Consider the following 57671-nt stretch of genomic DNA (forward strand, 5'->3'; position numbering starts at 1 on the left):
TGGTCGAAACATTTTTAAATAATGGAGTAAATAGCCAATTTGAACTCAAGGAACCTGCTTCAGTTTTCTGAAATTTAATTGAACCAATGGGTGCTAGCCCATCAACATATCTTTTCACTATGCTACTTTTCTTCTGAAGAATATCTTGAATGTGTTCGAGCTGAGCACAACCTATTGCAGCTTGCATATTGGTCAGTCTATAATTAAATCCAATATGTTCATGCCAATATCTCCTATCCGGACTCATTCCATGATCTCTTAGAACTTTGGCATATTCAAACGTCTTTTGATTTTTAAACAAAATAGCCCCTCCTTCACCGGTGGTAATAGTCTTATTACCATAAAAGCTAAAGGTACTTACATCACCAAAAGAGCCTGCAATTTTTTTCTTGTATGTACTCCCAAGTCCTTCTGCGTTATCCTCGATAATTAAAAGCCCATGTTTGTTAGCAATAGTGCAGATTTCATCCATATCACATGGGTTTCCATATAAATGAACGGGCATGATTGCTTTTGTCTTGGAAGAGATGTATTGATCAAGCTTATTGCAATCAATGTTGTATGTTTCAGCATCTACTTCTGCCAAAACAGGTGTAGCACCAGCATGAATTATTGCATTTACAGATGACGCAAAAGTAAGATTGGGAACAATTACTTCATCTCCTTTACCAATGCCAAGGCTCACCAAACCTAGGTGCAAGGCAACCGTCCCATTGGATACGGCAAGTGCATAATCGACTTCATGAAAGGCCGCAAATTCTTTTTCAAACTGGTCAACATATTTTCCCTTAGAAGAAATCCAGCCTGAATCAATTGCATCAATCAGGTAAGTCTTTTCATTGCCTGATAAATCAGGCTCCATGATCGGAATCATTTTTCTTTTTTCACTCATATAGATGAACGCAATAAAGATATTTGATTTTTAATATCACCTATTGACTGGTTTTTAACCTCTAGAACATGGGGGATCGAATTAAATCCTTTCATATACTTCAAAAACCAATAATCGTCGGTTAAAGGCTCATTTGAATCCTTGATACCATCATTATCACTATGATGGATGTAGCCAATCTGATGAGACAGCTCTTTAACCGCCTCATTCATATCAAAATCCAGACTTTTGGCAGATACTTTCAAATGAGCAGTATCAAGCAAAAAACCTAGCGATTCAGTTGAAACATACTGAAAGACCTTTAATATTTCCCATGGCTCTACACATAAGAGTGGGTTCACTCCATCTGTTCTCATATTGGTTTGCATCAGCACATTATTCTCAAAAAGAAATTGAACATCTCTTTTAGATGCCTCCTCTGATAGCATCAGACATGAGTCAATAAAAGTATCCCAATTGGTTTCTCTATTGATATATTCTGGCTGCAAAAGCTTTTCTCCCAAAGATTCTGGAGATGGGTCCAAACAAAAGCCTGCATGTGCTGAAAAGTATTTCAATCGACAATGAGAGGCTAGTTCAATTCCCTGCTTACAATGATTGCGTGACAGCTCTAGAATAGCTTCATTCTGACTAGCCAAATTAAGAACAAATGGGGTTTCCGGCGGAGGAAAATAGTTGTGAGGCAGTCGATCTATTGTTAGTGAGCGAAATTGATTTGCCAATTCTATACTTGGATCAAAATTGGCACTAAATTCAATAGAAAAGTCTTGTTCTATAGCTATTTGATCAATTTCTTGTATCGAAAGATTTTTAAATGCTACACTACTTACAAAAATATTCATAGTGACAATTTCATAAAACGAATATTTTCCTCAACACTGCTTAACCTAAATCCGAATCTTACATAAAGCTGGATTGCCTCATTGTTATCACTATCCACACTTAATTGAATCTCCTCAACCTCCATTCTTTTTGCAGATTTAATAAGCTCATTCATTATAAGTTTCCCAATACCTTTTCCCCTAAACCGCTCTGCAACACAAATACCCAACCAAGTAATTCCATCTTCAGGATCCAAATGACCATATCCAACGGGTTGATTGTTATTCATTACGACTAAAGTTTTAAGGTGATTTAAGATCACCTCATAGGGTCTTTTTTCAAAGTATCTAAATGCAGACAGGGAGCTACCAGCGACTCTTAAAAACGATTTTACCTCTGAGAGAGATGCATCCTCAATACTGAAATCACCATTCAATCGCATCTTGAGTTATTGGTTCGTCAGTTTTGATATCACAAGCTAATTCCTTCCCGATCACTTCGTAATACTTAGTTGGGGAAAGTCCGTTCATTGGTCGCTTAAATCCAATGTCATCTTCTCCTAAGGTATGTCCTTTCCTGAGATCCTTATTTACGATCATACTTCGTCGCATTCCGTACGTATTTTTTTTCTCGGCCTCAGTTGGACTTTTTGTTTCTAAGCCCAAAGATTTTTCTACTTGTCGGACACCTTCAACTAACTCCTTGAATTGTTCAGGGTTCAACGAACTGCTATGATCAGGGCCTGGCATACTGGTATCCAGAGTGAAGTGCTTTTCAATAACCCTTGCACCAAGAGCTACAGCACTGAAGCATGCATAATTATTTGTTACATGGTCTGAATATCCGATTGTCACATTCAAATTACGCCCCATGGAAACCATCGCATTAATGTTTGAATCTTCTATGAGTGAAGGATAATTGGTTGTGCACTGAAGCAAAATTATTTCTGAATCTACTCCTCTGAGAAATTCCATAGTCTGAATGACTTCTTCTTCTGTACACATTCCAGTAGAAAGGATCAAGGGCTTCCCAAATGAGGCTAAATATTTCAAAAAGGGGTATTCAACAAATTGTCCCGACGCAACTTTAAAAGCCTTCACTCCCAGATTGTTTAAGAAATCAGCATCTTCCTCATTGTAAGGAGTTGATAAAAAGAGAATGTTTTGACGTTCACATTCCTGAAGAATTAGATCATAATCTTCCAAGCTCAACTCCAGTTGTTTCAACATGTCAAACTGTGACTCGTCTTTATCTGTAGTCTTCAATTGATAAGAAGCTTTTGGCGATGTTTGGGTCACAATTCGATCAGCTTTGAAAGTCTGGAATTTAACACAATCAGCTCCTGCTTTTTTCGCTTCCTTTATCAAATTCAAAGCGAGTGCAACATCTCCATTATGATTTACTCCTGCCTCCGCAATAATGAAGGCGGGTTGGCCTTTTCCAATCAGCTTATCTCCTATCCGTATGTTATCAATGCTCATTATTTTTTCGAAAGTTCAGCTTGCATCATTAAATCAACTAGTTGTTCAAAACCAACTTTTGGCTTCCACCCTAGTATCTTTTTTGCACGTGAGGCATCCCCAATCAGAAGGTCAACTTCTGTAGGTCTAAAATAGTATGGATCAATCTCTACCAACACTTTACCCGTTTCGGCATCAATCCCTTTCTCATCCTTTCCTTCTCCTTCCCACTTGAGGGAGATGTCTATGTGGGTAAAAGCTCTTTCTACAAACTCTCGTACGGTATGAGTTTCACCAGTCGCTATAACCATATCTTCAGGTTTCTCTTCCTGTAACATGGCCCACATGGCCTCTACATATTCTTTTGCATATCCCCAATCTCGCTTAGCATCAAGGTTTCCCAGATACAACTTGTCTTGATTACCTAACTTAATATTTTTAACTGCTAATGTGATCTTTCGCGTCACAAAGGCTTCTCCTCTTCGTGGGGATTCATGATTGAAGAGTATTCCATTTACTGCATAAATTCCATAAGCTTCCCGGTAATTTTTCACCATCCAGTAAGCATATTGTTTCGCGATAGCGTATGGGCTCCTCGGATTAAATGGTGTTTCCTCCGTTTGGGGTACTTCCAGAGCCTTACCATACAGTTCACTAGTAGAAGCTTGATAAAATCTAACTTTCTTCTCAATACTTAAGTCCCTTATAGCCTCTAAAATCCTCAATGTTCCCATCGCATCAACATTGGCCGTATATTCAGGTACATCAAAGGAAACCTTCACATGGCTTTGAGCTGCCAGGTTATAAATTTCATCTGGTGAGATATCTCTTATGAGTTTTACAAGATTTGATGAATCTGTAACATCGCCATAGTGCAGAAAAAATCGCTCTGCATTTTGTGGAGACTTTATGAGATGACGTATTCTATCTAGGCTGTGGGTCGGTTGACTAGAGCTTCTACGAATTCCATGAACTTCATACCCCTTTTCAAGAAGGAATTCCACAAGATAAGATCCATCTTGTCCCGTGACACCAGTTACTAATGCTTTTTTAGCCATGTATTGATTAATGAGAAAAACTGCTCAAAACTACTTCGATTATCATTCTGACAGAAGAAACTTAAGAATTCTGTCATGAACTTTTCCATCTATTACGTGGGCATACTTATCAATATACTTCTGATATTCCTTTTTATAACTTTTTGAACCTGCAAGTTCTTCTTTAATGGCCTCCATGAGATCTTCAGAATTTGTCACATTAGATGCTATTCCTTCTTTGACATATGATGCAATATCTCTATTCAAATAATCAACTGTTATTAATGGAATTTGGAAATATATAGCCTCCTGGCCAACAGTAGAAAAGGCTGTTATCACTATATCTGTATTTGCCAACTGTACGTACAAATCCTCCTCAGCCTCAATACTTAAGTCCTTGTAGCTCACTTCATCAGCCCACTTTTGATATTTCTCAACGTTCTTTTCAAGAGGATGTGTTCTGACAAACATTTCTAGATTATCATTTTGATCAGCAAATGCCCTAAATACCATTTTTGCTGTATGTTCAGTATAAGACTCATCTTTATGAGGTTGAGAAGCAAACATTACACGCTTGGACTTAGACTTAGTGGCTCCTTTCAAATCAGCAATTATATCCGTTCGTAGATGTCCTACCTCTGATATACTTGCCGGCCAATTGTTATCCTTCAAAAACTCGGAAAAACTAGATCCCCATGTGAGAAATTGATTAGGAAAAAGATTCAGCTTTCTTTCTTCTGGACCATAAACATAGCCGGGATGTAGTTCATGAATACCTCCATGTTGTAATGCGATACAATCAATACCACACGCCGCACTTGCATTTAGAATACTTCTTTGATTGGGGCTGTACTCATCCAATATCAAGATTTTCTTGATTCCAGAAGATTCAAAATACCAGAGGTATGCTTCTTCTTTCCATGCAAAAAACAGGGTCGACTTTTGATACTTTAAAAAATTCCTATGAATAGTATTGAGAGTATCACTATCAAATGAACGGTCCTTGATAATTCCAAATTCTTTGGTGAGCCTTTTTTTAGTCTTAATCCAACTAAACGGATGAAGAATCAAATACTTAAATAAAATAATCTCTTCATACAGCCTTGGACGGGTTGAGATATTTCGAATATGCTTATACCATTGGGAGGGGAACTGATTATCGTCGAAAGGGAGATTGAATCTATCGAGTAAGCCAATTTCACTCCAATCAATATAATCATATAAGTAAGTAAGAAGGATGTTGTCATATACAAAGCCTTTCTTTTTTAAAGTTTTTCCGTAGTATTCGCGAGTATCAACAATAAGCACATTCGGAATTCTTTTAGATGAAAAAATACCCTTTATCAATCTGATCAACGAGGTTATAAAAAAAAGGAGAAGGGTAAATTTTGACCTTTTTTGATTAGCGATCTTATCTGCAGTAAGAGAAAGAAAGAGGCGGGATCGATTGAAGTAGAAAAGACGGGAATCAAAACCTAACTTATTAATCAATAAGGAGTAACGAGAAACTACACTTAAGATCTCTTGAGGAGTATAATCAGCTATTCTTTTCGAAATCATTTAAAAATCACTCTTGATATGACTATTCAAAAGACAGGCTAAATTGTCAAACATGATTTAAATTTTCACACACCCCTTCCACTTCTTCCTCTCGCATCTCAGGAAAAATAGGTAAAGAAAGTATTTCTGCACTTAGCTTCTCAGCGATTGGAAAATCTCCTGAATTGTGGCCTTTATAGGCATAGCTCTTCAACAAAGGTAAGGGGGTTGGATAGTGAATTGCACAGCCAATATTGGTCTCCTTCAGTCTATTCATCATTACATCTCTTTTCTCAGATTGTATGACATACAAGTGAAAAACATGACGCATTCCAGCTGGAACTATTGGCCTTTTAAAGGCATCAAGCTTATCTTCATACCAATCAGCAACCTGAATTCTTGCATTTGTCCAACTCTCAAGATGTGGAAGCTTTACCTTCAAAATGGCTGCTTGCATGGTGTCTAATCGACTATTTTGTCCAATAATCTGATGGTCATGCTTTTTTAATTGTCCATGGTTGGAGAGCATTCTACAGGTATTTGCTAATTCATCATCATTGGTAATAATACATCCCGCATCACCATAGGCACCTAAGTTTTTTCCTGGATAAAATGAAAAAGTGGCTATATCTCCAAAGGTACCCACACGCTTCCCGTTTATCTCTGCACCATGTGCTTGAGCGCAATCTTCAATGATTCGTAGATTGTACTTCTTTGAAAGTTTTATTATTTCAGTCATTCGAGCAGGTAGGCCATACAAATGAACAGGGATTATCGCTTTAGTTCTTTCTGTAATTTTTGCTTCAATCAATTCGGGATTGATCGTTCTTTCATCTGCTAAGACATCTACAAAAACGGGTTCCGCTCCTACACTGTTTACAGCGCCAGCAGTACTTATCCAGGTCAATGCCGGAACAATTACTTCATCCCCTTCTCCGATACCGAGGGCCTTAAGTGCTATTTCAATTGCATCAGTACCGTTGGCCATACCTACGCAATGTTTAGCCCCAATGTATTTGGCAAAATCAACTTCGAATTCTTTAATGATTTCACCACCAATAAAGGAGGTTTGATTAATTACAAAGGCAATCGCCGCATCAATATCTTCTTTTATTGACTCATACTGAGCCTTTAAATCCACAAAAGGAATACTCATAGTTATTTTAATTTCTTAGCAGGATTGCCAACGTAAGTGCCAGACTCTGCAATATCCTTAGTCACGACAGCTCCAGCTCCAATGACAACATTGTCACAAATTGAAACAGGCATAACTGTAGCATTTGATCCAATTGAGACTTTGTTTCCAACGTTTGTTTGTTTCCATTTGGATTGATCTCCTCCAGCAGGACCTCCTTCACTAAATGTATCATTTATGAACATCACTCCGTGTCCAATAAAACAATCTTCTCCTATAGAAACAAGTTCGCAGATAAATGAATGAGATTGAATTTTGGTTCTAGCACCAATTTTTACATCGCTTTGAATTTCTACAAATGGCCCAACAAACACATTCTCAGCCAGTATGCAACCATAAAGATTACTTGGCATAATCACCTTTACGCTTTCATGCGCATCGACATTCTTTATTCCCGACTCAATTATTTTCATTTGATCAACTCTCCTACAATCTGTAATTTCTCAAAAACTTTTGTATCGTGAGGCGCATCTTTCAATTCTTCAGTCAGATCCTGACCGGCCCAGTGCTCATAATGCTTTCCATTTTTCCATAATCTTGACTTTGTAACATCATAGATCACTCCCTGGTAAGCAATCCATGTTTCCTCACGATCATTCCCATTCCGAAGCGCCAACTGCTGAATTGTAAACCTCATTATTGTAATTTGATAATAGAGATACCAGCCCCTCCTCTATCAGCGTGCTCATCTTCTACGCTAGCAATACTTGAGTGTCCCTTAGCAATGTTTCTCACAATATCTCTAAGTACCCCGTGTCCTTTTCCATGAACAATTCGCACTTCATCTACTCCTATGAGCAATGCCTCGTCAATGAAAGACTCAATCTCATTCATCGCCTCATCAGCTCGCATACCACGAATACTAATTTCATGATTAAAGTTCGACATTTTACTAGTCAAGTCGATACCTAATTTCTTCACTTTCTTTTGATAGCTTACTTGCGGAGCATTCTTTGCTTTTTCCAATTTGTCTGTTGAGATGATTGATTTTAGTGATCCAAAAAGAACTTCGGCTTGTTTACCCTTGATTTTCTGAATCGCTCCTGTGCTTTCTTGACCTACTACTTTGACAATATCTCCTACATTAAAGGCTTTTGTAGTAGACTTAGGCCCTTCTTGAAGTCTTAGCTTCTTTTTATCCAATTCGGATCGGATCTCCTTTGTTCGCTCTTTTGAAGCTTTGTTTTCTTTTATCTCTCTTATGACACGTTCTACATCCTTATTGGCATTTTCAATTATATGATTTGCTTCTTTTTTAGCCTCCTTAATAACTCTCTTTTTATCTTCATCAAGCATACCTCTCAAGTCCTCATAGTCCTTACGGACTTTCAAAATATCATCCTGATCTCTTTCTAATTTCTTGGTTAGCTTTTCAAATTTTGCCTTCTCTTTTTCCAATTGATTCAAAAGCTGATCGTATGCTACATGCGAACTCCCAATCTTCTTTCGTGCAGAAAGAATGATTTCATGAGGTAATCCAATTTTTCCAGCAATTTCAAATGCAAATGAACTACCAGGCTTTCCTACTTCCAATTCAAACAATGGTTCCAAAGCATCCAGATTATATTTCATGGCTCCATTCACTAAACCAGAAGTTTCATCACCCATTTTTTTTAGATTTTGGTAATGAGTTGTGACAATACCGTACGCCTTTTTCTTATTTAGTTCATGTAAAACAGATTCGGCTATAGCGCCTCCAAACTGAGGCTCTGTTCCCTTTCCAAATTCATCAATCAAAAAAAGAGATCTCTTATCTGTTTCCTGAAGAAAAAACTTCATAGAGGTAAGGTGAGAACTATATGTACTCAAATCATCCTCAATTGACTGGGTATCTCCAATATCAATAAAGATTGATGAAAAAATGCCCATTTTACTTTCTTCATTGACTGAAACCGGTAGTCCTGCTTGGAGCATATACTGTAGCAATCCGACTGTTTTTAGGCTTACTGATTTGCCTCCTGCATTCGGACCCGAGATGATCAGTATCCGCTTTTCAGAGTCCAATGTTAGGCCCAGTGGAATGACGGGCTTCTTGTTCTCTTTATGAGACAAGTAAAGCAAAGGATGTATTGCTTTAATCAAGGAAAATTTCGTTGACTTTTCTACTGTCGGAATGACTCCATTGATATACTCTGCTAGAAGAGCTTTAGCATGAATGAAGTCAAGTTTTTCAAGCAAATATGAACCGTTTTGCAGCTCTTCTAAATTTGCTCTCACATGATTTGATAGCTCAATTAGTATCCGAATCACTTCTCTTTTCTCGGCATACTTCAGCTCCCTCACTTGATTATTTAAATCTAATACTTCACCTGGTTCGAGGTACACAGTCTGCCCTGTAGATGATTCATCATGAACAAAACCTTGAATTCTTTTTTTGTATTCTGCCTTTACAGGAATGACCAATCGGCCATCACGTACAGTCAATGAACTATCCTCATCTGTAAACTGATCATCCTTAGCCTTTTTCAATACTTTTTGGATGGCTGACCTTACAGATTGTTCCGATTTGGAGATTTTCCTTCGAATTTCAGACAGTTCTCTAGAAGCAGAATCTTTTACCTCTCCTCTATCATCAATCGTATTATCTATATGAATCGAAAGGTTTTGGTCGATTTCAATTTTGTTCGACAAACTAAACAGTTCCGAATATTCGTTTCCTTTTTTTTGAAAAAACTGAACCCAGGAAGCAAGTGTATTTACTCCCCTTTTTAATTCATGAAAATCTTGCGGATCTAGAAATGATCCTGGAACTTTAATCTGAGTGAGATAGTCTTCGATATCAGGAAATTCAAAAGAAACTCTATCATCAGCTTCTCCTTTTAAGCGCATCATTTCTTTAGCCTGTTTCAGCCATCTAATCAGCACATCATATTTTTCAGTAGGCTTAGCCTTTCTAGCCAACTGAGCACCACGATCACTTTGGCAAAAACGGATGAGGTGATTTCTTATCTGATCAAATCCAAGTTTTTGTTCTATATCCTCAGGATAAATCTTCACTTTTTCAGCTTTTGCTCTCTTGCCATCAAAGAATCTACCACGGTATTGTAGATTTTTTCAAAATCACTGGAATTGTTAACATAGTGATTAAAGCTACGTTCATATTGATCTTGAGTAATACTTAAGTCCTGAAACAATAGTTTTTCATAATGTTCATAAACCGCCTGAATACTATCATGCGGATCTATGAGGATATTATTAATCTTGGCTTCTAATAAATGGATTTCTACCATAATTTCCACCATTTTTTCTTGATTAATCAAGTCTTCAGGTATATCAGAACTAGTGCAAGCACAAACTATTACAAGAACGGTTAAAAAAATGTTTCTCAAATCGGTCAAAGAATTCGTGAAAATATAATTTTGAAGGTCAAACCATGTTTGATCAATAGCAAAGATCATACATGCGATGCAATTATCAATGGTGCCATATTGATGCCAAACTTGGTAAAGCAAAAAAATCGAAATGAAGGATATCCTAAAAAGGCTTAGAAGGTATGAAATTCGCATTCGCAAAGCGATTAATTCGCAAATGCAGGGCGACTTCCATTCGATCTTCAAAGGATCAGGCTTAGAGTTTGATGATGTGCGTCCTTACCAATGGGGAGATGATGTACGTAACATAGATTGGCGTGTGACTGCAAAGGGGCACGGGACCTTTATGAAGACTTTTATCGAAGAGAAAGAACAGACTGTTTTTTTCTTACTTGATGTTTCCGCTTCTCAGGAAATTGGAAAGGACAAACGTCAAAAAATAGACTTAGCCAAAGAAATGACAGGGTTACTTGCACTTTCTGCTATTCGCGAAGGAAGTAAAGTTGGAGTCCTATGCTATTCAGATCAAGTTGAAGATTATGTAAAACCTGGTAAAACAGTCAAGCATGCTTACGAAATAATTAATCGCATATTCTCTCTAAAGTCTAAATCAAAAAGGACAAATCTCGATCAAGGCATAAAGTATACACTTAACCTTTTAAATAAAAAGGCTATCATTTTCATTATATCAGATTTTATTGATGAAAACTTTACTCACTCTATGAGAGGTCTGGCAAGAAAACATGATCTTGTCGTTGTTCATATTTCAGATAAGAGAGAATCAGCTATTCCTCATTTAGGTATTGTACCTCTGTATGAAAAAGAATCTGGAAAAACCGTCTGGTTAAATACCTCATCTGATGAATTTAAAAATGCCGTGGACAAGACTCATGGTAAAAACAAAGAATCGCTGGAGGATTTTTGTAAAAGGAATGATGTAAACTATGTACCTATTGGTACAGAAGATGATTACGTACCAAAACTCATCAAACTATTCCGTCATAGAAATAGAAGCAATGCAAGAAGGACTAGGTAAATATTTATTGATTATTGGCTTCTTACTGTGCTCATTACATTCTAGAGCGCAAGAAATTTCCGTCAAGGGAGGTTTTGTTGAAGATAGTTTACTTATCGGCCAAGATATTAGTTTCTGGATTTCTTCTTCATACCCAACAGAGTTGGAAATGATATTCCCAGATAGTCTATCTTCTTTTGCTCCATTTGAATTTAGCAGCAAAGCTTATTTCCCTACGGAGGTACAAGGAAAATTAGCGTTTGACAGCACTGTTTATACGATTCAATCATTTGAAATAGATAAGGTACAGTACCTAAAACTGGCTGCCGTAATATTGAATGGAACTGACTCCACAATCATTGAAACTCAACTTGATTCCATCTTTCTCACTGAACTTGCCCCAATAGTATCTGACTCTACGAAGCTCAAAACAAACCTTGATTATCAGGTTGTAAATACACAATTCAACTACCCATTATTCTATTACATTATTGGTGGGTTCATAGTTCTGATTATTGTTCTGCTTCTGATCTTTGGTAAAAGAATTATTAAATGGATTAAACTTAGAAGGCTGAGGTCTCGATATGACCAATTTTCTGAACTTTTTAATAGTTATGTAAATAAGTTGAAAGTAGATCCAGATCCGGATCTTGCGGAAAAAGTTCTGGTTTTTTGGAAAAACTACCAGCAACAATTAGATAAGATTCCATTCTCTGTACTAACTACAAAAGAGATTCTCTTACAAGACTTTGCACAAGAGTTAGAAAAACCATTGATGGCAATAGATCGAGTTGTTTACGGGAAGAGAGTTCAGGAAAATGTGTTTCAAGACTTTGAGCAATTGGATGACTTTACACAACATAGGTATTCAAAAAAAGTAGAAGAAATCAAAGATGGAAAGTAAGACGATAAATTGGTTTTCTTTTGAGTGGTTTACCCCTGCTAAACTTCAAAGCTTTGATTGGGCTAACCTAATTTGGTTGTATGCCATAATTGCAATCCCATTATTATTTTTACTTCGATGGTTACTTGCAAAGTCATTTGGTCAAAAGCTACCTGTGGCGCTTACTAAGAAAGATTTAAAAAGTGATCCGATCACGTACCTAAGGTTTATACCCCCTGTATTTTTCATAATAAGTCTGACGTTAATAATAGCAAGCCTTGCTCGTCCTCAAACAACAAACGAACAAGTGGAACAATGGAGTGAAGGAATTGATATTGTTTTGAATATTGATATATCAGAATCCATGCAGATCATGGATTTTCTTCCAAATAGATTAGAAGCTGCAAAAGAAGTTGCAAGAAGCTTTGTAGCCGGTCGTTTTCAAGATAGAATTGGATTGGTGATTTTTTCAGGAGATGCACTTCCCTCATGTCCACTAACGACTGATTACGGGTTACTTTATGAACTGATAGAAGATATAGATTTTGATAAAATAGAAAGCCGCGGAACAGCCATCGGCAATGCAGTCACCTCAGGCATAAATTTCCTTCGAGAATCAGAATCAGAATCCAAAGTAATGATTTTGCTCAGTGACGGAGATAATACGGCTGGTAATGTGGACCCTATTACAGCTGCTAACTTGGCCAATGCTTACAATATCAAAATGTATGTAATCGCTATCGGTCGCGACGGAAAGGTCCCTTTTGGAACTGATTTTTTTGGTAGACCTAGGTTGGTTGAGAATACCTTTGATGAAACTACTCTGAGAGAAATTGCGAAGATTGGGAATGGAAAATTCTATAGAGTGTCAGACAAAGAAGCACTTGTTCAAGTGTTTGATGAGATTGACAGTCTTGAAAAAGCAGAAATAAAAGAAACACGCTACAAAGACACAAATGACTTCTACTATGTCTATCTAAAATGGGCCGCTGTATTTCTTCTACTTTGGTTACTAACCAAGTCTACTTTTGTGACGAATGTTTTGACAGATTGATAGTGTTTGAATAAATACTTAAAACGTATTACATTTGTATTACACATGAAAGATAAAAAAGAAAATATGCTAAATGTAAGACTGGATGAAGCAACTGATAGAAAATTGGCGGAGTACAGTAAGCAAATGAATTCTTCCAAATCTTCAATCGTAAAAGAAGCATTATCCATGTATTTCAATAAAGAACAATCTAAACAACTTCCTTATGTCTTAGGCCATGATCTTTTTGGGACAGATAAAAGCAGTAATTCAGACAATTCTTTGACTTACAAATCCAAGCTAAAAAGTAAGCTTCATGAGAAACACGCTCATTGATGCCGGCCCTCTCATAGCATTATTCGATCGATCCGATCAATATCATTTAAAAGCTGTTCGATTTCTAGAAGATTATGAAGGCTACCTATGGACCACATGGCCTGTAGTGACAGAAACTTGTCATATGTTAGACTTTAGTGTAAAAGCTCAATTAGCTTTTCTAGAATGGATTGATCGAGGCGGATTAAAAATTTATGAACTTGTTGAAAATCATATTTCACGCATTAAGCAATTGACACATAAATTCAGTGATGTACCTATGGACTTAGCCGATGCTAGTTTGGTGGTTGTTTCAGAACAATCAGGATATCATGAAATTATCTCGATTGATTCCGATTTTTACATTTACAGAGATATCCGAAATAAGTATTTAACTAATATATTCCGCTAGTCGAAAATAATTCTTTCTCCTTTCTGTAACTTTTCAATCAGCATGTACATCATCTAGCTGAATGTCAAATAATCTATACCATAAGCACATCTTACCCGCCTCTGACGGCATGTATCGATACGCGTTATCGATTGTACATGAACCTGAAACGGCAAGAGATGCAGTACAGGATTGTCTAACAAAAATCTGGAGTATCCGCAAAGACCTGGATAAAGTAGAAAAAGTCAATGCATGGGCTTTTCGCATTGTCCGAAATAGATGCATCGAAATTTTGCGAAGAAATAGATACGCAGACCTGGACGAAAAAGTAGTGAATATGAGATATTCCGGTACAGTAGAAGAACAAGCCATTACCAATGACTTTATGTCACAAATGAGAATGGTTTTGAAGACGCTACCGGCCAAGCAGCAGGAGGTTTTCCATCTTCGTGAAGTGGAGGACTTGAGCTATCAGGATATAGCTGAAACATGTGAACTCAGTGAAAGTGATGTAAAAGTCAACATTCATCGAGCGCGCAAAAAAGTAAAAGAAGCCATGCAAAAAATAGACGCATATGGGATCGCAAATTGATAAGCTAATAGAAAAATACTGGAATGGTGAGACCAGTTTGGAAGAAGAAAGAGTGATTAAATCACATTTCAAATCCAATCCTGCTCTCAACAGCGAAAGCCATTATTTCCGATACCTCACTAGCCAAAAGTCAGTGAAGTATAAAAATTCTAAGGTTGTCAATAAAAAGCGAGCTTGGGTTTCCGCAGCAGCTACTATCACGATTGGGATAATCACAGCAGTATTGGTATTCAATGATGCTGGAAAAGATCCATTTGCAATTGATGATCCTGAAAAAGCGCTAAAAGCTACTAGAGAGGCGCTGATGATGATATCCTCAGAACTGAAGGAAGGTCAGAATCACACCCTAGAATTGACCAAGATAAATAAAGCAAAAGAAGAGCTTCAAGAGGAATCTTAAGTGCTTCGTAAGGACCAAAACCTTGATTTTAAAGACACTAAAAAAATAAAACCATGAAAAAAATTATATTATCAATAATGATCTTATCCATCACAAGTCTGGCTTTTAGTCAGCAAGTAGTAACCAAGTACATGGATAGGTATGAGGATGATGAGACATTTACTAAAGTCTCTGTAAGCAGTAAAATGTTTTCTCTATTCACTGAAATGGAAGGAAATTCGGAAGATGAAAAAGAGTTTTTGGACGTCATCAGCAAGTTGAAAGGCATGAAAGTCGTGGCTAGTGAGAAGGTATCCAATCCAAAAGCACTCTACTCCGAAGCAAATAATGATGTTTCTAAAGCCGGTTATGAAGAATTGATGACTGTAAAAGATGCTGAAGAAAATGTAAAAATTTCCATTAAGGAAAAAGACGGCATCATCGAAGAACTCATACTTGTAGCTGGAGGTAAGGAAAAGTTCGCAATGGTTAGTCTTTATGGAATTATCGATCTAAAGCAAGTATCTAAGCTAGCAAGTATGATGCGTATGAGCGAACTTAAGTATCTGAAAAATTTAGAAGGCAATGATTAAAAAAGATCGTTAGGTAATGGGCAGGTTGGCACCCCAACCTGCCCTTATTATTTTACGTGCTTAACAAAAAATTCTACTATACATAAAGACTGCATGAAGAAACACCTACTCATTACTTTTCTTACAATCATTACACTTCCTTCAATAGGACAAGAAAAGATCCTAAAAGACTTTGCTGAGCCAAGAAGACCAAATGGATGGATGAATCCGATCTGCCTGTATCCTAGTACACTTAGGATGGTCAATATCACACAAGATCCACAGTTTTACGAATTGGTTAACGACATTGAAAAAATATTACTATACAGGCTAGATTCCGCTACTACGGCTTCCAAGTCTCATGCTGACTGGCTTAAAGACTATGAAGAGATAGGCTATGAAGAATATATTATCATCCGAGGGAAACAGGAGGTAAGAATAATAGGGAAAGAAGATGAATATGTTGGTGTAATGACTGCAGAAGGCAGAGCAATGGCTTTTTACTTAAGGGGAGAAATTCCATTTGGAAAAATCCCTACGCTAATGCAAACTTTTCAAGGCAGTGACATGCTTCCATTGATAACCGATCAGTTCAAATGAATGTACTTAAGATCAATAAACTCACTAAAAAGTTTGGAAAACTTACCGCTGTAAGTCAACTCGATTTAACAATAAAACAAGGTCAGGTATACGGTATTTTAGGGCCAAACGGAAGTGGTAAAACAACGACACTGGGGATGATTTTGGAGGTAGTTGCTCCTTCTAGTGGTAGTTTTGAATGGTTTGGGGGAATAAACAATGTAGATGCCCGACAGAAAATCGGATCCATTCTAGAGACACCCTGCTTTTATAGCTATTTGACTGCTACTCAGAATCTGAGAATTGTAGCTCACATCAAAAAGTGCGGCACCAATAGGATTGATGACATACTCAAACAAGTCAACCTATACGAACGAAGAAATGATAAATTCAAGACCTTTAGTTTAGGTATGAAGCAACGACTTTCTTTAGCAGCAGCATTACTGTCTGATCCACCAGTATTGATGCTTGATGAACCTACAAATGGACTAGACCCTGAGGGGATCGCAGAAGTTCGCGAGTTGATTAGAAATATTGCAGCACAAGGAAAAACCATCATTATGGCAAGTCACTTGCTTGATGAAGTGCAAAAGGTTTGCACGGATTTCTGCATTCTTAGAAAAGGTGTTAAGCTTCATGAAGGATCAGTGCATGATATTCTTGGAGAGACTAATGTGGTAGAAATATCAGCAGACGATCTTGATGTACTTTCCTCTACTATTGAAAAATTTGATGGATTGGAAAAATTGGAAAAAGAGAACGGTTCGTTAAAAGCCTATCTCAAGGATGGGCAGTCTTCAGATTCATTAAACAAATTCTGCTTTGATCAAGGAATCTCCTTGAAAAGACTTGTACCTCAGTCTAAATCACTTGAACAAGAATTCTTGAAAATATTAAAAGAAAATGATTAGAGCATTTACACTAGAATGGTTGAAATTGAAGCATTACAAGGTGTTTTGGATCCTGTTTGGATTATACCTTTTAGCTCAATTGATCATTACAAATGGAGGCGTCTTTTTTCTTGAATGGCTGAAAAGCAAAGGCGCTGATTTTCAAGGAATAGATCCTACAATCCTTCCCATCTACGATTTCCCTGATATTTGGCAGAATTCTACTTGGTTAGCTTCATTTGTTAAAGTATTAATCTCTTTTATTGTCATTGTTTCTGTAAACAATGAACTCTCGTATAATACACTCAGGCAGAATATCATCGATGGGGTAAGCAAGCGCGAATTTTTGCTATCCAAATTTTCTCTGATTCTATTTTTAGCAGGTGTTTGTACACTAGTCCTGTTTCTATCTGGACTGGTTGCCGGCATGATTTACTCGCATGTGACCGACCTTAAATATGTATTCGATCAGCTAGATTATCTATTGGCATATTTTCTTCAACTTGTCGTTTTTTCGCTTTTCGCTTTCAGCATTGCTATGGTCATAAAAAAGGCTGGCTTTGCGATCGTTTTGATTTTCTTGTATAATCTAGTGTTCGAGCCTATCGTCACAGCTATCCTCGAGTTTGCCCCATTCACAAGAGATTACACTGCAGGAATCGTAAAATTTTTCCCAATGTATTCGATTGAAAAGCTTTGTGGTAAAGCATATGAAAGTCCTTTTGCCAGGTATCTCTTCCAAGAAATAAAAGATAGTATCTATTGGTACGAGTGGTTAATTGCCATTGGCTGGGGACTACTATTTATTTTGTTTATCAACTGGGTTTTGAACAAACGCGACTTAAAGGCTTAAACGAAAATAATCGGAGTTTCACCTAACATTTTTTAGCTCTTAACTAATAGCTGCATACCAAGTCAGGGTTTTGGACGTTTTTTGTATAAGTAAAGTATAAATAGCCAGTTATGATAAAGTTTGTTTCAGTTCTTGCATCAGTAGTATCGATAAACTTTCTTGTCGCATTTACTACTACTACCTCACCAGAAGTAGAATTAGAGTTTAGCAATCAGGCAATCGCTATAGAAAGCGGACAGCCTGTTTTTTCAAAAGATACGAAAGTATGGGTATCCAATCCTCGCAAAGAGGAGTTGAAGTTGTATATCAACGAGGTAGAGAAAGAAATCAGTGAAGGAAAAGTAGATCTTGCAGATATTACAAATTTAAATGAAGGTACTTATACATTAATTGTAAATTCTAAAACTGAAGAAAAAGTATTCGGATTTACAATACAATAATAAAGTTAGGTTAGGTTATTAAGGTCAAGGCATCTCTCATTGAGATGCTTTTTTTTATGCGTAATTGCTCAATAGAAAGTATAGAATCTGACAAGCAAATAACACAAGAATAACGGCTATTGTACGATTCATTCCCCTCACAAATTTTACTGTAATCAAATGCTTTAGGCGATGAGCAATAAAGGCTTTGCCAACATCCATACTAAAAATAGTAATGAGCATACCTCCAAAAAATTGCAACTGTTGATTGAAGTCATATTCAAAATTTATTGTACTAGCACTTATCAATGTAGCCCAAGACACTATGATTAATGGATTTAATCCATTGAGGAACAATCCTTTTGCAAACTGTTTTGCATAATTAGAATCATTCATTACTGCATTATCACTTTCAATTTTAGGTGTTTTAAACCAAGAGTATATGCTATAAGCCCCAAGCATTATCACACCAAAAATCCCCATCCAGAATTTAAAATCATCCGTTTCCAGGGCTTTTGTCAGCCCCAACAATACAATTGCCACATAGAAAATATCACTTACAGATATACCTATGGCCAGGAATATCGCTTTTTTTAAGCCTTGCTGAATACTCGTCTGAATAAGGGCGAAAAAAGCTGGTCCAAGCGCAAAGAGAAAAATAAGACCAAAGATTAGTCCATTAAGTATTGGGGGCATTTAATTCGCTTGGATATTTTGTTCTACTAGAAAATTTCTCCAAAGTTGGGCCTTTTCTTTCTTTAATACACGAGGAAATTTATTTTGACTACCCACTTTTCCTTGCTCTTCCATCCATTTATAAAAAATATTTGTAGGTAACACGCTCAATTTAAGCTCTTTAAGAGCAGATTCTCTTTCAACTTTATAATCGTCATTAAGATCCATTAAATGATAATCAATTCGATCAATCAACTTCTCTCTATCAATTTTATCATCTGTACCAATATACCAGTGATGAGCGAATAAGCTCCCAGATCTATCTCCAAGAAGTGTAAATTCTCGAATATCAATTTTCATTTCCTCTTCAACCAACTCTACAGCTTTATTCATATTATCTAAGCTAAGATGCTCACCACATAAACTCATAAACAGTTTTGTTCTACCGGTGATTACAATTTCGTTCTCCTCCACGGAGGTGAATTTTATTACATCTCCAATCATGTATCTCCATGCTCCGGAATTTGTGGTAATTAATAAAGCATACTCTTTATTTTCCTCTACTTCATCAATTTTAAATGTTGTTGCATTTGCCCTAAGCTTACCCTCTTCATCAAAGTTTGATTCTGTAAAGGGTACAAATTCGTAGAAAATTCCATTATTCAAAACTAGTCTCATCGACTTTTGATTAGGATACGCTTGAAAAGCAATAAATCCTTCTGAAGCTAGATAGGTTTCCATGTAGTGAAGTGGCCTTGCAAGTAATTTTTCAAATCCACGCTTATAAGGCTCAAAAGACACTCCACCATGTACGAAAATTTGCAGGTTAGGCCAAATGTCATGAATGTTATTAAGATTATACTTTTCAATCACCTTCTCCATTAAAATCTGAAGCCAAGCTGGAACTCCAACAATGATTCCTATGTCCCAGTCAGGAGCACTTCTAATAATCTCTTCAAGCTTGTCATTCCAATCTTTCGTCTTAGCTATTTTTTTCCCCGGCTTATAAAAGTGTTGAAACCAAAAAGGGATTTGTGCAGCTGTAATTCCACTCAGATCTCCTTCAAAATAATGACCACTTCTTTTCAAATCGGTACTTCCTCCAAGCATTAATATCCCCTTTGAAAAAAGAGAAGCGGGCAAGTCATACTTGCTCATGGTTAAAATCTGTCGCACAGACGTCTTACGGATTGATTTTACCATTTCTCGCGTAAGCGGGATGTATTTGGAAGGTGCTCCAGAAGTACCGGAGCTCAGAGCAAAGTATCTGATCTTACCTGGCCAGCAAACATCTTTTTGACCCTCCTGGGCTAAATGCCACCACTCTTCATAAATTTTATCGTAATCAAAAATCGGGATCTGGTCTTTAAAAACCTGATAAAAATTGTCATTTCGTTTCTTAAAGGATCTTAAAATTTTATCAAAGGAATGTTCCTTGCCAAACTTCGTCCCCTGACAATGAATGAGTAGGTTCCTTAACTCTTGTTTTTGCAAGTCAAGAGAAGAAGTATATAGCTGCTCTAAACTTTCGCGCAGCATGATTCCTTTCTTGAGTAATGTCCCTAAAATTGCCATTCAGTCCTCTTTGAAACTTATTCGTGAACTTTCATCTTTAAAAGATGTAAAAGAGACAATAATGAGCGAAATATCAAACCAACTAAACGAATTAAAGAAAACTCTTTCAGAATCCTGCACACTTGTAGCCGTGAGCAAAACAAAGCCTAGTTCTGACATTGTAGAAGCATATGAATCTGGACATCTTGATTTTGGAGAAAACAAAGTACAAGAACTCACAAAAAAGGCTGAAGAGCTCCCAAAAGATATCCGCTGGCATATGATAGGACACTTGCAGAGCAACAAAGTAAAGTACATCGCACCTTTTGTTCATTTAATCCATGGTGTAGATTCTTTAAAGCTTTTGAAAGAAATCAATAAACAAGGGAAAAAAGTCGACCGTATAATTGATTGTCTTCTGCAAATTCATATCGCTAAAGAAGAAACAAAATTCGGATTAGATCAAATGGAGCTTGATCAACTATTGAACGAAGAAGAATTCGAAGAGATGCATCACGTTCGGATTGTAGGGCTCATGGGAATGGCTACAAATACAGATAACTCAGAACTTGTAAAAAAGGAATTTAAATCTTTGAAAGATCTCTACGATGAAATAAAAAATTCTGACCATACTAATGCTCAAATGAACGTACTCTCTATGGGCATGAGTAGCGATTATGAAATCGCACTAGCAGAGGGAAGTAATATGGTCAGAATTGGAAGCGCCATTTTTGGTGCTAGAAACTATTAATTATTTGGGTCTGGAGCTGTCACGTTTGTGACAATCTTCACTCGAGCAGGGTTATTGACTGCATTTGACATCACGGTAATCACCTTGTTCTGCATTCCCATTTTACCCGCGCTATTAAATACAACTTTAATTTTGGCAGTGGCACCAGGAGCTACTGCATCTCTTGGCCATTCAGGAGCCGTACAACCACATGTTGTCCGAACATCAGAAATAATTAAGGGCTCGTTTCCAATGTTTTCAAATTGAAAGATATGCTCAACTTTCTCACCTTGACTGATTTCACCAAAATCAAACGATTTCTCAGCAAATGAAATTTTTGGCCCTGTCATCGGCTCTTCTTCCTGTGCTGTTGCAAAGAATGCAAATCCGATCAACAGCAATGATGCTAAATATTTCATATTTAAATTTATTTTTTTGTTCTTAATAAGAATCAAAGTTAACGAACATCTTTTGCAAATGTTAGACCAAAATCAATTCAAAAACCCATTTGAGGGAAAAGTGAGAGTTCGTGTCTGTGGTATTCTTGAAGAAGATGGCAAATTCTTATTGCTAAAGCATCTTTCCATAGGCCCTGCAGGGTATCTATGGTCTCCTCCTGGTGGAGGTGTAGAGTTTGGAGAAAGTGTCCATGAAACACTCAAAAAGGAATTTATGGAGGAGACTAATCTAAAAATAGATGTCAAAGAATACCTTTTTACCAATGAATACATCGATAATAAGCATCATGCCATTGAATTATTCTTCAATGTATCAAGAATTTCAGGTACTTTGAAGCTTGGAGAAGACCCTGAATTGAACAAGAAAAGTCAAATTCTAGCGGAGGCAAGGTTCTTTTCAAAAGAAGATTTAAAAAAACTTTCGCAAGAAACCATTCATAATGCTTTTAACACCGCTGGTGAAAGAGATAAAATTGCCGAACTTAGGGGTTTGGTTACTTTTAAGCATTAATAATATTTTGGTGCTTCAAGAATCACCATTAAATATTTATAATTGCAAAAACCTAGCGAAAAAGAAATTTAGCAATGAGTAAAACAAAAATTGTTTCTGTGGTCATGCTCGTGGTATGGGTATCATTGGCCGTATTTTTAGTGTACAGTATCAAATCATCCATTGATGAAGCTGAGCGTATCGAAAAAGCCGAAGGGCGAATTATTGAGCAGTTGAAGATGATCCGAGAAGCAGAGATTGCTTTTATGGCTGTAAATGGCCAATATACAAGCGACTGGGATAAATTGATGGCCTTCATTGATACAGGTAGTTTTTACCTAACAGAAAAGAGCGAGACTATTATTCCTCAACCTTACGGTAAGGATAGCATAGTTGTCAATATTGACACTCTTGGAACTGTTCCAGTAATGGATTCTTTGTTCAGAATGGGAAAATGGCCAAGGTTTGACTTAGCTACTCTTCCATACGTACCTGGAACTCAACCTCCCGTAAAGTTTGATGTTTGGGCAGATAAAATTCTTAAAGCGGGACTATTGGTAAATGCCATTGAGGTGAAGAATCCTCGACCAATTGATCCTAGTAGAGATGAAGATAGCGAATACAACACCAGGAAACCACTGAGATTTGGATCACGAACAAGTGTGACCACAGCAGGAAACTGGGAATAAAATATTTTGATTGCACAAGACACATCGACCTATAAGCTTGTTAAGCGAGTAAAAGACACAAAGTTCACGATTGATGAACTAGATCACTACTCGCTTATCATGCAGGTTGGGATTTACGATCTGCAGTTTGCAGTGGTTGATTCCCAAGATAATGTAGTCATGGGTCTTGAAGATTATCGTTTTCAAGGAATCAAAACTGTAAATGGTCGGTTAAGACTCATAAAAGAGATACTTGATAATCATGAATATTTAACGGCGGGTTTTTGGAAAGATGTGAAACTATGTCTCAAGACACATAAATTTTCACTCGTACCAGCCAATATGTTTGTCCAAGAAGCCTCGGCAGACTATCTCGCCTTAAATAGTGAAATTAAAACTGCTTTTGAGGAAGTTCAATACTATAAGCAAATAGCAGTTGATTCAATAAATGTATTTGCCGCCGAGAGCAAACTTTGTAGGTGGATTGAGTCTATTTATAAAAAGAAAAAGGTTCATATAGTCCATCAAGGAAGCGCTTTGATCGAAGGCTTCATGAAGCATGCAGATCATATTGAAGAAAAAAGCATGTATGCGTATGTGGATAGAGGGATTCTACATTTAGTAGTGACTGAAGGTCAAAAACTTCTATATTATAATCAGTTCGCTGCTCGCAAGAAAGAAGACTATCTAAAGTATGTCATGCTTGTTTTCAATGAATTAAAAATGAGCGGTAAAGAAAGTCACGTCTTTCTTTGGGGTTTTGTAAAGCCTAGTTCTGATGAAATGTCATTACTTAAGAGATATATCAGAAATATTTCATTCGGGTCTAAGCCATCGTTTCTTAAGTTTAGCTACCTCTACGACGAAGTAGAAGACCATCAGTACTTTGATGTGCTGAGTGGGTATCTTTGTGTGTAAGCACAAATCAAACACAGTCATGAAGACAGCAATCTTTCCTGGTTCCTTTGATCCATTTACAAGTGGTCATTTTGATATTGTAGAAAGAAGTCTGGACTTGTTTGATCGTGTCATTATAGCGATAGGACACAACACAACCAAGAATAAGCGATATTTTGAACTTGAGTGGATGGTTGAGAAGATCAAAGAGGCCTTCAAAGATGAACCGCGTGTTGAGATTGAAGTCTACGATGAACTGACCGCTTCACTTGCAAAAAAGTATAGTGCTAAATTCATGGTCCGAGGCTTACGAAACACCACTGACTTTGAGTATGAGAATAGTATATCGCAAATCAATAGATATCTCAATGAAGATCTTGAAACCATTTTTTTGATAACCTCTCCGGAATTAGCCCCAATTAGTTCAAGTATTATCAGGGAAGTACATAGATATGGAGGTGACGTTAATCCATTTCTTCCTTATGAGGTATAGGTCAAACCTCCTTCATCATTTTAGTATACTCCTGCATCACATATCTGATCGATCGATAGGAATCATGCAGTGCTTTTCGAACCTGCTCTAGATCCATCCATTCTACTTTTTTGATACCTTCATCTTTTTGAGGAGCCATTTTACTGTCATTAATACATTGCATAGCGTACCAATGAGTCTTCTTCAGAACATATTTTTTCTTTGTGACATAGGTATGCCATACTGCATCAATTTTATGGTCAATTTTTACTTTAACCCCTGTCTCCTCTTCAACTTCCCTTATGGCGCATTCTTCAATATTTTCTCCTTTGTCCAATTTCCCTTTAGGGATATCCCACACTTTTCTTCTATAGATCATAAGAAGCTTTCCCTCCTTTGCTACAATGCCACCACCTGCTTCAATAACTTTGAATTTTCCTTTGAGGTAATTGATTAGCGATCTTTTTTCGCGTGACGAAATGAAAATAGAGTGAACTTTCTTGAGCTTTTTATCGGTCATTAACTTAAGCAAGCTATCTACCTGATCAAATGAAGCGTTCATGATCAAAACATCGTCTACCAATACCTCAGGAACAATCGTCTCAAACTCTCTAACGATCAGTCCATATGCCCTATTCATATTTATTTTCTTCTCAGAAAGTATGTAAACAGGGATATCATTAATAAAAATTTTCATGCGAATTGTCTATTTCTTAAGGCCATATCGGTCAGTAGAATTAGAAGTTCCCATGAGCAATAGTCGTTTGGGGTTTTTCCTTTTAAAGTCGTGCTCATTTCATCAATCAGAATTACATGGCAATTAAATAATAAATTAAAAACGAAACAAGCTCATAAGATTATTGATCGATAATACAGGAGTTATTTATTTTGCAGTCACATGAGCATCAAAATTTACAACACAAAGTTGGCAGCTGAAGTAGCTGCAGATTTATTAAAGATCGGAGCTATTAAATTAAGCCCACAGGAACCTTTTACCTGGGCATCCGGATGGAAGTCTCCAATCTATTGCGACAATCGCTTAAGCCTCTCCTACCCAGATGTTCGTTCCAAGATAAAAACGGCACTAGGCCTGGCTATTTCAAATTCATTCAATGGAATAGACGTGATTGCAGGTGTTGCGACTGCTGGAATACCTCAAGGAGCACTTGTTGCAGAAGAGCTTGGTCTTCCTTTTATCTATGTTCGGTCTAAGTCTAAAGGACATGGACTACAAAACATGATTGAAGGAAAGATTGAGAAAGGACAGAAAGTCCTTTTAGTTGAAGATCTGATATCAACCGGAGGAAGCTCGCTCGCTGCTGCAGATGCATTAAAAGAAGCAGGTGCAGAGGTCGTTGGTATGGTGGCCATCTTCACCTATGGTTTTCAGGTATCAGAAGATAATTTCACAAACAAAGGCGTAGATCTTGTTGTACTAAGCGACTATCACCACTTGCTGGAACATGCCCAAGACGAACGTATGTTTGAAAATGAGGTATTGAAAACACTGAAGGAATGGCGCGAAGATCCGGGAAATTGGGGGTAGTAAAACACTCAATACTATGGTTCTTCTTTTATTCACTTTTCCTTAATAAATCTCTGTAACCACAAATTAAATTAGGTTACTAGAAATCTGAATCAAGAAATCTTCTACTCTATGTAAACCAAGAAAAAGGGTATCGGCTTCAAATCCTTGCTAATGACGGGTAAATGTCAGGTAAGTGCTTTGATTTTTTATCCTAATCTGTAATCGCATCCTCTAAATTTGGTTGAAACAGATTGGATCAATCACATGTACTACATCATACCTGCACTTTTGATAATTGCTTTACTCATCTTAAATCAAAAGCACTACTGGAAGGTTAATTCACTTCTGAAAATAGATCTTAAAAAGGATATTGCTATTTCTATATTATGTGTTGCCACATCCTTTATCTCTATTGAACTTCAAGATAGAAAAGCGGAAAAATTTCAAAAATTCCAAATTGGAAGTTTGGATCAAACTAAAATTGATCAAATTAATTGGTTAGATAGAATTGTAGCAGGAAGGTGGGACCTTTTGGCAAAGGATAATGGTAAAGCTCTGATGAGTATAGCTATTTATATCATACCATTATCCCTATTTCTTTTTCGAGGTGGTATAAAAGAAAGGCTTGGTCTTTTTTTCATTTTCACTCAAGGATACATACTTACTGAAAGCGTCACTGGAATTGTCAAAGGGTTGACTGAAAGATATCGTCCTTTTGCATACAGAAGCCTTGTTGAAATACGGCAATTAGGAATGGAGGCCAAGGAAGAATTCGTAGAGGATATTTCAAAATATGACATTGAAAACTCTTTTTTCTCAGGCGATGCAGCCCTAACAGCCTTTAGCCTTATTTTCTTTGCTTACGCTTTTCAGGTCATCTATTCAGAAAGCAAGCTTAGAAAAATAGTTTGGGGCTTTATGCTATTAGGCATAGTAATCAAATGCTATTTCCGGACTATGTCAGGAAAGCATTTCCCAAGCGATGTAATGGTAGGAGCAGTATTCGGTTCAGTACTCGCTTTTTTTATCATTAAGCTGCATCTAACCAAGACTAGCTCTTTATCAAAATCCTAAAATTTCTCCTCTACTCCCAGCCCAAACAATGCAAAATCATATTTAACTGGATCATTGGCATCTAGTTTTTTAAGATTTTCTGTCAGTTCAATTGCTGTTTGCCAATCAGTTTGCTTGCGGTGAATAAGGCCAAGCTTACGAGCTACTCGATCTACATGTAGATCACATGGACAGATGAGCTGACTTGGTCTCATGGTATCCCATAAACCAAAATCCACTCCTTTATCATCTTTTCGCACCATCCACCTCAGGAACATATTGATTCGTTTGCAGGCCGACTTTCTTGCTGGATTAGGCACATGCTTATAGGTACGTATTGGGTGATCTGGCAATGAAAAAAATAATTCAAAAAAATGAGTTAGTCGAACTTCCATTTTTGCTTCTCTACTCAACTCTTCTGTAAAAGCTTTTTCCAAAGAATCGTGCTGCCTATAAAACCACTGAAAAAAGTGAATAAAGTAAAGTGCATCTGTGCTATTAAACGTTCGATGTTTAAAATTTAGAAAAGGTTTAAGATCTGCTTCCGAATGATTGAGAACAAAGCCATGCGGATCATTGTCCATGTAACCTAAGAATTCATGGCTCTTGTTGATGATCGTTTTCCGTTGACCCCAAGCAAACACGGCTGCCATCAATCCAGCTATCTCTATATCTTGTTTTTTAGCATACTCATGGGGAATACATATCGGATCATTCGGAATGAAATCAGGCTGATTATACTCTTCAAACTTCGAATCAAGAAAGGACTTTAGCTCTTTTTGACTCACTCCTTGCTGTAGGATACTTCAACCCTTGATTTTGAATCTAAGATACCTAGTTGATCGTAAGCTGGCTGTGAAAGTCGTAGCAGTAGTTTTTTGTTTAGCCCAGTGTTTGGGAGTTTGCCTACAACTTTCACGTATGCCACTTGATTGTTCATGAGGTTTCTAACTTTCAAATTGGTACCAATCGGCAAGGTTCTGTGCAATGCTAGAAACCTTGAGGTATTCATGGATTGAATAACAGATGCCACGCCTTCTTCGAAGATTTTTTCAAATCCATCTTCATCAATTTGCGTTCGTATTTTTTTCTTAGGTTCACTCAGGCTCGTATCCCTTGATTCCACTTCATCTTTAAAGACCAATTGTTGCCCAATCTTTAAAAAATCAGAATCTAAATCATTCCAAAATTTTAAGCTATCCATACTCACACCTATTTTCCTGGCTATGGTAGCAAGTGTCTCTCCAGTTTGCACCAAGTATTTTTCAAAATCAGCAAGTGGGTCATTTGGTTCATCTGCCGTACTATCGCTCTTTACTTGCATGGCTTCCAATGAATCAACATCCGCTAAACCATCAATTGGAATAACTGATAATGCGTTTTTACTCAATTTCAATTGCATTCCTGGTGAAATGTCATTGCTCGAAAGATCATTCCACTTTCTTAAATCCTTGAGTTTTACATCATGCAGTTTGGATATGCTATACAAGGTCTCTCCATGTTGTACGCTGTGGATATTCTTATTTGTTGGTGATTTTTTTATGATAACTGCCTGAACAGGCTCCTCATTCTTAATCAAAACAAAAAGTGTCTGACCTATCTCTATTCTATTGTCAATGATTTGATTGTGTTTGATGATTCCTATTACCGAACCACCATAGCGCTTTGCAATAGAATAGAGGGTCTCCTCCTCTTCCACTTCGTGGACAATAAAAGTTCCTTCTTCTCTCTGCTCTGCACGCACACTATCCGCGGGGTTAGCATAAACATTTATTAGAAAAAGCGTACTAATCAGCGTAAACACAAACTTCATTTCGGTCTTTAATAAAAATCAACTGGTCTCCTACAACAAAAAATGCACCAGATGAAAAGCCTTTCATCGATTCATCCTGTTTGATCTTCCATTCCTTCATCCCGTCTCTCAACAGCAACAGGTATCGATCAAATCCATTATCAGAACGAAGATAGTAGCTGATTATGATTTTATCATTCCATTCTAAATATTCACATGAAAGTGGTAGTTCTAAGCCTAAAAATTCAGCTACTGTCTTAAAGTATTCGGAACCATGCTCATAAATCTGTGCATACACTGCAGGCTCTGTAAAATGAGGTAGTTGCGTTACTGGCTCTAGAAGTTGTTTCCCCGGATCAAACATTAGAAAATCATTACTTGAGGGATCATTAGTGTCCAGGTATCTAATGAAGTAGAGCTGATGATTTTTAATACCAATCAATTTCATCCACTTATTTATTGGTTCAATTGGTATTGATTCACCAACTAATGAATCAATGTCTAGGGTAATAATATCAATATCCGTCCCCTCCTCGTTGCGTATATCTAAAACTAGTTGATTAGCATTCGTTAAAACCGAACTCCATATATTCTTATCGAATTTGATTGAACGAACTGAAGTAGGTAATAAATACATAAGATTTGATATGAAAGAAATTGCCATGTCGATCTATTTTGGAATAACTTTAACCACAGATCAACAGTCCCAAAAATGAGACATTTGTTCTGAAATAAAGATTTTATGAAGAAAGTATTTAGTCTACTGTCGATTCTGGTAAGTATCCTTCTTTTCTCACAAGAAAAGGAGAAGCCTTTGGTTTTGCATCTGAAGATCGGCGATGTTATTGATCCAAGGACGAATAGGTATTCTGAGTTAGGACTTGAAAAGGCTCTTGAGTTGGATGCTGACTATGTAATCTTAGAATTAGACACTTATGGAGGAGCGCTGAATGATGCAGACGATATCCGAACACGTATCTTGAATTTTGATCGTCCCATTTACACTTTTATCAATAAAGATGCTGCCTCTGCTGGAGCATTGATATCCATCGCTTGTGACAGTATCTATATGGCGAAAGGTTCGAGCATTGGAGCTGCGACGGTGGTGACCCAGGATGGTGATGCTGCTCCAGATAAGTATCAGTCATATATGCGGTCTATCATGCGCTCGACTGCAGAAGCAAAAGGCAGAGACCCTCGTATGGCAGAGGCAATGGTAGATGAAGATATTGATTTGGATAGCATAGCCACCGAGGGTAAGATTTTAACTCTATCCACCTCTGAAGCCATAAAGTATGGCTTTTGTGAAGCTGAGGTAAGCAGTATAGATGACATAATGAAACGTTCCGGTGTGGAAGACTATACTGTTGAAGAATTTAATCTCGGAGTATCTGAAAAAATTATTTCTTTATTTCTTAATCCATTTGTGAGCGGTATCCTTATTTTGATAATTGTTGGAGGAATCTATTTTGAGCTGCAAACTCCTGGGGTTGGATTCCCTATCCTTGCGTCCATTGTAGCTGTCATTCTCTACTTTGTTCCAAACTACCTCAATGGTCTTGCAGAAAATTGGGAAATTATTCTATTTGTCGTAGGCATCATCTTAATAGCATTGGAGGTTTTTGTCATTCCAGGATTTGGCGTTGCTGGAGTTTTAGGACTAATATGCACCATAGGTTCTCTGGTTCTGGTGATGCTTAACAATGATATGTTTGATTTTTCCTTTGTAGGTGGGGATCAATTGTTTATTTCTTTTGCTACCGTAATAGCCGGATTGCTAGGTGCTATGATAGTCATGTTTTTAGGAGGAGCCAGATTACTCAATAGCAACGTATTTCAGAGAGTAGCATTGCATGATGTGCAAAGTAAAGAAGAAGGTTTTACATCTACTTTTTACAAGAAAAAATCCTTAATCGGTCAAAAAGGGAAAACTTACACAAGGTTAAGACCAAGTGGAAAAATTGAAATTGACGGGGAAATTTACGATGCGTTCACCCGAGGGAATTTCGTTGATGAAGGCATAAATGTAGAAGTGATTTCGGACGAAGGTACAAGCTTGAAAGTAAAAGAGGTATGAAATTATTTCCAACATTAATTTGGACATTTACTATTCTGGCTTTCTTGTTTCTTTTCTTCTCGCTTAGAAGTCAGATAAATCAAGTGCTTTATAGTTTTATCGCTCTGGGATTGTGGGGTGTGGCATTTTTACTCAACAAGTTTAAACCAGGTGAAAAAGAGAAGGAAACATAGCAGATGTCTAAACTGCGAAGAACCATTAGGCAGAAAAGCTAACTATTGTCCCAACTGTGGACAGGAAAATACCGACAATCATGTAAGTATTGGTATGCTCTTCCGAGAATTCACATCTAATTTTTTCTCGCTAGACTCCCGTTTTGTAAGGACATTTAAACCGTTCTTGTTTTCTCCTGGAAAAATCACTAACGCATTTATAAATGGAAAGAGGGTTCAGTTTGCAAATCCAATTCGCTGGTATTTAGTCATCAGCATCTTTCATTTTTTCTTTATGGCTAAAGTGTTTTCACCAACCTTACAGGATAAAAAAGACAGAGTGCTAAGTAGTAATGATTCCAAGGTTCTTACTTCAGTTCAATTTGATAGTTTAATGAATCTCCCCGATTCTATTTACGCTGAAGAATGGCCGCTCTCCAAACCTCATAGAAGACTTGTGGATCATTTGATAGATCAAACCACATTGTCCTCTGAGCAAATCTTGGATACCATCCAAATGGATACAATTAACACCACCAATTATTTCATTGTTAATCAATTCGTAAAGATTGGTCAAGAGTCCAAGGCTTCCTTTCTCTCCTATATACTCAGACAGATACCTATCATTGTTTTCTTCATTCTTCCGGTTTATGCATTTTTACTGAAACTCTTTTTTTGGCGAAAAGGACTGTACATCAAGCATTTGATACATTCCCTTCACCTACACTCGTTGTATTTTTTTCTCCTAGGATGGGTCTGGCTTTTCTCTCTATTCTTCGAGGCATTTCAAGAAACAGGACTTAACATAGCCACACTGATTACATTCATCTATGCCATTATAAGCTTTCGCAAAGTTTATAAGATAAAAATGATTTGGTGTGTGTTTAGAGCTATATGTATTGGACTGATTTATACTTTTGCTCTTGGAGTAGTTTTGGGCACAGGGATTTTAATTTCCTTAGCCCTTATCTAGACAGTTATTGAATAAGTTCTTCTTTATACTTGAGATTGGATAAAAGAATCAAAAGAATTCACAATTTGATCCACTTCGGTATCACTGATGCTATTGGATATAAATAATGATTCAAATTGAGATGGTGCCAGATATACTCCTTTGCTGAGCATGTGTCTAAAGTATCTTCCGAATAATTCGGTATCACATGACTTTGCAAGCTCAAAATCCGTTACCTTTTTGTCCGTAAAGAATAAGCTAATCATGCTACCAATGTTATTCATCGTATAGCCAAGCTTGTGTTTTTTAAGTATTCTTTCATAACCCTTTTTGATTTTCAGGGTTGTTTTTTCAATATTCTCGTAAACTTCAGGGTGTTCATTTAAATAGCTCAATTGTGCATAGCCTGCGGCCATTGCTACGGGATTTCCAGAAAGAGTCCCAGCTTGATAAACAGGGCCTTGAGGAGATACAAAATCCATAATATCTTTTCGCCCTCCGTAAGCTCCTACTGGCATACCTGCTCCAATGATTTTTCCTAAAGTGGTTAGGTCAGGTATGACACCATAAATCTCCTGAGCACCTCCTTTAGCTAGGCGAAAACCAGTCATAACCTCATCAAAAATGAGTAAGATTCCATCTTCATCGCAAATTGATCTTAGTCCATCAAGAAAACCAGGCTCAGGAAGTACGCACCCCATATTTCCAGCAACGGGCTCAACGATTATAGCTGCGATTTCACCTGCATTAGAAGATACAACTTCTCTTACTTTTTCAATATCATTGAATGGTGCAAGCAGGGTGTCTTTCGCTGTTCCTTTCGTTACGCCAGGGCTATCTGGTGTACCCATAGTCACTACACCACTACCAGCAGCAATAAGAAATGAATCGCCATGACCGTGATAGCATCCTTCAAATTTCAGAATCTTATCACGCTTGGTGAAACCACGTGCCAGGCGGATAGCGGACATGGTAGCTTCAGTTCCTGAATTAACCATCCTTACCTTTTCAATAGATGGTACCATTTCCGTAATTAATTCCGCGAGTTCCACTTCCATTCGGCTTGGTGCTCCAAATGAAGGAGATCCAATAACCGCTTTGAAAATAGCCTCCTCAATTTTCTTATTTGCATGCCCCAGAATCATTGGCCCCCAACTATTGATTAAATCAATATACGAGTTGCCATCTTCGTCATACATATATGCACCTTCCGCTTTTGCGAAAAAAATAGGATCTCCTCCTACGGCCTTAAATGCTCTTACTGGTGAGTTGACTCCTCCAGGTATATAGTCCTTCGCTCTTTCAAAAAGTTCCTTACTGGTCTCAATCTTCATTTGCTCCTTCAACTTCTTGTTTAGTATTTTGGTTTTGTAATTGTAAGCCCTTTAAAGTAGTAATGGGTACGACCTGATTATCATTGTAGATTCCATATTTTAATCCTTCCATGATAAATCCAGATTGATAAGTACCATCTATCAACCCTCGTTGGAAATACTTTCCATGCTTCTCCATCATTACACCAATGTGTTTAAGTAGTTCGTATCCATAAATGTGATATTCGCTTGGTTCTCTTCCAATTTCAGATATAAAGTCAGTAACTAAATCTTCATATTTATAAGATTCATTATCAAAGTATGATGGATTTACAAAATCTACTTGGAGTCGTTCAAGTTGGCTATATGAAATCAACGAAAAGTCGAGCCAATCTTCGTATCCTATGATACCAATACTATCACTCCTAACCTCTGCAAGACTAATGAGATTATTTGCAAGCAAGTTGCTTGATGTCGCGGCAAAAACATGTCCTATACTATCTGCTGGAATAGTAAACTTCACCTCGTAATATTCAGGTATCTCTTCCCCCTCTTCGTCGCGCATTATTTTACCTGTTTCTTCATTTCTTAAACTCCGAGTACGCACCAGTCTTCCAGGAATCAGAGCAATAGAGTCAATCTCATCTTGTGAATACATGGTATCTAATCTTACTTCATATTGCTCGGTAAAGTCCTTTTGAATTTGAAGAGCATCCTCATCGGTTAGTCTTTCGAATCGGATAACAAAAAAGCTATCTTTTTCGATTGTTTCTAGATAAGACTGAGCCATGATACTATCACGATTGGTTTCATAAAAAATAAAAAGTTTCTTATTATCTGCAAATTTTTCAGCGGCATACTTAGCCGCCTTTCTTCCTTGTGTAGCATATGATGGTTTAAAAAGATACGAATAAGGGTTATCAGCAATTATTCCATCATTTGATGATAGTGGATTCACCATAGTTACTTTCTTATCCTTCGAAAACTGATTGATGTATTTACTGGGTCCCGAGTATAACGGACCTATAATGACATCTGAATTATCAAGTTTATTCTCTTTTATTAAGTCATATGTAGTTGCACCTTTCTTTTGAGTGTCAAAAGGAAAAAGCTCTACATGAATACCTGAATCAAACAACTCTTGCTGCGCAAAAAGCATTCCTTGATACAAGTCAAAAATGATTGAATTTCTGATGACAGACTGGGGTGTCTCCAAGGTCTCGAACATAAAAGGCAAAACAACCGCCACAGCATATTTTTCTTTCTTAATAAAAGGTAGATCGGCAGAGGGAATAAGAGAGATGTCGAATTTCTCAGATAACTCAATCAACCTTAACTGATTTCGCTCCTCATAAGGTTGATTATTAATGGCTTTAAAGAGATACTTTGCCAGGTAAACATTTTCTGGATTTAATGTGTAAGCAGAATCCAATCCTGTAAAAGGCATGTTACTTAGGTAAGAATCGATAAGATAGTCCTTCCAATCCTCAGGAAGTTTTTCAGCTCTACGAAATGCACTCCAAAAATTTTGCTGCACAAATGCTGTGTAAGTCAACCAGAAATCAACCTCAGATTGCTTGTCCCAATTTGGATATTTTGTCTGAATCTGCTTGAACATATCCTCAGCAACCTTTGGTTGATTGAGTTTCAAAGCAGATAAGGCGTAATAGAAAGAGGCGTACTCACCGAAGTTTTTATCCCCACTTAGACTTTGAAATGACTGCATCGCAGCTTTATAGTTCTGAAGACTATATTGTCTTTTAGCCTCTAGGTATTCTGCTTGACTGGATTGGCCAGCTAACATGAATGAGGAAAGAAGAACTATACTAAAAATGAGGGCTCTAACCATGCTATTTTTCTTTAAAGCTACGTATTATTCCCACTCAATGGTGGCTGGAGGTTTAGAACTGATATCATAAACCACTCTATTTACTCCTTTCACTTGATTTATGATTTTATTAGAGATTTGACCTAAAAACTCGTAGGGTAAATGAACCCAATCTGCTGTCATTCCATCCAAACTAGCAACTGCTCTTAGTGCAACTACATTTTCATAGGTCCTCTCATCTCCCATTACTCCAACGGACTGTACAGGAAGGAGCATAGCACCAGCTTGCCATACTTCATTGTAAAGTCCATCTTCTTTAAGTCCATTGATAAAGATTGCATCTACATCTTGAAGAATTCGCACTTTCTCTGCTGTAATATCACTGAGTATTCTGATTCCAAGACCTGGGCCTGGAAATGGATGCCTACCCAGAATAAAATCAGGAATTTCGAGGGTCTTACCCACATTTCTCACTTCATCTTTAAAAAGTGTATTGAGTGGCTCTACCACTTTCAAGTTCATCTTAGCTGGAAGTCCCCCTACATTATGATGTGATTTTATAGTCACCGATGGTCCGTTAACAGAGACTGACTCAATTACATCTGGATAAATTGTTCCCTGTCCCAACCATTTTACATTCTGGATACTTTTGGCCTCTTCATCAAATACTTCGATAAAAACTCTACCAATGATCTTTCTTTTGCCTTCTGGGTCACTTTCTCCTTCTAATTCATCATAGAATCTAGATTTAGCATCTACACCCTTCACATTAAGTCCTAGGCCTTCATAAGATTTCAAAACATCTTCGAATTCATCTTTCCTTAACAATCCATTATCCACAAAAATGCAATAAAGGTTTTTTCCAATCGCCTGATGAATTAGCATTGCTGCCACCGAAGAATCCACTCCTCCAGAAAGACCTAAAACCACTTTATCATCTCCAAGTTGCTCTTTCAATTGAGCCACTGTTTCCTCTACAAAAATATCGGGTGTCCAATCCTGAGAAGCCTTACAGATGTGCACTACAAAATTTCTTAGAACATCTTTCCCATGAGTACTATGTGTTACTTCAGGATGAAATTGAATACCGTAAACCTGTTTGTCTTTGATTTTGTAAGCCGCTACTGGAATTGATTCTGTTGCAGAGATAAGCTGAAAATTGTCAGGTAAATCTGTGATAGTATCCGCATGAGACATCCAAACTTGACTTCCAATTTCTATTTCCTTTAATAAATCGAAATGCGAATCGACCGATTTTAGATTAGCACGACCATACTCTCTATGATTAGATTTTGCGACTGTCCCGCCATTTTTCTTAACAAGTAACTGAGCACCATAGCAGATTCCTAAAACAGGCAACTCGCCTAAATCATCCATATTCATATCAGGAGATCCTTCATCCAGTACAGAGCATGGGCCCCCTGATAGAATTACTCCTTTAATATCAGGAGTAATCTCAAATTTGCTGAATGGATGAATCTCACAATAGACATTAAGCTCTCGTACTCTTCTCGCAATCAGCTGAGTATATTGAGAACCAAAATCGAGGATAAGAATTTTATCTTGCATGCCTGCAAAATTACATGGATCGAACGACACGATGAGGGTATATCTTCATTGAAAATTCACACAAACCAAAACAATTTTAACTCTGAAATAATTTTGGTTTAATACCTTCACAACTTTATTCATCGAAATTATGAAAAAAGCTTTTTTTACTCTTTTAATCACACTTTCACTTACATCCTATACACAGGATAAGCCGAAAATTATTATCGGAATTGTAGTGGATCAAATGCGGCAAGACTACCTACTGCGATTTCAAGAGAAATTTTCAGATGGCGGCTTCAAAAGATTAATACATGATGGATTCCAATTTAAGAACGCGCACTATAATTACGTTCCTACCTACACGGCCCCTGGACATGCTTCTATTTACTCAGGAACAACTCCATCAAATCACGGTATAATTGGAAACAGCTGGTTTTCTCGAGAAAAAGGCAGTGCAGTCTATTGTGTCTCTGATTCCGACGCTTCAGGAGTTGGAGGAGCAGATAAGAACGGTAAAATGTCTCCAAAAAATTTATTAGCTTCTACCATCACAGACGAGCTACGTCTAAGTAGCAATTTTAAAGCTAAAGTAGTAGGAGTCTCGATTAAAGATAGAGGATCCATATTGCCTGCTGGACATAATCCGTCTGGTGCTTATTGGTTCGATGGCTCGACAGGAAATTTCATGACCAGTACATACTATACCAATGAGTTGCCTGACTGGGTAAGTTCTTTCAATAGCAAAAAACTAGTGTCGACCTATCTCAAAGAAACGTGGAATACGCTATTGCCTATTGCACAATATACTGAGAGTACAGACGATGATGTTCCTTATGAACGAGTCTTGAAAGGCAAGAAAAGCTCCGTTTTTCCTTATAACCTTAAGGATTTAGCTAAATCTAACGGACTGGGCCTTATCCGGTCGACACCTTGGGGAAACACACTCGTACTAGATATGGCATTAGCTGCTATTGAGGGTGAAGGTTTAGGAAACGATAGTACGACTGATTTTTTAGCTGTTTCTTTTTCTTCAACGGATTATGTAGGTCATGCTTTTGGTCCCAACTCCATTGAACTACAAGACACCTACCTAAGACTAGATGGAGAAATAGGGCGTCTTTTAGAAATTTTAGATAAAAAATTTGGTGAGGATTACGTGGTTTTTCTTACATCGGATCACGGCGTATCAAATATTCCCATGTACCTGCAGGATGTGAAAATGCCCGGGGGATATTCGGATGGAAAAAAGGCGACTGAGGAAATCAAAAAATTCATGACTGAACGATACGGTGATGAGGACTGGGTATTGGATGTTTCAAATGATCAGGTTTTTCTGAACAGACCCTTGATTGAAGAGAAGAAGATGAACCTAAAGAAAGTACAGGAGGATTTACAACAATTTCTACTTTCCTTCGAGCGAGTAGTTGATGTCTTCACATCCAATGATCTAGCTAAAAGAAACGCTACCGCCGATCCAAAGATGCTTATTGAGAACGGTTTCAATACGAAAATGAGTGGCGATTTGGCTGTAAGGCATAAATCAGGATATGTAGATGGAGGATATGGTAAGCAAGGTACCACTCACGGATCTGGATACACGTATGATACACATATACCCATTATTTTCTTTGGATCAGGTATCAATCAAGGGAAAAGTGTCAGAAATGTAGCAATCATCGACATTGCCCCTACGCTATCCATGTTATTGGGCATCTCTTTGCCAAGCGCGGCTACAGGCAAGCCATTAAAGGAGTTGTTTGAATAAAACTATTTAATTAAAGATGAGTATAATTGGGTCTATGCGAAAACTTTGGATTCTATTTTGTTTCGTCTCATCTACCTGTATAACAGCTCAACCTGTAAAAATAGCTAAGCTCAAATATGATGGCGGTGGAGATTGGTATGCCAATAAAACTGCTCTTCCGAATCTTATAGATTTTTGCAATGATCAAATCAATACCAATCTGGCACTATCTGAAGATGTGGTGGAAGTAGGAAGTCCTGATCTTTTCTTATATCCTTATGTGTATATGACTGGCCATGGAAATGTATTGTTTAATGGTATTCAGGCTGAAAACTTAAGAAGCTACCTAACCTCAGGAGGCTTTCTTCATATCGATGATAACTATGGCCTTGATCAGTTTGTGCGAACTGAAATGAAAAAGGTTTTTCCTGAACTAGATTTTATTGAAATACCCTTCGATCATCCTCTGTACCACCAAAAGTTTGATTTTGACAATGGTCTTCCTAAAATTCATCAACATGATGGTAAAGCTCCAAAGGGTTATGGCATCATTCATGAAGGACGCCTCGTTTGTTTTTATTCCTATGAATCAGATTTAGGAAATGGATGGGAAGATCAATCAGTTTACAATGATCCTCAGGAAATAAGATTGGAGGCACTCAAAATGGGTGCTAACATCATCTCATATACGTTCACAGCGGAATTATAAAAAGGAAGCCCCACTCTTCCTAAGAATCATGGGGCGATTACCTACCTGAAAACTTACTTACCAAATTATCTTCTACCTCTAGGTGTAATTGTTTTTGTGAAAGGCTCACCCCCGTTGATGGTTATTGTAACTTCATTATCACAAGTTCCATCTCCATAATCTACGATAGCTATATTATCTCCTGATGTAAATTGTTTGATTCCAGATACAGGAATGAAAACCCCGCTTGACCAACAGGCTCTTTTGTACACTAGTCTTGTAATAATCTCCATTTCATAGGATACACCATCTCGTTTAGTACCATTCGCTTCGCCTTCAACCTCAGTCGTATCATTTAATGGGTTACTTGCCCGAATCCAAGTTCTTGTTCTTTCCGCATCTCTGGTAGCTATGGTCTCGTCTGTGAAAGTAAGTTTGCCTCCTGTCAGCGTTACACTGAATGTAGGATTGTCCTCTAAGCTTTCAGAAACATTATCCACTCTTCTGGTTCCCTCTACTTGTACATCATCAATACTAAAGTTTACAAAGGTTGTCTGTCTGAACGCTCCTGGAATTAAACGATGTTCGTTATAAGTAATTTCGATAATCCCTGCTCTGATACGACCGCCGGGTCCTTCACATCCTTCACCGTAATCGATGATGAGCTTCTTGTTTTCCTCGTCATGTGTAACTGTCGCACAGTCTAAAATAACATCTCTGGTTACTCTTCCTCCAGCTGAAGACAAGGTCTCCATTCCTGCTCCTACTATAAGGTCAACATCCTCAAAATTGGATTCGAGTGTGGCCTCAGACTCAATGTCTAATTCTTGAACCAGGTCTTCAGAAGAAGAAGTTTCACTATCATCATTACACGAAGTAAGAAATGAAGCGAAAGCAATTGTCGAAATAAATAATAGCTTTTTCATAGTTGTCATATTTCAGTTTTTTATTTTCAATTGATTTTGATGCTTAGACATCCTATGAGTTCGATGGTTTAACCTTCATTGAATAAATTTTTAAGAAAGAGTTCATTAAGCGATTATTAAGGTGGACAATAGGTAGACACTTTCATATTTGAACTATCGAAAGACCGAACTAAAGGAGGGTAAGTGGTTTATGATTGTTTATTATTGTAATGGATTACAATACTCTTCTTATGCGATATTTTATCATTTGTATCAGCTTTTTCCTATTGATCAATCAATCAGCTGCTCAAGGTTGCAGCGATGCAGGTTTCTGTACAATGGGTGCAATGAAGCCAGATCAGAACTACAGCAAGAGGGTAGCTATTAAGTTAAGGTCTGTTGAGTTTAACTACTATCGAGGTACAAGCCTACTCACTCCTGTAATACATGCAGCAACGGTGGATTTTACGTTAGGCATTAATGATTTCAGTTCTATTCAAATTAAACTACCATATCAGTGGGTCACAGGGACTTTGGGAGAAACCGCAGGAATAGGTGATTTATCTTTAAGTTATACCAGGCTTTTAAAAACTTCTTCCAAGTGGAATGTAAATGGAACTTTAGGAGCTAAGATTCCATCGAATGATGGAAATAAGACTGTCAACAATGAGAAAACTGGTGGTATAGACGCTCCAATTCATATGTATTATCAACAGAGTCTAGGATCTTATGATGCAATAGCAGGAGTTTCCGTCATCAGTAGCGATTGGCTTTTTGCCACGGGCATCCAAATACCCCTTACCAGAAATGGGAATAAATTCACATGGCCACAATTCCCAAATCATCCAGATAGAGAATATATAAGAAAATACAACATTGGCAATGATTTGCTAAGAGGAATTGATGTAATGATTCGTGTAGAGAAAAACTGGCGTTTCACCAATTTCAATTTCTCTTTGGGAGCACTGCCAATCTACAGAATCACCAAAGATGAGGCTGCAGATCCTATGACAGGGGAACGCTCAAAATTAGCCAAGACCACTGGATTAGCTTTATCTGTAATTGGTAGCTTTGGTTATCATTTTGATGTAAATAATAGTATTAAAATTATTCAAGGTATTAAACTTGTGGATAGAGATTTTAACCCTGATGGACTTACACGAAATGAAGTCTTCAGTGTGAGCTACGTTTACAAATTTTAATTTTAATGAAGTATATCGGAATCGCGATAACATTATTATGTACCCTTGGCATCAATGCTCAAGAAACACCCTTGAACCAAGCCAACGCTTTTTTTGAAAAAGCTGATTATGAAAAAGCTTACGAGCAGTACAAATCAGCGGGTGATATCTTTTATGCAAATGATGATTTTGCAAAGTATGTTGACACTCATCTAAAAATGATTGAATCTCAGCTGAATATGGGAGATCCATTTCACGCTAAGAGTCTAGCCACTAATACACTAGAATTTATCGAAGCTGAGTTTCCTAATGAACGTGTGCTAAAAGCCAGATGCTTGACACTTCTCGGTGAGAGTCATCTAAACCTTGGACACAATGAAGATGCTTTAGAGAGTTTATTGATCGCTGAAGACAATTTCCCTTCTGAAGGCAGTCGAGAAAAAGCCACCTGTTTAAATGCCATTGGAGTGGCCTATGATGACAGCTATAATACTCAACTTGCAATCCAATACCATGAACAGGCTTTTGCGATGCGTCGAAAGTTATTTGGGAATCAATCCATCGACGTAGCTAACTCTTATAACAACCTGGGCAGGGTATACTTAAAAAGCGATCCATTACAAGCGCTAATCTATTTCAATCGAGCCAAGGGTATCTACGTGAAAGAACTTGGTAACAATAACCAAAGAGCTCTTAGAGCAAGCATAAATATAGCCTTCGCAAATATGGATCAAGGCAATTTCGATGAAGCACTAGATCAGCTAAATGATGTAAAGCTAATTTATGATGCTACCTACCAAGAGGAGCACCCTAATAAAGCATATATTCAATCGCTAATTGGACGAGTGCTGCTTTCCAATAAGGAAAACGAAAAGGCACTTCTAAATCAGAAAGATGCACTTCAGATGTATATCAGTCTATTTGGCGAAAAGCATCCTGACGTTGCAAATACCTATTTTTTGATTGGAGAAATTCACAAAAATAGAAATGAATTTAAACTAGCTGTTGAATTTTATCAACGTGCTATTTATGCAAACCTACCTGATCAGACCTCAACAGATTTTTACAGTCTACCCAAACTGGAAAACTATTTCAACGCTGACATTTTACTTAGGACACTCCAAGCTAAAGCTATTGCTTTAGCAGCATTACATTTTGAGAAAACCTTGAATGTAAAAGATCTTACAGGAGCTATAGCTACCTATCAAAAATGTGATGATTTAATCAGCATTGTTAGAAGAAAAAGGCTCAATGAACAGGATAAATTACGTCTGGGACAAATAGCTAAGGAGGTATATGAGAGTGGGATAGAACTTTCTGTTACACTAAGCAATCAAAGTTTCAATCGAAAAAAACATCTTCAAACTGCCTTTGACTTTTGTGAAAGAAGTAAATCTTCAGTTTTACTAGAAGCCATCACCGAATCAAAAGCAAAAAAATTCGCAGGTATTCCGGACGAGCAAATCCAACTTGAAGATAGTTTGAAAGATGAGATATCCTTCCTTGAACAACAATTGGCACAACAGGAAAATGCAGGCAATCAGGACATGAAAGACTTGCTGTTTTCCTATCAAAATACTTATCGAGACTTCATATCCAGTCTTGAAACAAACTATCCAGAATATTATAAATTAAAGTATGATCATTCAATTGCTACGGTAGCTTCAGTTCAAGAACATTTAACAGAAAAATCAGCCATGCTATCTTACTTTCTTGGAGAAGAAGAAATCTATATTTTCATCCTCACCAAGAAAAACGTTCAAGCTGTTCGAAAGTTGAAAGGAGAAAACTTCGAAAAACTAACCAAAGGCATTAGAAATGGCATCAAGTACAATAGCAAAAAAACATTTCTGACAACCTCAAAAGCACTCTATTCATTGCTAATTCCTGATTTACCGTCAGACATAGATGAATTGATCATCTTGCCAGATGGCATCTTGGGTACATTGCCTTTCGAAGCTTTTATAAACGATGAAGATGAAACAGAAGATTTCGCGAAAGCGGATTTTCTTATTAGAAATTTTCATGTATCATACGATTATTCGGCAACTCTTTTCAACGAAAGACACGCAGATGATGAGCAAATCAGTCCTGAAATATTGCTAATAGCACCAGTGAGTTTTGAAGAGAATGAGGTGCATATGTCTTCTCTTCCAGGATCAGAAAAAGAAATTGATGAGATACGATATCTATTCATGGGAAGTGATTCCGAAACAAAGATTCAATTGCGAAGTGATGCGAGTGAATTTAACTTCAAAAATGAGAACCTAGGAAAATATCGTTACCTCCATTTTGCTACTCACGGATTGGTTAATGAATCAGAGCCTGCGCTATCAAGAATATTTCTTAAGCCTGGTAATGATGAAGATGGTAGCCTTTATACTGGCGAAATATATAATCTAAATATCAACGCAGATCTGGTTACACTATCAGCTTGTGAAACGGGGCTAGGTAAAGTAGCTAAAGGAGAAGGAATTGTCGGGTTAAGTAGAGCATTGCAATATGCAGGTGCCAATAACATTATTGTTTCGCTATGGCAAGTAGCTGATGCTTCTACAGCGCAAATGATGATCGAATTCTACAAGTACAACTTGAATAATGACCATCATGGATATAATACAGCGCTTCGAGAAGCTAAATTATCACTACTCAATTCCGAAGAATATGCTCGACCATATTACTGGGCACCCTTTATTTTGGTAGGCATGTGAAAGATGAAAAAGAATACCTTATTTCTGCTTATTGTCTTTCTATTAGGCTTAATTCTTTTTGATGCAGCACAGCAGAAATACTACATTGACAATTTTTCTCCTGCAACGAACGATCCCATCTCGTTTTTAGAATTACTGAATAATCAATTCATCAGATGGGCTATCTGGACCACACTTAATGTTCCCTTTTGTTTACTTATATGGAAATACTATTTTAAAGAAAAGAATCAACCTCATATCAATTGGATTGTCATTGGATTAACGATAGGACTATCTACCATAATATCTCTGGTCCTCATCAGTACACATTCCATCCTTTCACAAAATGTTAGTTTAAACGAGTTCGGCGAATTTTTTCAATTCTTTATTTATCAAAAAGGATTAACCTTTCTTTTAGCAACCATCATGTTGACGCTAGTTCTATTTAACTACTCCAAAGTAAGGACAATAAGTAAGCAAAGTGTAGAGATCACGAACCTCAAAAAGACCACTCATAATCTACAGGAAGCATTGGCACATGAAGAAACTCCGCATCTAAACGTAAAAACTGGATATAAATTAAAGCCTATACCTCTGGATGAGATCATCTGGATTCAATCGGATGATTACTGTGTAAAAGTGCATACACATGAAAGTTGTTTTACGCTTCGCCAAAGTCTAAAAGCATTGGAAGAAAAACTATCTCCGTTTCGCTTTATCAGAATTCATCGTACTGCCCTTCTTAATTTAGATTACTTAGATCAAATCAATTCTGATACCTCAAAAATTATGCTTACCAATAAAACCGAAATACCCTATTCTAAAACAGGAATAAGATCCTTGAAAGAAAAAATGAAGGATCAATCGGTTTAGTTCACTGCAAAATAGGTTTGATTAGCTGCAATTTTTAGGGTTTCAAGAATCTCCTGAGTTTAGTTTACAAAAACAGAATAAACTCATAATGAAAAAGCTATCCTCAATACTTTTTACACTTTTGCTTTCCTTCACCATATTTGCGCAGTACGACTATGAGCCGTCCAAGAAAAACCCTTTTGGTCTCTTGAATCCTGAAGCTCCAAAGCAAACAGCCGACTATGCTCCTATCATTGGAGAGTGCACTTGCAAATCGGTTTCAAGAATCGATCAGAATACCTGGGCGGATACTGTCATGATGAAATGGACCTACAAGTACATACTGAATGGTATGGCAGTTCAGGATGAAACTCTAAAAGAAGATGGAACCCATTCGGGTAGTATTAGACAATACAATGCTGATAGTTCGCTTTGGTATGTTCACTATTATTCTTCAAATGTAGCTACACCTACACTCTCTGCATGGGAAGGAAATATGACTGAATCTGACAAAATGGTTCTTTATAAAGATCAAACTGCACCAAATGGAACACCCGGTTTTTTCCGGATTACTTTCTCAGATATCACCGAAACTGGATTTAACTGGACAGGAGAATGGGTAAATAAAGCAGAGACTTTTGTATATCCAACCTGGAAAATATTCTGCCTCAGAAAAGAGTAAGGATTCATAAATCTTAACAAGTAGTCTTCTTGGTGTCATAATCATTTCAAAATTATTGTGCACCTTACTCTTCCTATTAAACCGGAAATCGATTGATATGAAGAGGATAAAAATCGGTGACATGGTGGAGAGTGACTATGGTAAAGGAAGAGTGCTAGCTGAAACAAATGAGTGGATCATTCATGACAATTCAGCTAACAATAGCAGCTCTGAGTTTGCAATTTTGAAGTCCGATGATCACTTAAAGATTATAAGTGAGATGGAACTTCAGTCTTCTTGACTTGTCAAAAAAATAACTTATTCAGCAACTAATTCATTGATGATGTCATTGAATTGCTGATCGAAAGCCTGATAATACTTACCTGTTGCCGGGCCATTGAAATAGCTATGTACATACCGTACATAGCCTTGCTTATCCAAGATGACAAGCGTAGGAAATGCTTCAATTCTTTTCATAAAAGGAAATGGCATAGCTGCTCCTGTCTTACTTAATCGACCTCCTAACACCAAGTCATACGGAATATTGTTGACCTCTTGGTATTTATCAAGTCTCTCCAATCCATACTCTTTGGAATAATTAGCTTCAAAAGATGACGCAAGAATTGCCACATTCTTTTCTTCATTCCTCTTATACCAATCCACCAGGTATTTGGTCTGGTCGTGACTATTTGGACACCACGTACCAAACAGCTGAATGATCAAAATTTTACCCTCATATTTCAAAGGATCTATCGCATTCTTTCCCTCCCCTGCTCCGAGCAAATCAAAATAAGGTTTATGCTTACCCTTTTCTAGCTCGACCATTTTAAACGGATCTTCCAATTCAGCCTCTACATCGTATATTGCAGTCCATGGTTCTGAGTACCCATTATCATAGATCATCTCACCACTCCACTCATTCCCGATCTTCACTCCTCTAAATAAAAAAGCATGTGCCCCATCAAAACTTGAGAGTTTTAAAGAGTCTCCATCTAATATCCCTTCAAAATAGCGATAATCACTAACCTGTGTCATGATCGTTCCAGATATCGCATTTCCTTTTTGCTGAAAAAGTCCCACACCTTTGGACATGTCTGAAGAATTGGGTGAAAAAGTGATTCCCCATCGTTCTTGAATAGGTGCAGAAGGTCTCACACTATTCTTCATCATACGCTGCTTTCCATAGGAGGCAGAGAATCTCAATTGCAAGTCTCGATAAAACTTCTGATAGACGCCTTCCAAATTCATGGCTGATAGCTTTGCCCTGATTTCAACATCGAAAGGATCAATGGGAATCACGATGCTGTCACCTTCAATTCTGGCATTTGATACAATCCTTCTTTCTGCCCCATTGACGAATGTAATCTCAGGAACCTCGCCCTGTGGGTAGCCAACTTCCAAAATGAATGGAACTACGGCATCATCATAATGAATAAACCCTCTCCATTGACCCTGTTTCATTATCTGAGATGATACAGAGAAAGACATGATCAGTAAAACTGCAGTAATAGATGATTTCATGACTTGAAGATAAAGATCTTAAACGAAGTAAATCGAAATAGCTATCTTTAATACATAACTAACCTAATTAACCTATGACAAATGAATCAATAAAACCACCTACCTGGTTTTGGGTAGTCGCAATTATTGCCCTTGTATGGAATTTACTAGGTGTTGGTGCCTATTTAGGCCAGGCATATGTGTCAGACGATATCTTCTCTCAAATGGAAGAGGCAGTGCAAGATTTGATTAATCAAACCCCTGCATGGGCTACCGCAGCTTTTGCTATTGCCGTTTGGTGTGGAGCGCTCGGGAGTCTTCTGCTGGTATTACGAAGAAAGCTTGCTTACATGGTATTGATCTTATCGCTCATGGGCATTTTAGTTCAAATGTTTTACAACTTCTTTATGAGCAACTCTATGGAAGTTTATGGACCTGGGGGAGCAATAATGCCAATTTTTACAATCATCGTAGGAATAGGCTTGGTTTTGCTTGCCAAAAAGGGGAAATCCGTCGGCTGGCTGAGGTAAGAACTATTTGCAAAGTTAAGAAGAATGTCTCCAGAAGTATCATTCTGAAACTATCTGTGGCGACTAGTTGGAGTGAAGAATCTCTATGAGTTTTAAATAACCAAACATTGATAATATCAGATTCTTCATTCCTCAGAATGACAATATTTTGATGTCTTCATAGACAATCCCTTTTATTTGGATTGATTGTAGCATCTTTGCTACACATGACATTCAATGATTTCAACCTTGACGATCAACTCACCGAAGCGATCGATCATATGGGCTTTACAGAAGCCACTCCTATTCAAGAAGAAGCTATACCAGCCATTTTAGAAGGAAAAGATTTAATAGCCTGTGCACAGACAGGTACTGGTAAAACAGCCGCTTTCGTCATTCCGATACTTAACCATTTGGCGCAGAATCCCAGTGAGGATGTGAAAGTACTCATTGTAGTTCCGACAAGAGAACTAGCTATTCAGATTGACCAGCAAATCCAAGGGTTCTCCTATTTCCTACCTGTACACTCCATAGCTATCTACGGTGGTGGAGATGGATCAGACTTTGAACAACAAAAAAGAGCACTTACACAAGGAAGCAATATCGTTGTGGCAACACCTGGTAAACTCATTTCGCATTTGAATCTGGGCTATGTGAAGTTTGATCAGGTTTCCAATCTTATTCTGGATGAAGCAGACCGGATGTTGGACATGAACTTCTACGATGACATCAAGAAGATCATCATGCACCTCCCTAATCTGAAGCAGACATCCATGTTTAGTGCCACCATGGCACCCAAAATTGAAAAGCTGGCAAAGAGCATATTGACGAATCCTAAGAAGATTACGCTCGAATTGGCCAAGCCTTCAGAGAAAATCAGTCAGGAAGTTTATCGTGTGGAAGAAGGGTATAAAACAGAACTCATTGGTAAACTGATAAGCAGGTATGAGGCTTTTGAAAGCATCCTTATTTTCACCTCTACCAAAAAGAAAGTAAGTGATATTGTCAAGGGTTTAAAAGGAGTAAAACTAGAAGCTAAAGGCATTTCATCTATGCTGGAGCAAGACGAACGTGAGCGAATCTTACTAAAGTTTCGTGCTAAAAAAGTGAGAATCCTAGTCGCCACGGATGTGCTCTCAAGAGGCATTGACATCAAGGACATCAACCTGGTGATTAACTATGATGTACCCAATGATGCAGCGGACTATGTGCATAGGATCGGCAGAACTGCTAGAGCAAAAACCAGCGGCGTTGCTATTACACTGGTGAGCAAAGACGACAACTACAAAATGAAGCGCATCGAAAAACTCATCGATCGTGAATTGGAGAAAGTAGACTATCCGATGCGGAGGAGATAAACCGTTCCTTCAGTAGATCCTACACTTCATGCTCTAAAATCGACTGTTTATTCATTGGATAGCATTTTCAATAATGTCTTCATACTGGATCGTTATCTTTGATTGTTCACTATCACTTTATTAAGAATACACCATCCAGAATTATAACTTTCGATTATATAGTAGAGTTGATCGAAAAAAATCTGCACAGCGAAGATGATGGGGTGACTAATGAACAATCCGTAGATTACTCTTACAACATTCGTGGGTGGCTCACCAGTTTGAATGATTCACAGTTGGCTGATCCAGACGATCTCTTTGGGATGGAATTGCACTATAACAGCAACCCGATTGATGGGGCAAACAAACATTTCAATGAGAGTATCTCTGCCATGCAATGGAGCGATGCTTCCGGATCTGGATCTAGCAATTACCGATCATACAATTATTCATACGATCATCTAAATAGATTGACTGATGCAGATCACCGCATCAATGGGAACAACAACAATAGCTACGATGTAGAAAACTTGCAATATGACCTTAATGGAAACATTCAAACACTTGACCGCAGGGCGGAAGCGACAAGTAGTTATATTGATGAACTCTCCTATTCATACGTAGGCAACCAGCTGCAAAAAGTAGATGACTCAGGAGACGATTCTGCTGGCTTTATCGAAAGTGGTTCAGGTGCAGACTATACTTATGACGAAAATGGAAATATGATCTCAGATGCCAATAAAGGCATTACAGACATAGATTATAATCATCTGAACCTGCCGACCAAAGTGGTTTTTGATGCGCAGAACTACATAGAATACCTCTATGATGCTGCTGGCATTAAACTCCAGCAAAAAGTCTACGAAGATGGATCATTGATTAAGACCACCGACTATGTGGGTGAATTCATTTATGAAAATGGAGTGATTGCTCTTGTACAACATGAAGAAGGAAGAATAGTATCTAAAGATGGGGACTGGGATTACCAATATCACCTCAAAGACCACCTCGGCAATGTACGAATGACCTTCAGTACCACCCCTGAGGATTATACAGAAATCGCGACCTATGAGGATGCTAATACTACACAAGAAGTTGAGTTTTTTGGCAATCTTAACCCAAGAATTTCGCACCCTCTAGGTGGCAAAGGAGCCCGACTAAACAATGCCACCCCCAACTGGCGCAAGCGTCCGCTTGTGCTAATCAATATGAATAGCTAACATTGGTATGTGAGCAGGAAATATAAATTTCAAGATCAGACCAAATTATATTTTGTGAGTTTTTCAACTGTACATTGGATTGATCTTTTTGTAAGAGAAGAGTACAAACATGTATTAATTGATAGTTTGAAATACTGTCAAAAAGAGAAAGGTTTAGAGATATATGCATGGTGTTTTATGTCAAGCCACTTGCATTTGATTATAGGAACAAGGGGTGAAGCAATGCAGAACATCTTAAGGGATTTTAAAAGTTTTACTTCCAGAAAATTGAAAGATGAAATTAAAGGACATCCACAGGAGAGTAGAAGGGAATGGATACTTTGGATGATGGAAAGAGCTGGAAGTAAAAATTCGAATAATAGCGAATGGCAATTGTGGCAACAGCATAATCAACCGATTGAACTGGACACAAATAAAATGCTAAGGCAGAGGTTAGATTATTTACATATGAATCCAGTTGAAGCAGGTTTTGTAAGTGAACCAGAACATTGGAATTACAGTAGCGCTATTGATTATGCTGGAGGTAAAGGATTGATAGATATTTGCTTTATTGAATAAGCACAAGTGGACACTTGCGCTAGAGCGGGTGTTAGCAGAACAATCGTAGATCGTTGGTCACAAGACCAACGATGGCAGTGAATTCAAACCGTTATTGAGATCGCTTCGCCAATTCACGATGACGATCTAAATCGATTAATTTCAAATCGAAATCACCCTTCCCTCCGCAGCACCTCCATTGGAGATTGGCGCACTACACTTCTGCTGTTGAGCAAACCAATAAATACACTTAATCCTGTAACCAGGATAAATACGATTCCTATCTGAGATAGATTGGGAATGAACGTAAACTCAAACACAAACTGTCCGAGGAGTGTAGAGAAAAGTCCTGCTAAGAATATTCCGCTAATAGCTCCTAAGCCTCCCAAGAAAAAGTACTCTGCTATAGTAATCGTCCAAAGCTGCTTTTTAGAAGCTCCTAACGTACGCAAAAGCACGTTTTCTTGCACACGCTGAAACTTGCTGAGGATGATCGAACTGATCATCACAATGATACCTGTACCAATGCTGAAGAACGCCATGAATTGAATCACAAAAGCCACTTTCCCAAGCACGTCTTCCAGTGTTTTCAAGATCAGCTCCAAATCAATGATGGACACATTGGGAAACTGTTTCACCACGGCTTGCTGGTACTTTGCAGATGCCAGCATATCATCTATGCGAGTTACCAGCACATGAAACTGCGGCGCTCGTTCCAATACGCCATTCGGGAAGAGCACAATGAAGTTCGTCTGTACCCTTCGCCAGTCAATGTCTCTGAAGCTACCGACATACGTTTTGAGAATAGCTCCTTGTACATTGAAAATGAGCTCATCTCCTATCTCAATGTCCAGGTTATCCTTAAACCCATTCGAAATACTAATGAAGATACTATCGTTGCGTACCTCCCCTATCCAATCACCCGCTACTACTGTTTCAGAATCAATCAACGAGTCTCTATAGGTCACTCGATACTCTCGACTATACGCCCAGTCTGAAATAGCTACCGTAGTGTCATTGAATGCTTCATCTTTTGTGTAACCATTGACTTCTAGCAAGCGCATGGTTACCACCGGCACATCCTGAATGATTGGTAATTCGTATTCACTTGTTAGTTCTTTCAGTCCGGCATGCTGCTCAGATTGTATATCGAAGAGGATCGTATTGGGACGATCATCAGCTGCAGTGAGTGACACACGCTGCACAAGCAAGTCCTGCATAAAATAAAGTGTCGCTAAAAAGGAAGTACCCAAACCTAAAGCGGTAATGAGTATGATCGTCTGATTGTTGGGACGGTAGAGATTGGAAAAGCCCTGCCTCCATACATAGGATAGGTTAGCTGGAATAAGTTTCTTGGTTAGCCAGCTTATCCCCTTCCCTATGGCACCAAGTGCCACAATGGCTCCAATCAAGATGCCTGAAAAGGCCAGTGCTTGCCCAAGCGATTGTATCTGCCAGTATACGGACAAGAAAATGAAAAGAATGATTGCTCCGCCTATGGGGATCAAGAGCCGATCAAATTGAAATTTACTATCTCCAAACCCTAGCCTGATTGCTGAGAGAGGGCTTATTTTTCTAAGCCCAACCAGCGAGAGCAAACCAAACAGCAAAGAAATTATAATACCTATGAGAACGCCAACAAGAAGCGCTGGCCAGTACGGTACAGGGTCTAATTCAATAGGTATAAAGTCTTTAACAACTGTCGGGAGATACATGTGGATGGCAAGCCCAAGCACACTCCCTATAAGAGCTCCAATAAAGCCAAAAAGTGTGACCTGTATGAGATACACACTCACAGCTTGTTTTGCCTTCATCCCCAAACATCTCAATACAGCCACGGCTTGTACCTTACCCTTGGAATACACGTAAATAGAGCTGGCAACACCTAAGCAGCCTAGCAAAAGAGCCGTAAAGGCCACCAGTTCAAGGAAGTTTGAAAGGTTCTTAAAATCTTCACCTGTCTCACTCTTTTCCTCAGCTACCGTTTCCACATCATACCCCTTACTCTCTACATAGTTTGAGAGCTTGTTCCAGACCTGAGATGTATCAGGTTTTTCTGGAAACTGTATGTATTCCACATAGTTAATCCTACTTCCTTTTTTAATAAGCCCAGTAGCTTCCAGGTATTGGTACGGAATGTATACCACTGGAGAAATGGACGAAGAGACATCAGTCTGACCAGGAATCTGAGTGATTAGCCCGGTAATCATAAAGGTAACTTTGCCAACCTGTAGACTATCGCCAACCTGCGCATCGTATTGTAGCATGAGTTTCTCGTCCACCAGTGCATATCTGCTCAACTGAAACTCCTTAGAAGCCTGCTTGGGTTTAGTAGCAATCTCCCCGTAATAAGGATATTTCCCCTTCAAAGCACGTACTTGCACAAGTCTGGTTCCCCCAGTCTTAGGAAACAAAACCATCGAAGCAAAGTAGCTTTCCTGAGAAAAATCAGCAGCCATTGACCTAAAAGACTGCAACAAACTGTCAGGAAGGATTCGACTCCCTTTGATTCGTACATCAGCTCCAACCAGTCCTTTTGCTTGCTTGTCGATTTCATCCAATAGGTTTTCTCGAAAAGAGGTAATGCCTACCATCGCCGCTATTCCCAATGAAATAGAAGCAATGAAAAGAAGAAGCTTACCTCTGCTTTTGCGACTATCTCGCCATGCCATTTTCCAAGGCCAGGATTTACTGTATTTGGAAGGTTCTATTTTAATCTTTTTATCCACAGTTAAGAGGCAGTTGATCTTAATTGAGACATATTATTTCCTGGACGCTGATCAATGATCTTCCCTCCTTTTAACTGGACAATCTTACTGGTCTTTTCAGCAAGTTCCAGGTCATGTGTAACCAAAATAAGCGTTGTTCCTTTTTCTCGGTTGATCTCAAACAATAAATCTTCTACGGACTGACCTGTTTCTTCATCCAGATTCCCGGTGGGCTCATCTGCAAAAAGAATTTTGGGTTCATTAGAAAAAGCCCGAGCTATAGCTACTCGTTGTTGTTCTCCACCAGAAAGTTGTGATGGATAGTGATTAACTCGATCTTCTAACCCAACTCGAGCAAGCAAGGAAGACGCTTGATGCCTGGCTCCTTTCATACCCCTCAATTCCAGAGGAATCATGACATTCTCTAGCGCCGTTAGCGTTTGAATCAATTGAAAATTTTGAAAGACAAACCCGACAAATTGATTTCTGATTTGAGCCATTTCGTCTTCACTTAGCCTGTCTAACAGCACATGATTAAGTGTGATAGACCCTTCGGTTGGCCTATCCAATCCAGCGCAAAGACCTAAGAGTGTCGTCTTGCCACTTCCTGATGGCCCTACGACCGCTACTGAAGCACCTTCTTCTACGCTGAAGTTGATGTCTTCCAATACATTGATTTCTTTTGATCCGTTCTTAAATGTTTTTGAGATAGATGAAACGGCTAAAATTGATGCTTCGTTTGGCATGTATAAAAATTTAGAATAGTAAACGGAAAGGCGCACTACATGTTTGTAACTTCGCCTAGTCAGTTGCAAACTGTTTATCACCGTAAACTAACAACCAATTAATTCCCATGTTTCAACGAATCAACAAACTTTTTTTCCTCGTCGTTCTTATCAGCTGCAATACCTCTCAGGAATCGTCAAATAATGAAGTCGCAGAAACAGAAAATGAAAATGAAGTTGTCGCTGAAGAAGATGTTAATAAAAAAATCATTCTATTCTACGGCAACAGCATAACTGCTGGGTATCAATTGGATCTGGACCAAGCGTTTCCTGCGCTAATTCAACAAAAGATTGATTCATTGGGATTTAACTATAAAGCCATCAATGCAGGTCTCAGCGGAGAAACATCCGCAGGCGGTAAAAGCAGAATTGATTGGGTCTTGCAAACTGTTCCTGACATCTTCATTTTGGAACTTGGTGCTAATGACGGCTTGCGTGGATTAAAACTGGAAGAAACAGCAAAGAATCTTCAAGCCATCATTGATTCTGTCAAAAAAGAGAATCCCGAGGTTCAGATTATCATCGCAGGCATGATGGTGCCTCCAAATCTAGGCATTGATTACTCCAATGAATTCCAACAAGTATTTTCAGTCCTTGCGGATGAAAATAATGCGATCATTATTCCTTTTCTCCTGGAAGGCGTTGCAGGAGATCCCGATCTCAACCTGGAAGATGGCATTCATCCTACCCCTGAAGGTCATACAATAGTTGCCGAGCTCGTTTGGAAATACCTGGAGCCGATCCTCTGATTCTTTTCTACTAAATTTGCGCTCCAATCATGAAAAAGGTCGCATTTTATACGCTGGGCTGTAAGCTCAACTACTCTGAGACATCATCTATATCCAGGATGTTTGAAGACAAAGGCTATTCTAAGGTTGACTTCACCAATGAGCCCGATATCTTCATTATCAATACTTGTTCCGTCACAGAAAATGCAGACAAAAAGTGTAAGAAAATTGTCAAAGAGGCAAAGAAAATCTCTCCTGAGAGCTTTGTGACTATTATCGGATGTTACGCTCAGCTAAAGCCTAAAGAAATATCTGAAATACCAGGTGTAGACGCTGTATTGGGTGCCGCTGAGAAATTCCGATTATTTGACTATCTGGATGACTTCACAAAAGGCGGTGTTTTTGCATCAGAAATCAAAGAAGCCAAATCATATAACGCTTCCTACTCAATCGCTGATCGTACGCGTACATTTCTAAAAGTGCAAGATGGGTGTAATTATGGATGCTCCTTCTGTACTATCCCACTGGCAAGAGGTAAAAGTCGTAGCGATACTATCTCCAATATTATTAGTCAGGCAAAAGAAATTGCTCAGACGGGGGTCAAAGAAGTGGTTCTGACGGGGGTCAATATTGGGGACTTTGGTATACAAGAAGGTCGCAGAAAAGAAAAATTCATCGATCTGGTAAAAGCATTGGACGAGGTTGAAGGAATCGATCGATTTCGGATTTCATCCATTGAACCCAACTTACTTTCTAATGAAGTGATTGAGTTTGTTGCTCAGTCCAAACGGTTTGTGCCTCACTTTCACATCCCTCTTCAATCAGGTAGTGACACCATTCTTAAACGAATGAATCGTCGTTATTTAAGCGATCTCTATAGAAGTCGTGTTGAAACCATAAAGTCATTGATGCCCGATTGCTGTATTGGAGTAGATGTGATCACTGGGTTCCCTGGAGAAACCGAGGAAGAATTTCTAACTACTTATAACTTTCTGAATGAGTTAGATATATCCTATCTCCATGTTTTCACCTATTCAGAGCGCCCGAATACTAAGGCAATTGATATGGAGAATGTAGTTGATCAATCTGAGCGTAATAGACGATCAAAAATGCTGAGAGGACTTTCTGAGAAGAAAAGAAGGTATTTCTATGAACAGCACTTAGATAAAACTTATCAGGTCCTTTTTGAAGAGGAAGTTACAGACGGCATAATGAATGGCTTTACAGATAATTACATTCGTGTTGCAGCAAAGTACGATCCTATTTTAGTGAACGAATTGAAAACTGTTACATTGAAAGAGATCAACATCAATGGTCAAGTGGATGTGGAAGAGCCAGAAGAAGTTCTCCAACACAGTTAATACTTCACTCCCCCCCCATCCTTCCCATTTATTAAAAGATTCTGATACAAGTTCAGAATGACGGGCAATCGTGATTATTTTTGATTCATTAGAAAGTTAAGCGTATGAAAATAATTTGTATTGGTAGAAACTACGCAGCGCACATTGAAGAGCTTGGGAACGAACGCCCAGAGCATCCTATCATCTTCATGAAGCCAGACACTGCCCTTATCAAGAACAATGATCCATTTTATTACCCAGACTTCTCAAAGGATATCCATCATGAAGTGGAAATTTTGGTGAAGATCAAAAAAGAAGGAAAATCAATTCAGCAAGAGTTTGCGCACCAGTACTATGATGAAATTGGTTTAGGGATAGATTTCACTGCCAGAGATTGGCAGAATATCGTAAAAGAGAAAGGTCATCCATGGGAAATCGCAAAAGCATTTAATGGTTCTGCACCCGTATCTAAATTCTTTCCAAAAGGAGATAGAGATATGACCAATGTAAACTTCCGTCTGGAGAAGAATGATTTGGAAGTTCAAAATGGAAACACGAGTCTAATGCTCTGGCCTATAGATGAAATCATTTCGTATGTTTCTAAGTTTATTCTTTTGAAAATGGGTGATATTATCTTTACCGGAACACCAAAAGGAGTAGGTCCTGTAAAAATTGGTGATCGTTTGGTAGGATTTTTGGAAGAAGAGAAGATGTTTGATTTTGAGGTTAAATAGTTAGTGCGATTATTATCGATTCTCTTATTTGTTTTAGGCATATCCCTGAATGCTCAGGATGTAAATAGTATTGACTATCAATTCCCTATAAACCCTGGCCAGCAGAATTATCTAGCAGGAACTGTCGGGGAAATTCGTAGTTCTCACTTTCATACTGGCATTGACGTGAAAACCGGCGGCAGAACAGGACTTCCCGTTTTTGCAGTAGCAGGTGGGCACATTTCAAGAATTAAGGTTTCTGGTTCAGGATATGGATATGCGCTCTATATGAAGCATCCAAATGGCACATTTTCTGTTTACGCTCACCTGGAAGCCTTTGACCCAAGAATTGCAGATTGGGCTCTAAAAGAGCAATATCATAAGGAGTCATTTGAAGTAGATCTATTTCCGGAAGCCAATCAGTTTGCATTTAAGAAAGGTGATATCATTGGTTATTCAGGTAATACGGGATCTTCAAGTGGGCCACATCTTCACTTCGAAATAAGAGACGCTAATCATCAGCCACTGGATGTTCTCCAATTAGACTTCAAAGAGATCAGAGATAATATTGCTCCGGTCGTAAAAAAGGTCGCATTTGTGACGCTCGAAGAAAGCGCTCGCATAAATGGATTTTTTGGAAGATATGAGTTCGATCTGATAAAATCTACACGTTGGTATCAAACAAAAGAACTCATTAACCTTAAAGGAAAAATCGGTGTTGAAATCTACTCCTATGATCCAATGGATGGCATCCCAAACAAAAATGGAATTACAAAAACAGTGTTTCAAGTTGATGGAGACACATTATTCACTGAGTTCAAGGAAGCTTTTCCGTTTGGTAAACAAAGAAATGTATTAGTTCATTATAACTATTCGGCACATAAGAAAGGAAGTAGAAGATTTAACAAATTATACCTTTCTGACGGGAATGAGCACACCATCTATGGAACAACAAATCGTGGAATTTACTTCGATGATCAAAATGAACTATTGATTGAGACAGAGGACAGTTATCAAAATTCCTCTACAACGAGGATTTTGCTCACAGATGAAGAAGTAACCAATATTCCGAGATTACGTGTTCCTGAAAAGATTGGCAACTACTTACATTTCAAATCAAATCAGCAAGCTTCTGTGATGCTTAGTGAATGGAAAGGAATAGAACCTTATTATACAGATGAAAAATGGCAGTATTACCTATGGGAT

The 57671-nt window shown here is 38.0% G+C and carries 62 protein-coding genes (2 of these 62 only partly in view); 37 read left to right on the top strand and 25 right to left on the bottom strand.

Annotated features, from left to right (window positions below; all coding sequences use genetic code 11):
* The 11 genes in view from ABJQ32_09360 to ABJQ32_09410 are tightly spaced (at most 46 nt apart) and all read right to left on the bottom strand, a layout consistent with a single transcriptional unit that may run on beyond the window.
* Positions 1 to 892: the 5' portion of a DegT/DnrJ/EryC1/StrS family aminotransferase gene (locus tag ABJQ32_09360; GenBank protein ID MEP5289846.1), read on the bottom strand. It extends 215 nt beyond the left edge of the window; only the first 892 of its 1107 coding nucleotides appear in the window; the start codon lies at positions 890 to 892; its stop codon lies beyond the left edge, outside the window.
* Positions 889 to 1734 carry a TIM barrel protein gene (locus tag ABJQ32_09365; protein MEP5289847.1) on the bottom strand — a complete coding sequence of 282 codons (846 nt, stop codon included), beginning with the start codon at positions 1732 to 1734 and terminating at the stop codon, positions 889 to 891. The genes ABJQ32_09360 and ABJQ32_09365 overlap by 4 nt, the downstream gene beginning before the upstream one ends.
* On the bottom strand, positions 1731 to 2156 hold the full coding sequence (locus tag ABJQ32_09370) for a GNAT family N-acetyltransferase (GenBank protein ID MEP5289848.1): 426 nt from the start codon (positions 2154 to 2156) through the stop codon (positions 1731 to 1733). Before ABJQ32_09370 ends, ABJQ32_09365 begins: the two co-directional genes overlap by 4 nt.
* Positions 2140 to 3195: an N-acetylneuraminate synthase gene (gene neuB / locus ABJQ32_09375; GenBank protein ID MEP5289849.1), complete on the bottom strand. Its 1056-nt coding sequence runs from the start codon at positions 3193 to 3195 to the stop codon at positions 2140 to 2142. Before neuB ends, ABJQ32_09370 begins: the two co-directional genes overlap by 17 nt.
* The gene (gene gmd / locus ABJQ32_09380; protein ID MEP5289850.1) at positions 3195 to 4232 is read right to left on the bottom strand and encodes a GDP-mannose 4,6-dehydratase; all 1038 of its coding nucleotides are present in this window, start codon (positions 4230 to 4232) and stop codon (positions 3195 to 3197) included. The genes neuB and gmd overlap by 1 nt, the downstream gene beginning before the upstream one ends.
* A 42-nt stretch (positions 4233 to 4274) precedes the next feature.
* Positions 4275 to 5771 carry a CDP-glycerol glycerophosphotransferase family protein gene (locus ABJQ32_09385; protein ID MEP5289851.1) on the bottom strand — a complete coding sequence of 499 codons (1497 nt, stop codon included), beginning with the start codon at positions 5769 to 5771 and terminating at the stop codon, positions 4275 to 4277.
* Positions 5772 to 5817: 46 nt separating this feature from the next.
* Entirely contained in the window at positions 5818 to 6906 is a 1089-nt protein-coding gene (locus ABJQ32_09390) for a DegT/DnrJ/EryC1/StrS family aminotransferase (protein MEP5289852.1), read from the bottom strand.
* Positions 6907 to 6908: 2 nt separating this feature from the next.
* The gene (locus tag ABJQ32_09395; GenBank protein MEP5289853.1) at positions 6909 to 7358 is read right to left on the bottom strand and encodes an acyltransferase; all 450 of its coding nucleotides are present in this window, start codon (positions 7356 to 7358) and stop codon (positions 6909 to 6911) included.
* The gene (locus ABJQ32_09400; protein MEP5289854.1) at positions 7355 to 7582 is read right to left on the bottom strand and encodes a cytochrome b5 domain-containing protein; all 228 of its coding nucleotides are present in this window, start codon (positions 7580 to 7582) and stop codon (positions 7355 to 7357) included. The genes ABJQ32_09395 and ABJQ32_09400 overlap by 4 nt, the downstream gene beginning before the upstream one ends.
* Positions 7582 to 9942, bottom strand: a complete 2361-nt coding sequence (locus tag ABJQ32_09405) for an endonuclease MutS2 (protein MEP5289855.1) — start codon at positions 9940 to 9942, stop codon at positions 7582 to 7584. Before ABJQ32_09405 ends, ABJQ32_09400 begins: the two co-directional genes overlap by 1 nt.
* Positions 9939 to 10451 (bottom strand): DUF4296 domain-containing protein, encoded by a 513-nt coding sequence (locus ABJQ32_09410; protein MEP5289856.1) that lies wholly within the window; start codon positions 10449 to 10451, stop codon positions 9939 to 9941. The genes ABJQ32_09405 and ABJQ32_09410 overlap by 4 nt, the downstream gene beginning before the upstream one ends.
* Here ABJQ32_09410 and ABJQ32_09415 point away from each other — a divergent pair.
* The 12 genes from ABJQ32_09415 to ABJQ32_09470 all read left to right on the top strand — a co-directional run bounded on the left by ABJQ32_09415 (position 10408) and on the right by ABJQ32_09470 (position 18198).
* The gene (locus tag ABJQ32_09415) at positions 10408 to 11292 is read left to right on the top strand and encodes a DUF58 domain-containing protein (GenBank protein ID MEP5289857.1); all 885 of its coding nucleotides are present in this window, start codon (positions 10408 to 10410) and stop codon (positions 11290 to 11292) included. The genes ABJQ32_09410 and ABJQ32_09415 overlap by 44 nt on opposite strands.
* Positions 11273 to 12175 carry a hypothetical protein gene (locus ABJQ32_09420; protein MEP5289858.1) on the top strand — a complete coding sequence of 301 codons (903 nt, stop codon included), beginning with the start codon at positions 11273 to 11275 and terminating at the stop codon, positions 12173 to 12175. The genes ABJQ32_09415 and ABJQ32_09420 overlap by 20 nt, the downstream gene beginning before the upstream one ends.
* Positions 12165 to 13208 carry a VWA domain-containing protein gene (locus tag ABJQ32_09425; GenBank protein ID MEP5289859.1) on the top strand — a complete coding sequence of 348 codons (1044 nt, stop codon included), beginning with the start codon at positions 12165 to 12167 and terminating at the stop codon, positions 13206 to 13208. The genes ABJQ32_09420 and ABJQ32_09425 overlap by 11 nt, the downstream gene beginning before the upstream one ends.
* A 45-nt stretch (positions 13209 to 13253) precedes the next feature.
* A complete protein-coding gene (locus ABJQ32_09430; GenBank protein MEP5289860.1) occupies positions 13254 to 13523 on the top strand; it encodes a ribbon-helix-helix protein, CopG family in 270 nt (89 codons plus the stop codon).
* On the top strand, positions 13504 to 13914 hold the full coding sequence (locus tag ABJQ32_09435; protein ID MEP5289861.1) for a pilus assembly protein: 411 nt from the start codon (positions 13504 to 13506) through the stop codon (positions 13912 to 13914). Before ABJQ32_09430 ends, ABJQ32_09435 begins: the two co-directional genes overlap by 20 nt.
* A 61-nt stretch (positions 13915 to 13975) precedes the next feature.
* On the top strand, positions 13976 to 14485 hold the full coding sequence (locus ABJQ32_09440) for a sigma-70 family RNA polymerase sigma factor (GenBank protein ID MEP5289862.1): 510 nt from the start codon (positions 13976 to 13978) through the stop codon (positions 14483 to 14485).
* Entirely contained in the window at positions 14469 to 14885 is a 417-nt protein-coding gene (locus ABJQ32_09445; protein ID MEP5289863.1) for a hypothetical protein, read from the top strand. The genes ABJQ32_09440 and ABJQ32_09445 overlap by 17 nt, the downstream gene beginning before the upstream one ends.
* Before the next feature lie 53 nt (positions 14886 to 14938).
* A complete protein-coding gene (locus ABJQ32_09450; GenBank protein ID MEP5289864.1) occupies positions 14939 to 15457 on the top strand; it encodes a DUF4252 domain-containing protein in 519 nt (172 codons plus the stop codon).
* A gap of 93 nt (positions 15458 to 15550) precedes the next feature.
* On the top strand, positions 15551 to 16036 hold the full coding sequence (locus ABJQ32_09455; GenBank protein MEP5289865.1) for a hypothetical protein: 486 nt from the start codon (positions 15551 to 15553) through the stop codon (positions 16034 to 16036).
* The gene (locus tag ABJQ32_09460; GenBank protein ID MEP5289866.1) at positions 16033 to 16926 is read left to right on the top strand and encodes an ABC transporter ATP-binding protein; all 894 of its coding nucleotides are present in this window, start codon (positions 16033 to 16035) and stop codon (positions 16924 to 16926) included. Before ABJQ32_09455 ends, ABJQ32_09460 begins: the two co-directional genes overlap by 4 nt.
* Entirely contained in the window at positions 16919 to 17758 is an 840-nt protein-coding gene (locus tag ABJQ32_09465) for an ABC transporter permease (protein MEP5289867.1), read from the top strand. The genes ABJQ32_09460 and ABJQ32_09465 overlap by 8 nt, the downstream gene beginning before the upstream one ends.
* 110 nt (positions 17759 to 17868) lie before the next feature.
* Positions 17869 to 18198 (top strand): hypothetical protein, encoded by a 330-nt coding sequence (locus ABJQ32_09470; GenBank protein ID MEP5289868.1) that lies wholly within the window; start codon positions 17869 to 17871, stop codon positions 18196 to 18198.
* Positions 18199 to 18252: 54 nt separating this feature from the next.
* On the opposite strand, the gene ABJQ32_09475 is transcribed toward ABJQ32_09470, so the two are convergent.
* Together ABJQ32_09475 and ABJQ32_09480 are read right to left on the bottom strand one after the other, a co-directional pair.
* Positions 18253 to 18873, bottom strand: a complete 621-nt coding sequence (locus ABJQ32_09475) for a LysE family transporter (GenBank protein MEP5289869.1) — start codon at positions 18871 to 18873, stop codon at positions 18253 to 18255.
* Entirely contained in the window at positions 18874 to 20427 is a 1554-nt protein-coding gene (locus tag ABJQ32_09480) for a GH3 auxin-responsive promoter family protein (protein MEP5289870.1), read from the bottom strand.
* Between the two features lie 61 nt (positions 20428 to 20488).
* On the opposite strand from ABJQ32_09480, the gene ABJQ32_09485 reads away from it, so the two are divergent.
* Positions 20489 to 21157 (top strand): YggS family pyridoxal phosphate-dependent enzyme, encoded by a 669-nt coding sequence (locus ABJQ32_09485; protein ID MEP5289871.1) that lies wholly within the window; start codon positions 20489 to 20491, stop codon positions 21155 to 21157.
* On the opposite strand, the gene ABJQ32_09490 is transcribed toward ABJQ32_09485, so the two are convergent.
* Positions 21154 to 21555 carry a DUF1573 domain-containing protein gene (locus ABJQ32_09490; protein MEP5289872.1) on the bottom strand — a complete coding sequence of 134 codons (402 nt, stop codon included), beginning with the start codon at positions 21553 to 21555 and terminating at the stop codon, positions 21154 to 21156. The two genes, ABJQ32_09485 and ABJQ32_09490, sit on opposite strands and share 4 nt — an antisense overlap.
* A 58-nt stretch (positions 21556 to 21613) precedes the next feature.
* Between ABJQ32_09490 and ABJQ32_09495 the strand changes: the two genes are divergently transcribed.
* From ABJQ32_09495 to coaD, 4 genes are all read left to right on the top strand, one after another.
* Positions 21614 to 22105 carry an NUDIX hydrolase gene (locus tag ABJQ32_09495; protein MEP5289873.1) on the top strand — a complete coding sequence of 164 codons (492 nt, stop codon included), beginning with the start codon at positions 21614 to 21616 and terminating at the stop codon, positions 22103 to 22105.
* Positions 22106 to 22179: 74 nt separating this feature from the next.
* Positions 22180 to 22773, top strand: a complete 594-nt coding sequence (locus tag ABJQ32_09500; protein MEP5289874.1) for a hypothetical protein — start codon at positions 22180 to 22182, stop codon at positions 22771 to 22773.
* 6 nt (positions 22774 to 22779) lie between these two features.
* On the top strand, positions 22780 to 23670 hold the full coding sequence (locus ABJQ32_09505; protein MEP5289875.1) for a DUF3822 family protein: 891 nt from the start codon (positions 22780 to 22782) through the stop codon (positions 23668 to 23670).
* 19 nt (positions 23671 to 23689) lie between these two features.
* Complete coding sequence (coaD, locus tag ABJQ32_09510; protein ID MEP5289876.1) at positions 23690 to 24142, top strand: pantetheine-phosphate adenylyltransferase; 453 nt, start codon at positions 23690 to 23692, stop codon at positions 24140 to 24142.
* A gap of 1 nt (position 24143) precedes the next feature.
* Here coaD and ABJQ32_09515 read toward each other — a convergent pair whose 3' ends face one another.
* On the bottom strand, positions 24144 to 24818 hold the full coding sequence (locus ABJQ32_09515; protein MEP5289877.1) for an NUDIX domain-containing protein: 675 nt from the start codon (positions 24816 to 24818) through the stop codon (positions 24144 to 24146).
* A gap of 201 nt (positions 24819 to 25019) precedes the next feature.
* Between ABJQ32_09515 and pyrE the strand changes: the two genes are divergently transcribed.
* Together pyrE and ABJQ32_09525 are read left to right on the top strand one after the other, a co-directional pair.
* Positions 25020 to 25667 (top strand): orotate phosphoribosyltransferase, encoded by a 648-nt coding sequence (gene pyrE / locus ABJQ32_09520; protein ID MEP5289878.1) that lies wholly within the window; start codon positions 25020 to 25022, stop codon positions 25665 to 25667.
* A gap of 246 nt (positions 25668 to 25913) precedes the next feature.
* On the top strand, positions 25914 to 26723 hold the full coding sequence (locus ABJQ32_09525) for a phosphatase PAP2 family protein (protein MEP5289879.1): 810 nt from the start codon (positions 25914 to 25916) through the stop codon (positions 26721 to 26723).
* Here the strand turns inward: ABJQ32_09525 and ABJQ32_09530 are convergent.
* Genes ABJQ32_09530 through ABJQ32_09540 form a run of 3 tightly spaced genes read right to left on the bottom strand, consistent with a single transcriptional unit; the run spans position 26720 to position 29158 of the window.
* On the bottom strand, positions 26720 to 27490 hold the full coding sequence (locus ABJQ32_09530; GenBank protein MEP5289880.1) for a TIGR02757 family protein: 771 nt from the start codon (positions 27488 to 27490) through the stop codon (positions 26720 to 26722). The genes ABJQ32_09525 and ABJQ32_09530 overlap by 4 nt on opposite strands.
* Positions 27487 to 28515, bottom strand: coding sequence for a LysM peptidoglycan-binding domain-containing protein (locus tag ABJQ32_09535; GenBank protein ID MEP5289881.1), 1029 nt, complete (start codon positions 28513 to 28515; stop codon positions 27487 to 27489). Before ABJQ32_09535 ends, ABJQ32_09530 begins: the two co-directional genes overlap by 4 nt.
* Positions 28490 to 29158, bottom strand: a complete 669-nt coding sequence (locus ABJQ32_09540; GenBank protein ID MEP5289882.1) for a hypothetical protein — start codon at positions 29156 to 29158, stop codon at positions 28490 to 28492. The genes ABJQ32_09535 and ABJQ32_09540 overlap by 26 nt, the downstream gene beginning before the upstream one ends.
* A gap of 78 nt (positions 29159 to 29236) precedes the next feature.
* Between ABJQ32_09540 and ABJQ32_09545 the strand changes: the two genes are divergently transcribed.
* The 3 genes from ABJQ32_09545 to ABJQ32_09555 are packed head-to-tail and all read left to right on the top strand — an operon-like array spanning position 29237 to position 31696.
* On the top strand, positions 29237 to 30571 hold the full coding sequence (locus ABJQ32_09545) for an NfeD family protein (protein ID MEP5289883.1): 1335 nt from the start codon (positions 29237 to 29239) through the stop codon (positions 30569 to 30571).
* Complete coding sequence (locus tag ABJQ32_09550; protein MEP5289884.1) at positions 30568 to 30744, top strand: hypothetical protein; 177 nt, start codon at positions 30568 to 30570, stop codon at positions 30742 to 30744. Before ABJQ32_09545 ends, ABJQ32_09550 begins: the two co-directional genes overlap by 4 nt.
* Positions 30722 to 31696 (top strand): DUF3667 domain-containing protein, encoded by a 975-nt coding sequence (locus ABJQ32_09555; GenBank protein MEP5289885.1) that lies wholly within the window; start codon positions 30722 to 30724, stop codon positions 31694 to 31696. The genes ABJQ32_09550 and ABJQ32_09555 overlap by 23 nt, the downstream gene beginning before the upstream one ends.
* A gap of 23 nt (positions 31697 to 31719) precedes the next feature.
* Here ABJQ32_09555 and hemL read toward each other — a convergent pair whose 3' ends face one another.
* The 3 genes from hemL to guaA are packed head-to-tail and all read right to left on the bottom strand — an operon-like array spanning position 31720 to position 36385.
* Positions 31720 to 33003 carry a glutamate-1-semialdehyde 2,1-aminomutase gene (hemL, locus tag ABJQ32_09560; GenBank protein ID MEP5289886.1) on the bottom strand — a complete coding sequence of 428 codons (1284 nt, stop codon included), beginning with the start codon at positions 33001 to 33003 and terminating at the stop codon, positions 31720 to 31722.
* Positions 32999 to 34837 (bottom strand): hypothetical protein, encoded by a 1839-nt coding sequence (locus ABJQ32_09565; GenBank protein ID MEP5289887.1) that lies wholly within the window; start codon positions 34835 to 34837, stop codon positions 32999 to 33001. The genes hemL and ABJQ32_09565 overlap by 5 nt, the downstream gene beginning before the upstream one ends.
* 24 nt (positions 34838 to 34861) lie before the next feature.
* Positions 34862 to 36385, bottom strand: coding sequence for a glutamine-hydrolyzing GMP synthase (gene guaA, locus ABJQ32_09570; protein ID MEP5289888.1), 1524 nt, complete (start codon positions 36383 to 36385; stop codon positions 34862 to 34864).
* A 130-nt stretch (positions 36386 to 36515) separates the two neighbouring features.
* On the opposite strand from guaA, the gene pafA reads away from it, so the two are divergent.
* Together pafA and ABJQ32_09580 are read left to right on the top strand one after the other, a co-directional pair.
* Positions 36516 to 38132 carry an alkaline phosphatase PafA gene (gene pafA / locus ABJQ32_09575; protein MEP5289889.1) on the top strand — a complete coding sequence of 539 codons (1617 nt, stop codon included), beginning with the start codon at positions 36516 to 36518 and terminating at the stop codon, positions 38130 to 38132.
* Positions 38133 to 38166: 34 nt separating this feature from the next.
* A complete protein-coding gene (locus ABJQ32_09580) occupies positions 38167 to 38820 on the top strand; it encodes a DUF4159 domain-containing protein (GenBank protein ID MEP5289890.1) in 654 nt (217 codons plus the stop codon).
* A gap of 65 nt (positions 38821 to 38885) precedes the next feature.
* On the opposite strand, the gene ABJQ32_09585 is transcribed toward ABJQ32_09580, so the two are convergent.
* Positions 38886 to 39725 (bottom strand): hypothetical protein, encoded by an 840-nt coding sequence (locus ABJQ32_09585; GenBank protein ID MEP5289891.1) that lies wholly within the window; start codon positions 39723 to 39725, stop codon positions 38886 to 38888.
* Between the two features lie 230 nt (positions 39726 to 39955).
* On the opposite strand from ABJQ32_09585, the gene ABJQ32_09590 reads away from it, so the two are divergent.
* From ABJQ32_09590 to ABJQ32_09610, 5 genes are all read left to right on the top strand, one after another.
* Positions 39956 to 40906: a hypothetical protein gene (locus ABJQ32_09590; protein ID MEP5289892.1), complete on the top strand. Its 951-nt coding sequence runs from the start codon at positions 39956 to 39958 to the stop codon at positions 40904 to 40906.
* 5 nt (positions 40907 to 40911) lie between these two features.
* Complete coding sequence (locus ABJQ32_09595) at positions 40912 to 43596, top strand: CHAT domain-containing tetratricopeptide repeat protein (protein MEP5289893.1); 2685 nt, start codon at positions 40912 to 40914, stop codon at positions 43594 to 43596.
* A gap of 3 nt (positions 43597 to 43599) precedes the next feature.
* Positions 43600 to 44448: a LytTR family DNA-binding domain-containing protein gene (locus ABJQ32_09600; protein MEP5289894.1), complete on the top strand. Its 849-nt coding sequence runs from the start codon at positions 43600 to 43602 to the stop codon at positions 44446 to 44448.
* Between the two features lie 88 nt (positions 44449 to 44536).
* Entirely contained in the window at positions 44537 to 45109 is a 573-nt protein-coding gene (locus tag ABJQ32_09605) for a hypothetical protein (GenBank protein ID MEP5289895.1), read from the top strand.
* 97 nt (positions 45110 to 45206) lie between these two features.
* Positions 45207 to 45389 carry a hypothetical protein gene (locus tag ABJQ32_09610; protein ID MEP5289896.1) on the top strand — a complete coding sequence of 61 codons (183 nt, stop codon included), beginning with the start codon at positions 45207 to 45209 and terminating at the stop codon, positions 45387 to 45389.
* A gap of 17 nt (positions 45390 to 45406) precedes the next feature.
* Here ABJQ32_09610 and ABJQ32_09615 read toward each other — a convergent pair whose 3' ends face one another.
* On the bottom strand, positions 45407 to 46609 hold the full coding sequence (locus tag ABJQ32_09615) for a TlpA disulfide reductase family protein (GenBank protein ID MEP5289897.1): 1203 nt from the start codon (positions 46607 to 46609) through the stop codon (positions 45407 to 45409).
* Positions 46610 to 46683: 74 nt separating this feature from the next.
* On the opposite strand from ABJQ32_09615, the gene ABJQ32_09620 reads away from it, so the two are divergent.
* From ABJQ32_09620 to ABJQ32_09635, 4 genes are all read left to right on the top strand, one after another.
* Positions 46684 to 47118, top strand: coding sequence for a hypothetical protein (locus ABJQ32_09620; GenBank protein ID MEP5289898.1), 435 nt, complete (start codon positions 46684 to 46686; stop codon positions 47116 to 47118).
* Positions 47119 to 47324: 206 nt separating this feature from the next.
* Positions 47325 to 48455 carry a DEAD/DEAH box helicase gene (locus ABJQ32_09625; GenBank protein MEP5289899.1) on the top strand — a complete coding sequence of 377 codons (1131 nt, stop codon included), beginning with the start codon at positions 47325 to 47327 and terminating at the stop codon, positions 48453 to 48455.
* A gap of 167 nt (positions 48456 to 48622) precedes the next feature.
* Positions 48623 to 49654: a hypothetical protein gene (locus tag ABJQ32_09630; protein ID MEP5289900.1), complete on the top strand. Its 1032-nt coding sequence runs from the start codon at positions 48623 to 48625 to the stop codon at positions 49652 to 49654.
* 54 nt (positions 49655 to 49708) lie between these two features.
* The gene (locus ABJQ32_09635; protein ID MEP5289901.1) at positions 49709 to 50212 is read left to right on the top strand and encodes a transposase; all 504 of its coding nucleotides are present in this window, start codon (positions 49709 to 49711) and stop codon (positions 50210 to 50212) included.
* 152 nt (positions 50213 to 50364) lie between these two features.
* Here the strand turns inward: ABJQ32_09635 and ABJQ32_09640 are convergent, their stop codons facing one another.
* Complete coding sequence (locus ABJQ32_09640) at positions 50365 to 52920, bottom strand: FtsX-like permease family protein (GenBank protein MEP5289902.1); 2556 nt, start codon at positions 52918 to 52920, stop codon at positions 50365 to 50367.
* Positions 52921 to 52922: 2 nt separating this feature from the next.
* Positions 52923 to 53645, bottom strand: a complete 723-nt coding sequence (locus ABJQ32_09645; GenBank protein ID MEP5289903.1) for an ABC transporter ATP-binding protein — start codon at positions 53643 to 53645, stop codon at positions 52923 to 52925.
* A gap of 107 nt (positions 53646 to 53752) precedes the next feature.
* On the opposite strand from ABJQ32_09645, the gene ABJQ32_09650 reads away from it, so the two are divergent.
* From ABJQ32_09650 to ABJQ32_09665, 4 genes are all read left to right on the top strand, one after another.
* A complete protein-coding gene (locus ABJQ32_09650; protein ID MEP5289904.1) occupies positions 53753 to 54433 on the top strand; it encodes an arylesterase in 681 nt (226 codons plus the stop codon).
* A gap of 29 nt (positions 54434 to 54462) precedes the next feature.
* Entirely contained in the window at positions 54463 to 55773 is a 1311-nt protein-coding gene (mtaB, locus tag ABJQ32_09655) for a tRNA (N(6)-L-threonylcarbamoyladenosine(37)-C(2))-methylthiotransferase MtaB (GenBank protein ID MEP5289905.1), read from the top strand.
* 104 nt (positions 55774 to 55877) lie between these two features.
* A complete protein-coding gene (locus tag ABJQ32_09660) occupies positions 55878 to 56486 on the top strand; it encodes a fumarylacetoacetate hydrolase family protein (protein ID MEP5289906.1) in 609 nt (202 codons plus the stop codon).
* A 3-nt stretch (positions 56487 to 56489) separates the two neighbouring features.
* Positions 56490 to 57671, top strand: partial view of a M23 family metallopeptidase gene (locus ABJQ32_09665; protein MEP5289907.1) — the 5' portion only. 648 nt of this gene lie beyond the right edge of the window; 1182 of the gene's 1830 nt are visible here — the first part of the coding sequence; its start codon is at positions 56490 to 56492; its stop codon lies beyond the right edge, outside the window.

Origin of the sequence: Marinobacter alexandrii (assembly GCA_039984955.1) — a bacterium.
Classification (GTDB): Bacteria; Bacteroidota; Bacteroidia; order Cytophagales; family Cyclobacteriaceae; genus Ekhidna.

Coding starts and splice junctions, on each gene's coding strand:
- ABJQ32_09585 (MEP5289891.1), bottom strand. CDS start 39,725: ATGAAAAAGCTATTATTTATTTCGACAATTGCTTTCGCTTCATTTCTT.
- ABJQ32_09500 (MEP5289874.1), top strand. CDS start 22,180: ATGAGTAAAACAAAAATTGTTTCTGTGGTCATGCTCGTGGTATGGGTA.
- ABJQ32_09545 (MEP5289883.1), top strand. CDS start 29,237: ATGAAGAAAGTATTTAGTCTACTGTCGATTCTGGTAAGTATCCTTCTT.
- ABJQ32_09475 (MEP5289869.1), bottom strand. CDS start 18,873: ATGCCCCCAATACTTAATGGACTAATCTTTGGTCTTATTTTTCTCTTT.
- mtaB (MEP5289905.1), top strand. CDS start 54,463: ATGAAAAAGGTCGCATTTTATACGCTGGGCTGTAAGCTCAACTACTCT.
- ABJQ32_09470 (MEP5289868.1), top strand. CDS start 17,869: ATGATAAAGTTTGTTTCAGTTCTTGCATCAGTAGTATCGATAAACTTT.
- ABJQ32_09370 (MEP5289848.1), bottom strand. CDS start 2,156: ATGCGATTGAATGGTGATTTCAGTATTGAGGATGCATCTCTCTCAGAG.
- ABJQ32_09495 (MEP5289873.1), top strand. CDS start 21,614: ATGTTAGACCAAAATCAATTCAAAAACCCATTTGAGGGAAAAGTGAGA.
- ABJQ32_09490 (MEP5289872.1), bottom strand. CDS start 21,555: ATGAAATATTTAGCATCATTGCTGTTGATCGGATTTGCATTCTTTGCA.
- ABJQ32_09410 (MEP5289856.1), bottom strand. CDS start 10,451: ATGCGAATTTCATACCTTCTAAGCCTTTTTAGGATATCCTTCATTTCG.
- ABJQ32_09420 (MEP5289858.1), top strand. CDS start 11,273: ATGCAAGAAGGACTAGGTAAATATTTATTGATTATTGGCTTCTTACTG.
- ABJQ32_09625 (MEP5289899.1), top strand. CDS start 47,325: ATGACATTCAATGATTTCAACCTTGACGATCAACTCACCGAAGCGATC.
- ABJQ32_09395 (MEP5289853.1), bottom strand. CDS start 7,358: ATGAAAATAATTGAGTCGGGAATAAAGAATGTCGATGCGCATGAAAGC.
- pafA (MEP5289889.1), top strand. CDS start 36,516: ATGAAAAAAGCTTTTTTTACTCTTTTAATCACACTTTCACTTACATCC.
- ABJQ32_09535 (MEP5289881.1), bottom strand. CDS start 28,515: ATGAAGTTTGTGTTTACGCTGATTAGTACGCTTTTTCTAATAAATGTT.
- ABJQ32_09595 (MEP5289893.1), top strand. CDS start 40,912: ATGAAGTATATCGGAATCGCGATAACATTATTATGTACCCTTGGCATC.
- ABJQ32_09565 (MEP5289887.1), bottom strand. CDS start 34,837: ATGGTTAGAGCCCTCATTTTTAGTATAGTTCTTCTTTCCTCATTCATG.
- ABJQ32_09615 (MEP5289897.1), bottom strand. CDS start 46,609: ATGAAATCATCTATTACTGCAGTTTTACTGATCATGTCTTTCTCTGTA.
- ABJQ32_09390 (MEP5289852.1), bottom strand. CDS start 6,906: ATGAGTATTCCTTTTGTGGATTTAAAGGCTCAGTATGAGTCAATAAAA.
- ABJQ32_09590 (MEP5289892.1), top strand. CDS start 39,956: ATGCGATATTTTATCATTTGTATCAGCTTTTTCCTATTGATCAATCAA.
- ABJQ32_09610 (MEP5289896.1), top strand. CDS start 45,207: ATGAAGAGGATAAAAATCGGTGACATGGTGGAGAGTGACTATGGTAAA.
- ABJQ32_09400 (MEP5289854.1), bottom strand. CDS start 7,582: ATGAGGTTTACAATTCAGCAGTTGGCGCTTCGGAATGGGAATGATCGT.
- ABJQ32_09415 (MEP5289857.1), top strand. CDS start 10,408: ATGAAGGATATCCTAAAAAGGCTTAGAAGGTATGAAATTCGCATTCGC.
- ABJQ32_09430 (MEP5289860.1), top strand. CDS start 13,254: ATGAAAGATAAAAAAGAAAATATGCTAAATGTAAGACTGGATGAAGCA.
- neuB (MEP5289849.1), bottom strand. CDS start 3,195: ATGAGCATTGATAACATACGGATAGGAGATAAGCTGATTGGAAAAGGC.
- ABJQ32_09480 (MEP5289870.1), bottom strand. CDS start 20,427: ATGGCAATTTTAGGGACATTACTCAAGAAAGGAATCATGCTGCGCGAA.
- ABJQ32_09650 (MEP5289904.1), top strand. CDS start 53,753: ATGTTTCAACGAATCAACAAACTTTTTTTCCTCGTCGTTCTTATCAGC.
- ABJQ32_09620 (MEP5289898.1), top strand. CDS start 46,684: ATGACAAATGAATCAATAAAACCACCTACCTGGTTTTGGGTAGTCGCA.
- coaD (MEP5289876.1), top strand. CDS start 23,690: ATGAAGACAGCAATCTTTCCTGGTTCCTTTGATCCATTTACAAGTGGT.
- guaA (MEP5289888.1), bottom strand. CDS start 36,385: ATGCAAGATAAAATTCTTATCCTCGATTTTGGTTCTCAATATACTCAG.
- ABJQ32_09445 (MEP5289863.1), top strand. CDS start 14,469: ATGGGATCGCAAATTGATAAGCTAATAGAAAAATACTGGAATGGTGAG.
- ABJQ32_09660 (MEP5289906.1), top strand. CDS start 55,878: ATGAAAATAATTTGTATTGGTAGAAACTACGCAGCGCACATTGAAGAG.
- ABJQ32_09385 (MEP5289851.1), bottom strand. CDS start 5,771: ATGATTTCGAAAAGAATAGCTGATTATACTCCTCAAGAGATCTTAAGT.
- gmd (MEP5289850.1), bottom strand. CDS start 4,232: ATGGCTAAAAAAGCATTAGTAACTGGTGTCACGGGACAAGATGGATCT.
- ABJQ32_09450 (MEP5289864.1), top strand. CDS start 14,939: ATGAAAAAAATTATATTATCAATAATGATCTTATCCATCACAAGTCTG.
- ABJQ32_09440 (MEP5289862.1), top strand. CDS start 13,976: ATGTCAAATAATCTATACCATAAGCACATCTTACCCGCCTCTGACGGC.
- ABJQ32_09580 (MEP5289890.1), top strand. CDS start 38,167: ATGCGAAAACTTTGGATTCTATTTTGTTTCGTCTCATCTACCTGTATA.
- ABJQ32_09485 (MEP5289871.1), top strand. CDS start 20,489: ATGAGCGAAATATCAAACCAACTAAACGAATTAAAGAAAACTCTTTCA.
- ABJQ32_09540 (MEP5289882.1), bottom strand. CDS start 29,158: ATGGCAATTTCTTTCATATCAAATCTTATGTATTTATTACCTACTTCA.
- ABJQ32_09525 (MEP5289879.1), top strand. CDS start 25,914: ATGTACTACATCATACCTGCACTTTTGATAATTGCTTTACTCATCTTA.
- ABJQ32_09550 (MEP5289884.1), top strand. CDS start 30,568: ATGAAATTATTTCCAACATTAATTTGGACATTTACTATTCTGGCTTTC.
- ABJQ32_09435 (MEP5289861.1), top strand. CDS start 13,504: ATGAGAAACACGCTCATTGATGCCGGCCCTCTCATAGCATTATTCGAT.
- ABJQ32_09645 (MEP5289903.1), bottom strand. CDS start 53,645: ATGCCAAACGAAGCATCAATTTTAGCCGTTTCATCTATCTCAAAAACA.
- ABJQ32_09600 (MEP5289894.1), top strand. CDS start 43,600: ATGAAAAAGAATACCTTATTTCTGCTTATTGTCTTTCTATTAGGCTTA.
- ABJQ32_09460 (MEP5289866.1), top strand. CDS start 16,033: ATGAATGTACTTAAGATCAATAAACTCACTAAAAAGTTTGGAAAACTT.
- ABJQ32_09425 (MEP5289859.1), top strand. CDS start 12,165: ATGGAAAGTAAGACGATAAATTGGTTTTCTTTTGAGTGGTTTACCCCT.
- ABJQ32_09605 (MEP5289895.1), top strand. CDS start 44,537: ATGAAAAAGCTATCCTCAATACTTTTTACACTTTTGCTTTCCTTCACC.
- pyrE (MEP5289878.1), top strand. CDS start 25,020: ATGAGCATCAAAATTTACAACACAAAGTTGGCAGCTGAAGTAGCTGCA.
- ABJQ32_09515 (MEP5289877.1), bottom strand. CDS start 24,818: ATGAAAATTTTTATTAATGATATCCCTGTTTACATACTTTCTGAGAAG.
- ABJQ32_09365 (MEP5289847.1), bottom strand. CDS start 1,734: ATGAATATTTTTGTAAGTAGTGTAGCATTTAAAAATCTTTCGATACAA.
- ABJQ32_09465 (MEP5289867.1), top strand. CDS start 16,919: ATGATTAGAGCATTTACACTAGAATGGTTGAAATTGAAGCATTACAAG.
- ABJQ32_09455 (MEP5289865.1), top strand. CDS start 15,551: ATGAAGAAACACCTACTCATTACTTTTCTTACAATCATTACACTTCCT.